Raw genomic sequence first — 57,671 nt, 5'->3', positions numbered from 1 at the left:
CGGGTTGAGAGAAGTCGATGCACTGCAGCGACATGTTCTTCAGCACGTTCGCGCCGAGCAGGCGGTCACCGCCGATGTGCGCGGCGTGCAGCGCGGTCGCCCAGTAGCGCTGCGCGCCCGTCTGGAATCCGGCGTCGAAGGAGACCCAGCCGGCGAGCCGGGCGAGCTCGGCCGCCACGATGTGCAGCTCACGGCCGATCCGCTCGGAGAAGCGGCCGCGGGCGAGCAGCTCCGTCACCACCCCGAGCTCCGCGTCGACGAGCCGGCGCACGCTCCCCCCGCCGAGCCGGTCGTCCATCACCCGCAGGCCGGGGATGTTGTGCGCCATCCGGTGCACGATCTGATCATCGACAAGACCGCCGTCCAACGCGCCGGCCAGGCAGGCGGGCCCCAGCCCCAGCCACTGGTCGGCGAGCGCGGCGACGCTGGCGCCGTTGATGGCGAGGAAGCCGCGACGGTCGTTTACCGCGTCCTGGACGACATTGATCATCGAGGTCAGACTGCCGGCCTGGGTCCACGGGTAGTCGATGCGGACGTCTTCACCGGTGGGCAGCCAGGACGGCCACGGATGGGACTCTAACCGCTCGATCGGCACGCCCAACTCGGTCGCCAACGCCAACTGCGAGACCCGGTCCGGCACGACGCCGCGGTGCTCCCAGCGCCACACCTTCTGCCGCTCCGCGGCCATGTTCCCCTCGCCGAGGTCGCGAGCCCTCTTGGCGACGACCCGGGCGAGCTTCTGATAGGACCACCCCCGCTGGACGCGGACGAACGTCAGTGGATGCGCGCAGGCCTGGATGTGCTGCGTCATCATCGGTGATCCTCCATCCCAGCCGCCGCCACAGGCAGAACACGGTAGGGAACGACGGCCAGGCATAGACAGACTCCGCGGTCTGCMGTAGTCGGAGCGAGGATGACGGCAGCCACCATGCATGTCTCCTTGGACGCGCCGGAACAGGCACTCAGACAGGGAAGGCGGGGGACCGTGCCCCCGCCTTCTCCCGGGCCCGTCGCGCGCGCCGAAAGCTTCGGCGGGTCTGATCACCACCTCGGCGTGGTGATCTGTCGGCGGACACTACGCCAGATGCATACGCCTTTGCATGTGCAGTGCCACAGCCAGCCCACGAATCATCCATAAGGCCACGAGTGAATAACGACAGCGGGTCGACAGCGGTACCAAACCGATACACAACGATGTAGGGGGTGACCCGTCGGCCGACCAATCCGACATCTCAGACAAGGTCGCTATTTCGCAGCCAGAGGTTCGCATCCGGACCTGCGATCCAGAAGAACTCTTCTCCGCCCGTCGAACGGATTGAGCTGATTGAGCTGATTTTTATCAGCACGACAATGCTCTCGGCCGATGCACCGCCACCACGCGATCCCCGCAACCGGCACGCCGCAACCACGCTCCGTAACGCCGGCCGTAAAARCACCCGGCACACCCTTACAGCAGGGGGGAGCCGGCCGGATGGGCCCGGATCCGGGGTTCCGGCCCCCGGATCCGGGGGCCGTTCATGATCTGGTGGGATCTTCGGAGTGATAGCTCCCAAAATTCCACCAGATCATGAAAGCGACACCGACCATGATCTTGAGTGACGCCCATGAGGTAGGCGAGGCCGCGTAGGTCACATAGGTCGCAGCCTCCGCGGTATTTCGGGCGCGTTGGAGCATGGGCCGTGACGGTTTCGCGGACGAGTGAGTGGGTCCGGATGAGTGGGTGAGTCCGGATGAGTTCGGGTGCGAGTCGCTCTGCCTCGCGAAGCATCGTGAGCGCGTGTGCGTCCTTCTTCCGGCATGGCAAGCTGTTCGTCGAGCCGTCCGGCCCGGGACTCGCCCACGACGTAACCGGACCCTTAACGGGCACAGCAAAATGCCGCTCGGGCTTCACCCGAACGGCATGCTGTCTTCCGAGATCCTGAGCCGCCAACGTCATGCTACAAACGTGGCAACTCTGGTGGAGCTGAGGGGATTCGAACCCCTGACCCTCACACTGCCAGTGTGATGCGCTACCAGACTGCGCCACAGCCCCGTATTTGATTTTCCTTCACCGCGCTTCGAACCCTACTACATGGTTCGCGGTTCCGGTTTGGTGCCTGTCGGTACCTCTTGCCCGCCGGTCAGGCCGGTGGTCGAGAGTGTACCGGATCCGTGTCCGGGGCCACCGAGGCGTCCTCGCCGGAGATCCTTGCCTGGCTAGGAAGGACGGTCCCGACGGTCACGTTCAGTGGGCCGGTGCCAACCTTATCAGGCCGGGCGACGCCGACATTGTGCTCCACCAGCCGGAACCGTCCGTGTTCGCGCCGCAGCAGCGACCAGCAGCAGTTGCGCAGCGGGCCGAAGTGCCACCAGGTCGCCGGCGGCAGGCCGAGCAGGTGCCCGATGAGCGACCGCGCCGTCCCGCCGTGCAGGACGAACACGACGAGGCTGTCCGGCCCGGCCGGCGGCCCCGCCGCGACGATCTCGTCGAACAGCGCGCCGGCTCGGGCCGCGACCTCGAGGTAGGTCTCGCCGCCGCCCCGGCGGATGTCCTCACCACGCCGCCAGGCGGCATCCTCCTCCGGGAACAGCCGGCCTGCCTCGGACGACGTCAGGCCCGACCAGGCACCGAGGTCGATCTCGCGCAGGCGCGCGTCCGGCCGGTACGGCAGGCCGACCGCGGCCGCGGTCGCGCGACACCGCAGCAGATCGGACGACACGACCAGGTCGGGGCCCATCGCCCGGATCACCGGGCCCACGGCGGCCACCTGGGCGCGCCCGACCGCGTCGAGTGGTGGGTCGGCCTGGCCCTGGAAGCGCCCGCGGTCGTTCCATTCCGTCCGGCCGTGCCGCAGGAGCAGCAGCCTCACCAGGAGGAGCCGGCCGGGCGGTCCGCGTCGGACGCCGCCGGAATGCCCGACGCACCGGCACCGACCGTCGCCCTGGCCTTGTCCCTGTCCTCGAAGTCGACGCGTGGGCAGTCCTTCCACAGCCGCTCGAGGTCGTAGAACTCGCGCTCCTCGGCACGCTGGACATGCACGACGATCTCGGAGAAGTCCAGCAGCACCCAGCGGCCCTCCCGCTCGCCCTCGCGGCGCAGCGGCTTGACCCCGACGAGCCGCAGCTTCTCCTCCACCTCGTCGACGATGGCGTTGACCTGCCGCTCGTTGTCGGCGGACGCGAGGACGAAGCAGTCCGTGAGGGCCAGCCGCTCGCTGACGTCGAGGACGACAAGGTCCTTCGCGAGCTTGTCGGCGGCGGCCTGGGCGGCGGTCAGAGCGAGCTCGACGGCCCGGGTGGAAGCGGTCACGCTACGGGTTCTCCAAGGTGGTGAGGTGGTCGGGCCAGGTCAGCCGGGGTTGCGGCGGCTGTCCGGCCCGGGGGCGCCGGACGTTGCCGGCCAAGTTACGGTAACCGGCACGGCACACGAGGTCACGGCAGTTTCGCGCCGTTCGTCCGGCCAGTGACCAGTCCCATGATGGCCAACAGACCCTCACAGACTGACATTCCAGTCCCGGTCCGCGCCAGTGGGCCCGTCTAAGCACCGGCATCGACCCGTCACCGACCCCCGGCACATCAGCCCGAGGCCGGCGGCATGGGAAGAGGCCGGTCGTGGTGGGCACGATAGAGGCCGCGCTTGGCGATGTAGCGCACGACGGCGTCCGGCGTCAGGTACCAGATCGGCGCGCCGCGAGCGACCCGGTCGCGGATGTCGGACGACGAGATCGCCAGCGCGGGCACCTCCAGCAGGCTGACGGAGTCCGCCGGCAGGCTCGCGTCGAACGCCAGCTGGTAACCGGGCCTGGTCACACCCACGAAGTGCGCGAGCCGGAACAGTTCGTGTACGTCGCGCCAGGTGAGGATCTGGGCGAGAGCGTCCGCGCCGGTGATGAAGAAAAGCTCGGCGTCCGGGTAGAGCGCGCGCAGGTCGCGCAGGGTGTCGATCGTGTACGTCAGGCCGCCGCGGTCGACGTCGATCCGGCTGACCGTGAACTGCGGGTTCCCTGCGGTCGCGAGGAACGTCATCAGGTAGCGGTCCTCGGCCGCGGACACCTCCCGGTCGGCCTTCTGCCAGGGCTGACCGCTGGGAACAAAGATCACCTCGTCGAGAGCGAACAGCGCGGCGACCTCGCTCGCGGCGACCAGGTGCCCGTTGTGCACCGGGTCGAACGTCCCACCCATCACCCCCAGCCGCCTGGCCGAGGACTTAGTCAGCACTGCCGGACAGTAACGCCACGCCCGACGGACGTGCCCTCCCCGGAGCACGTCCGCCAGCCGGAGTGACCGGCGCCATACCCGTCGACAGGCGCCCGAATCGGGAGCGGATGCCTGCCGGGCCGCGAACCGGAAGGGGCGGGGTCACCGGTTGGTAACCACGTCGACTCCCAAGAGACCCACCAGGACGGGTCCTGGCAGCTAGGCTCGGGGACGCCCACGGAGGTACTTGTCACAAAGGCTGGCACCGACGGGGCACCTGACCTGGCGGTACAGGACGGGCTCGCGTGGTCCGCTCCGCGCTGGTGACGAGGAGGCCGACGATGTCGGTGCCCGGTTCGCGCTTTACCGGAGGCCACACGACCAGGCCCGGTCCGGCGCGCCCCGGCGGGTCCAACCGCCCGGTGTCGGCCGCACGGCCCGACCCGGCTCCGCCGCGCCCGGCGCCCGGCTCCGGGCCGGGCCGTCCGCTCGCGCACCGGCGAAGCCGGCCGTGGCGGTGAGCCCCGGCGTCAGCCCGTTCGCGGGCAAGCCGGCGGACCCGGCGGAGCTCGTCGACCTCGACGCGCTGCTGGCCGCCTACCAGGACGTCCACCCGGACGCGGCCGACCCCGCCCAGCGGGTGTCCTTCGGCACGTCGGGGCACCGCGGCACGTCGACGAACGGCTCGTTCAACGCCGACCACATCCTGGCGACCACCCAGGCGATCTGTGAGTACCGGGCGGCGGCCCGCATCGACGGGCCGCTGTTCATCGGGGTGGACACGCACGCCCTGTCCGCCCCGGCGCTGGCGAGCGCGCTGGAGGTGCTCGCGGCCCACGACGTCGACATCCGGATCGCCCCGGACGGCGAGGCCACGCCGACGCCGGTGATCTCGCACGCGATCCTCACCCACAACCGTTCCGCCCGGCCGGGCGCGGCCGACGGCATCGTCGTCACCCCGTCGCACAACCCGCCGACGGACGGCGGCTTCAAGTACAACCCACCGCACGGCGGGCCGGCGGACACCGAGGTCACCACCGCGATCCAGAACCGGGCGAACGAGCTGCTGGCCGCGGGCCTGGCCGGGGTGAGCCGGCTGCCGTACGAGAAGGCGCGGGCCGCGGCGACCGTGCACGACTACGTCACCGCCTACGTCGACGACCTGGTCGGCGTCGTCGACCTGGACGCGATCCGGGGTGCCGGGGTGCGCGTCGGCGTCGACCCGCTGGGCGGGGCGAGCCTGGTCTACTGGCAGGCGATCGCGGAGCGTTACCAGCTGGACCTGACCGTCGTGAACGACACGATCGACCCGACGTTCGGCTTCATGACCCGTGACTGGGACGGCAAGATCCGGATGGATCCGTCGTCCCCGTACGCGATGGCCTCGCTGCTGCGCCTGACGGGGGCGACCCCGGCGGACGACCGGTTGGGGTTCGACATCGCCGTCGCCAACGACGCGGACGCCGACAGGCACGGCATCGTCACGCCCGGCGCGGGCCTGCTCAACCCGAACCACTACCTCGCGGTCGCGATCTCCTACCTGTTCGCGCACCGCACCGACTGGGCTCCGGCGGCGGCGGTCGGCAAGACGCTGGTCAGCTCGAGCCTGATCGACCGGGTGGCGGCGGGGCTTGGCCGCGACCTCGTCGAGGTGCCGGTCGGGTTCAAGTGGTTCGTGCCGGGGCTGACGGACGGAAGCCTGGGCTTCGGCGGTGAGGAGAGCGCCGGGGCGTCGTTCCTGCGGTCCGACGGCTCCGTCTGGACGACCGACAAGGACGGCCTCATCCTCTGTTTGCTGGCCGCCGAGATCACCGCGGTCACCGGCCGTGACCCGGGCGCGCTCTACGAGGAGCTGACCGCGAGGTACGGCGCCCCCGCCTACCGCCGGGTCGACGCGCCCGCCACGGTGGCACAGAAGGACGTCCTGAAGAAGCTCACCCCCCGGGCGCTCGGCGCGGCGACGCTCGGCGGCCAGCCGGTCGTCGCGACGCTCACGCACGCGCCGGGCAACGAGGCCTCGATCGGCGGCATCAAGGTCGTCGCCGACGACGCCTGGTTCGCCGCCCGTCCGTCCGGCACGGAGGACGTTTACAAGATCTACGCCGAGAGCTTCCGCGGCCCCGCCCACCTGGACTCGGTGCTCGCCGAGGCCCAGGCCATGGTCGACGCCGCCCTCGCCCGCGGCTGACGCCACCCCCGCCGACGGGCGGCCGTCGCGCGCCACCGGTTGGTCACCACCCACGTGTCATCCGCTCCAACCACCCGGTCGAGATCTGATCCGGTGCCGCCCACGGCCATGCGGCCGCGCCCATCGCCGAGGCGGGAAGGCCACCCGCACAGCCCCGAAGCCCGGGCCTCGGTCCGGGACACCCGCGGACCGAGGCCGGGCAGGCCGCGTCGTCTCAGGCGGCGGCTCTCTCAGCCGCTGGAGCCGGCCGCCGTGTCGGCGGGGGCGGCGGGGGCGGCGGCAGTCGGGGAGCCACCGCCCGATCCAGCAGTTCCGCCGGTTCCGCTCGATCCGTCCGTTCCGTCGGCGCTCCCCGGACCGCTGGTACCTCCGCCCGTGGAGCGGGCACGGGGGGCGTCGCCGCGGCGGCGCAGGGCGCGGGGCAGGCGGTAGAGGAGGTAGAGGACGGCCACGACGAGAACGATCAACGCGATCACGCCGAAGGCCGAGATGATCTTCTCCAGACCGGAGACGAAGTCGTGCCAGGCCGTGCGCAGCGCATGGACGAAGCCGTTCTCGTCCTTCGGCTCGTCCCTCGGGGCGCCCGTCTCCGCGAGGTCGATCGTCAGAGTGGCCAGGTCGCTCTGGTCCGCCAGCACCTTGCGCTGGCCCTCGAGCTGCTCGATCTGGATCTGCACCCCGTCGATCTGCTGCTGCACCTGGAGGATCTCGCCGACGGTCGTCGCCTTGCCGAGCAGCGTCAGGTAGGTGGCCCGCGACGTCCCGAGCGCGCCCAGACGGGCCTCGAGGTCGACATAGTCGGCGGTGACGTCCTTGGAGCTCATGGTCGAGGTGAGGACGGTGCCCGCGTCACCGACGGCGTTCTGCAGCTTGGTGAACGAGGCGGCCGGCACCCTGATGGTGATGGTCGCGCCCTGCCGGTCGTCGTCGCCCGTCGCGGCGGTGCCGCTGACCTGGCTGTCCGCGAGGTAGCCGCCGAACCCTTCGGCCGCGGCGCTGATCTTGCGGATCGTCGGCTCGACGGCGCCGGCGGGGACCTCGACGCTCATCGACCCGGTCCACACGATCCGTGGCTGAGCCCCTGCCGGGCGGGCGGCGCCGGAGCCGCCCGCGGGTACGGGGCCCGGCTCCACAGGCCCCGTGAGGGATGGTGCTGAGGCGGCGGGCGCGGCACGCTCCGCGCTACCCGCGCCGGCGGCGCTGCCGACGCCGGCGGCGCTGTCACTGCCGGCGAACCCGCTTCCGGCGGCGGTGTCGGGCTTGACGGCGGCCGGAGCCGGCAGGCTGTAGCTCGACGTGCGGCCGCCGTCGCCCGCGGTGCCCAACGCGACAACGATCAGGACGACGATGACCAGAACCACCGCGCCGACGAGGGCGCCGCGCCGGCTCACCCGCAGCTGGCGCCCTCCGCCGAGCGGTATCCGCGTTCCCCCGGCGTCGTCCTGACGCCTGGCGGCGTGCGTGGCGCGCGCCGCGAGCCAGCCCGCCCGCAGCGCCCCGTCACCGGCCCGTGGGGCCTGTGGAGCCGACACACCGCCCGGCGTGGCTGCCCGGGCCGCACGGGGAGCCGAGGTCTCGGCGGGGCCCTGCGCGGGTGCCTCCCTCGTCAGCGTCGCCGTGGCTCCCCCCGCGCCGCCCGCCCCCACATCGGACCCCGGCTCCACCCGGGTGCCCAGCCCCTCGTCCGCCGCCATCGCTGCCCTCCGATCCGTGCCTCGCGGCACCTCGCAGGCGTTGGACGCGCCCCGCCCCCGATCGGTTTCACCTATCCAGCGCATTCCGGCGCTGTCGGGTGGCGGACAGCGTCCGGACCGGACCAACGGGTCAGGTGGACGTCAGCAGGGCGCGAAGGTGCCGGGGCGGGGGCGAGCCGTGGGCGAGGAGCTCGTCATGGAAGGCGCRCAGGGCCGAGGGGGCGGGGCGAAGGGCCTGGCGGAGCTCGGTGATCTCCTTCCAGCCAACGAAGTAGGTGGACAGCTGCCCCGAGGTCAGCAGGGCGCGGCGCCACTTGCCGTATGCCTCGCCCTCCTCCTGCAGGCCGCGGTTCATCATCAGCGCCATCGCCTCGGCCCTGGTCAGGYCCGCGCAGTGCACACCGTGGTCGAGCAGGGCGTTGATGGTCATCCGCAGCTGCATCTTGAGCTGCATCAGCCGCACCGCCGGACCACCGAAGCCCGCCTCGGCCATGACCTGTTCCGCGTATACCGCCCAGCCTTCGATGAAGGATCCTGACTGCGCGGCGGCGCGCACCCTGGTCGGTCCCTGGAAACGGCGGTCGACGGCGATCTGCAGGTGATGGCCTGGGATGGCCTCGTGGACGGTGAGGTTACGCAGGGCGGCGCGGTTGTACTCCCGGTAGAACGAACGCTTCCGCTCGTCCGACCAGCGCTCGGGCGTCGGCGCGATCGCATAGAACGCCGGCAGCGGCGCCGTTTCCAGCGGACCGGGCGTGTCGAGGTAGGCCACCGAGACGCCGCGGGCGAACTCCGGCATGACGACGATGTCGAGCGGGTCGTCGACAGGGCTGACCAGGTCGACGTCGGCGAGAAAGGTGGTGATGTCGGCGAGCGCGGCGCGGATGTCCGCGACGACCGTCGCGTCGTCGGGCGCGTCGGCGGCGACCAGGTCCAACGCCCGCCGGACCACGTCCGCGCCCGGCCGCTCCCCGAGGTATCTGGCGGCGGCCTCGGTAATCTCCTCGGTCACCCGGTCGAGATGCTCGCGCGCCGCGGCGACCACCTGCGCGGACGTCAGATCACTCGACAGGCTGTGCGCCAGCGTCCGCTCCCACAGCGCCTGGCCGAGCCGAGGACCGCGCTCCCCCAGGCTGGTCACCTCGTCGAGGGCGGCGTCGTCCTCGGCGGGCGCCCCGGCCTGGTCGGCGGCCCCGGCCTGGTCGGGCAGCTTCGCGCGCAGCAAGTCACCGAACTCGCCGACGGCCCGCAGCGCCGCTGCCCGCGGCGGCTCGACCACCTGCCGCAGCGAAGGCTCCTCGGCGAGCGCGGCCGCGACGTCGTCGCGGATGAGGCCCGCGAGCCCCGCGGCCCGGTCCACGGCCGTCTCGAGGTGGACCCGCGGCATCGGGCCGAGGACGCGGCGGGCGGTGGCCAGCGCGTCGGGCAGCGCGGCAAGGCGGCCGGCGAGCAGGCGCAGCCGGTCTCCGGCCGGCGCGAACGGCCGCGCCAGCAGGCCGTGCAGCGCATGGCCCGGCAGGTGGACGAGCGGGTTCCATTCGTGGGCGCGCAGCTCGGCGGCGTCGAACTCCGCCGCGGTGAGCAACTCCCCCAGCATGGCGGCGTCCACCGCTGCCTCGGGCTCGAGCGCGGCGATGTCGACCCGCCCCAGCGCCGCCCGGTGCTCCCGCACCGCGGCGAGGTACCCGCGCTGCGCCTCGGGTCCGAGGTCGTCGAGCCGGTCGTCGAACCGGTGGTCGCCCAGCGCGCTCGCCCACGTCGGCCGCCGCGTCAGCAGATCTTCCAGCACTCCGTCGGCGACCACCGTGAACTCCGCCGCCGCCCCCGGACGCGTCATGCCCCGAACCTAGCCGGTCGGTCGCACCAGGCCCCATCGGTTTGTATGGCTTGCGCGGGCGGTGCCTCGTCACCGCACAGCAGGCGCCGCCCGCGGGCGATCGGACCCCAGGTCAGGCGCCGGGCTCTTCGGCGTCCGCTTTCACGGTTCCGGGCTTCGCGGTGTCGGGCTTGTCGGTCTCGGGCTTGTCGGCCAGGCCAGCGGCAGGCTCGCTCGCCCCGACCGGTGCGCTCGCCCCGGTGGGGGTGCTCCCGCCGGCCGCCGTTGTCCCGGCCGCCGTTGTCCGGGCCGGGGCTGTCCCGGCCGGAGTGCCGACGCGCGTCGGGACGGGGCCCGGGTACCGGGGTAGCGGGGCCCAGGTGCCGGCGCCCGCATCGGGCCAGCCGGGACGGCGAGCGGCGGCGCGGCGGCGGATCGCCTGGTAGCCACGAACGAGCGGGTAGCTGGCGCCGGCGATCAGGAGCAACACGACGATCACGCCGAGCGCGGAGACGATCCCCTGGAGGCAGTAGACAAAGCTGCGCCAGGCGGTGCCGAAGGCGCGCACGAAGCCGTTCTTGGATGTCGAGTTCGCGCCCTGCTCGACGACCTCGATKGTCAGCGTCGCCAGATCACTCTGGTCGGTGAGCACCGTCAGCTGTCCCTGGATCTGCTCGATCTGGGTCTGCACGGTGGTGATCTGCTGCTGCACCGTGAGAATGTCGCCGATCGTCGTCGCCTTATCGAACAGGCTCACGAAAGTGGCCCTGGTCGCGGTCAGCGCGGCAAGACGTGCCTGAAGGTCGACGTAGTCGCCGGTGACGTCCTTTGACGACGTGGTGGCCGAGCTGACGGTGCCCACGCCGCGGACGGCGGCGCGCAACCTGTCGAACGAGCCGCCCGGAACCCGGACGGTGAGTGTCGCGCGCTGGTGGGCATCGTCGGTCGTCGACGAGATGCCACTGACCCGGCTCTCGCCGACATAGCCGCCGAGTTCCTGAGCGGCGGCGGAGATCTTGCTGATCGTGCTCTCGACGGAGCCGGCCGGGACCTCGACACTCATTGCCCCGTTCCAGACGATCCTCGGCTGGACCCCGGCGGGTGACGCGCCGCCCGGACCGCCCCCGCCGCCCCCGCCGCCCCCGCCGTGAGATGGCCACGTCCACGCTCTCGGATCCGCTACCTGGCGGTTCTTCCCGGATCTCCTCCGCCTCGCCAATGGCCATGCCCCGCTCCCCTCGATCCACCGCCCCGCGGCGTCGCGTCGTCAGCCGTTTCGACGCCGCCTGGCGGCAGTTGGTTCACGGGGAGTCGCCGGAATCCACGAGCGGGGCGGATCAGGTAGGTAGCAGGCGTCCGATGAAGGCTTCGAGTTGTTCGACGTTTCGGCACTCGACCATCTCGTCGACGATGTCGGCGTAGGCCGTCGTGGCGGAGTCGCCGGAACCCCAGTAGGAGCGGGGCTCGGGGTTGAGCCAGTAGGCGTGCCGGGCCTGCTGGCAGAGGCGCCTGAACGGGACGGCCGCGGTCGCGCGGTAGTTGTTGCGGGCGTCGCCGAGGATCAGGAGCGAGGATTTCGGGCCGACGGCGTCGGGATACTTCTCGGCGAAGACCTCGAAGGCGTGTCCGTAGTCGCTGTGGCCGTCGAACCAGACCAGGTCCGCCTCCTTGGCGATCTTGGCCATCATGTCGCCGAGGTCGACGCCGCGCAGGAAACGGGTGATCTCGTCGGTGGTGTCGATGAAGCCGAACGCGCGCACCTTGGAGAACTGCTCGCGCAGCGCGTGGGTGAGCATCAGGGTGAAGTGCGCGAACGACGCGACCGAGCCGGAGACGTCGCAGAGCACGACCAACTCGGGCTTGTGCGGCTTGTGCGGGCGGTGCTTCGTCTCCAGCGGGACGCCGCCGGTTGCCAGCGAGGCGCGCACGGTGCGGCGGAAGTCGAGCCGGCCACTGCGGCCGAGGCGGCGCTTGGCGGTCAGTCGGGTCGCGAGCCGGCGCGCCAGTGGGTAGACCTGCCGGCGCAGCTCGACGAGGTCCTGGTGAGAGGCCCGCAGGAACTCGACCTGGTCGGTGAGCGGCTTGACGGCGGTCCGCTCGGTTGCCTCCAGGCCGCGTTCCTCGGCCATCCGGCGGCGGATCTCGCTCTGGACCATCTCCTCGAAGGAGCGGATCCGGTCGGTGATGGTCTGCCGGGCGATCCGCTCGGCGAGGCCGCCCTTGTCCTGGGGGCCGAGCATCGCGGCGAGCAACGCCGCGATCAGCGTGTCCGGCGACATCGCGCGCAGCACCCGGAAGACGAACCACGACTTGCCGTTCTGCCCGCCGGCAGGCGCCGAGCCGAAATTGGAGACCGCCTGGCGGGCGAGCTCACGCAGCGCGTCGTCGTCGCCGTCCAGCAGCGCCTGCTGGAGCCGGTCGCGCATCGCCTTGCGCAGCGCGTCCAGCTCCTCGGGGGTGAGGTCGCGTGACTCGTCGCTCGGCTCGCCCTCGCCCTCGCCAGGCATGCCGTCTGCCCCGCCGGCCACCCCGTCGCCGATCCGCGGCGGGAAGTACAGGTCGAACAGGGTGTCGAAGGCGTTGCGGTAGAGCGGGCGCTTGCACATCGTGGTGGCGAATGCCGCGCGGACGGCCTCCCGGTCCAGCCAGCCCACCGCGCCGACGGCGCGCGACGCGTCGACGGTCTCCGCGGTGCTCACCGGCACACCGGCGCGCCGCAGCGCCGCGGTGAAGTCGACGATGCGGTCTACCAGGTTCATCGCGTGCCCCTCACTGCTCGCGGGAACGCGGGCCGGTCAGTTGGCGCCGAGCTTGAGCTGGCTGATGGCGCGAGCTTGGTCGCTCGCGTGCTTGAGGACGACGCCGAGGGTGCTCTTGACCTCTTCCTCGTTGAGGGAGTCGAAGCCGAGGGCGAGCACCGTCTGGCCCCAGTCAATCGTCTCTGCGATCGACGGCGCCTTCTTCAGCTCCATCGCCCGCAGGGAGCGGACCGTCCGAACGAGCGCCTCGGCCATCTGCTCCGGCAGCTCCGGCACCCGGGCCAGCAGGATTTCCTTCTCCCGGGCCGCCGACGGGTAGTCGAGGTTGAGGTAGAGACAGCGGCGCTTGAGCGCCTCGGAGAGCTCGCGGGTCGCGTTCGAGGTCAGGATGACGAACGGCCGGCGCGTCGCCTGGATCGTGCCAAGCTCGGGGATCGTCACCTGGAAGTCGGAGAGCACCTCCAGCAGCAGGCCCTCGACCTCGACGTCGGCCTTGTCGGTCTCGTCGATCAGCAGCACGGTCGGCTCCTCGCGGCGAATCGCGGACAGCAGCGGCCGCGCCAGCAGGAACTCCTCGCTGAAGATGTCGTCGTGGGTCGAACGCCAGTCGGCGGCCGCGGAGCTGTCGCCGGAGGCGGCCTGGATGCGCAGCAGCTGCTTCTTGTAGTTCCACTCGTACAGCGCGCGCGCCTCGTCGAGCCCCTCGTAACACTGCAGGCGGATCAGCTCCGCGCCGACCGACGCCGCAAGCGCCTTGGCGAGCTCGGTCTTGCCGGTGCCCGCCGGTCCCTCGACCAGCAGTGGCTTGCGCAGCCGGTCGGCGAGGAAGACCGTGGTGGCGATCGCCTCGTCGGYGAGGTAGCCTGTCTCCCTCAGACGGCCGCGCACATCCGCGACGTCGGCGAAGGCGTGTTCCTGCAACGACATGGGACTTTTCCCCGCTCTACGTCCGCTTGATCCCCTCGGATCCGTTATCCGTCCGTCCTATATTGCCAGTGCGTACCGCCAGATACCTGGACTGCTACGAGTCCGGATGGTTGGGGTGCGGACGGTTATGTTTCGGACGGGTAACGATCGGCCAGCCAGAGTTCGTCAGGATGGCTCGTCCGTCGCGTGCAGCCGGCGGGCCAGCGCGATCGTGATCTCCTGCTCCGGCTCGAGGGCGACCACGGCGGCAAGGCCGTCGCACAGGGCCGTGACGCCGTCGGGGCCGAGGGTGGCCCGTAGCCGGTCGAGGTCGGCGGCCCGGGCCCGAAGGACCTGTGCGATGGCGTTCTCGGCGCGCGGTGTCAACGCGAGCAGGACCCGTCGCCGGTCGGCCACGTCGATCGACCGGTCGAGGTAGCCGGCCGCGGCGAGGGTGTCGACGGCACGGCTGACCGCCTGCTTGGTGACCGAGAAGAGGGTGGCCAACTCGCCGACAGACGCCACGCCCCCTTCGACGAGTCGCAGAAGCTGCAGATCCGCCAGCCGCAGGTCGTCATGGCCGGCCGCGGCGAGTGCCACCTCGGTGCGGGCCCGCCAGACCTGGTGGGCGGACGAGAGCCGCAGCCCGAGATCCGGCTCGCTGGATGGTTCTCCGTTGGATCCCACCGCCCCAGCCTAATAGACACCCGCCGTTGACTATCAATCTTGGTTGACTATTCTGTCGAAATGACACGCATGACGGTCACCTCGATCGACCAGGCGGGGGTGGCGGCCCGAGGCAGCGGTCCTCGGCGGCGGGTATGCGCCGCCTTCGCGGCGGCGGCGCTCGCGACGATGATCACCGCCGGCTGCGCTGGCACCCCCGAGCGGGCGGCGCCGGTGACTCGCTCCGCGACGGCGGTGGCCGGCGCCGCGACGCCAGTGGCCGGCGCCGCGACGGCGAGCTGTGCACCCGCCCGCCCGGCGCCGTCCGCCGCCGGTACCCAGGCGTTCCGTTACGGCGGGGTCGATCGTTCCTACCTGTTGGCGCTGCCGGACGGCTATCGGGGCACGACGGCCAGTCCGCTGGTGTTCGACTTCCATGGGTTCGGCGGCAGCGTGCGCGACCAGGAAGCGAGCACGCTGCTGGCGGCCACCGGCACCGCGCGTGGATACATCGTGGTCACCCCCGCCGCTCTCGGCGATCCGACCAAGTGGAACATCCTCGGGACTGACGGCGCCGCCGACGACTACGGCTTCGCGCACGCGCTGCTGACTGATCTGACCTCGCGGCTGTGTGTCGACCCGGACCGGATCTACGCCGCCGGCCACTCCAACGGCGGCGCTTTCGCCGGGCTGCTCGCCTGCCGCCCGCCCTTCCCGTTCGCGGCGGTCGCGCTGGTGTCGGGCACTCCGCCGTCGACCTGCCCGGCCGCCGCCGTCGCGGCCGGCTCCGGGCCGTCGGTACTCGCCATCAACGGGACGGCGGACACGACGGCGCCCTACGCCGACAACGTCAACCGGCTGGACACCTTCGTCCAGAGCTACGGCTGTCGCCCGGCCTCCGGACCGACGACTCTGATGGTCGGTGTCAGCCAGCGACGCGATCTTGGCTGCGCAGGGGCGGGCGCCGCGGGCCGCGACATCGAGGTGGACCTGGTGACGGTGGACGGCGGCACTCATGTCTGGCCGGGCGGACCGGCTGCGTCCAGCGACCGCCCATCGGCGGTGGGGAACTCGGCGGCCGGCCGGACCTTCCCGGCGACCCAGGCCGTGCTCGACTTCTTCGACCACCACCGCCGGTGACCGGCCCTCCCCCGAGGGTCAGATCCGGTCGTAGGCGGGCAGCGTCAGGAACTCGGCGTAGGGCTCGCCGAGCGCGGTCTGCTCGAACAGCTCGACGGCGTCCTTCCACCGTCCGGCCGCGAACGCCTCGGCGCCGCCGGCGGCCTGCAGCCGCTCGACCTCCTGGGCGAGCACGGCGCGGACCAGCTCCGCGGTGACGACCCGGCCGTCCGCGAGCTTCGCGCCCGCGGCGACCCACTGGTGGAGCTGGCTGCGGGAGATCTCGGCGGTGGCCGCGTCCTCCATGAGGTTGTCGATGCCGACGGCGCCGGTGCCGCGCAGCCAGGCCTCCAGATACCGCAGGCCGACGCTGATGTTGATCCGCACGCCGGCCTCGGTGATCTCGCCCGGGGTGGCGGCGATGTCCAGCAACTGGGCGGCGGTGACGTGGACGTCGTCGCGCTGGCGGGCGAGCTGGTTGGGCGCGTCGCCGAGCACCCCGTCGAAGACCTCGGTGCAGACGGGCACCAGATCGGGGTGCGCGACCCAGCTGCCGTCGAACCCGTCTCCCGACTCGCGCTCCTTGTCGGCCCGCACCTTCGCCAGCGCCGCCGCGTTGACCTCCGGATCCCGCCGGGACGGGATGAACGCGGCCATGCCGCCGATCGCGTGCGCGCCGCGACGGTGGCAGGTGGCGACGAGCAGCTCGGTGTACGCCCGCAGGAACGGCACCGTCATCGTCACCGAGCCGCGGTCCGGCAGCAGGAACTCCGCCGGCCGCGACGCGAACGTCTTGATGGTGGAGAACATGTAGTCCCAGCGGCCGGCGTTGAGCCCGGCCGAGTGCTCCCGCAGCTCGTAGAGGATCTCCTCCATCTCGAACGCGGCGGGCAGCGTCTCGATGAGCACCGTCGCCCGGATGGTGCCGCGCGGCAGGTCGAGCGCGTCCTCGGCGGCGGTGAACACGTCGTTCCACAGCCGGGCCTCGAGGTGGCTCTCCAGCTTGGGCAGGTAGAACGCGGGCGTGCGGCCGGCGTCGACGAGCGTGCGCGCGTTGCGGAACAGGTAGAGCCCGGCGTCGAAGAGCGACCCGGACATCGGCGCGCCGTCGACGAGCACGTGCCGCTCGGGCAGGTGCCAGCCTCGTGGGCGGACGACGAGGGTGGCCGTCTGCTCGCCGAGCCGGTAGGAGCGGCCGTCGGGATTGGTGAAGGTCAGCGTGCCGGCGATCGCCGCGGTCAGGTTGCGCTGGCCGTCCAGCAGGTTGAACCAGGTGGGGACGTTGGCGTCCTCGAAGTCGGCCATGAACAGCCGTGCGCCGCTGTTGAGCGCGTTGATCACCATCTTCGCGTCGGTCGGGCCGGTGATCTCGCAGCGGCGGTCGGTGAGATCCGGCGCCGGCGGTGCGACCCGCCAGTCGCCGGCCCGGACGTCGGCGGTCTCGGGCAGGAAGTCGAGCGTGCCGCCGGCGGCGATCAGGGCGCGCCGCTGGGCCCGCCGGTGGAGCAGTTCCCGGCGACGGGGGCCGAACGTGCGCTGCAGGCCGGCGACGAACGCGACCGCCCCGTCGCCGAGCACCTCGCCGGCCAGCTCCGCCGCGTCGTCCGCCGCGAGCCCTCGCACGGCACGCTCGACGCTCACCCCGTCGCTCGTCGCCCCTCGCAACCCGCCCGTCACACCCATCACGCCCTCCGTCCCTGGCTACCCGCTCCAGTCTGGCCGCCCAGGACCCAAACCGATGCCCGGCGCGGAGATATATCCGCCACGCCTGGACTCGGACACGATGAAGCTGTTCGCAGGTCAGGGAAGAAGATCCACCTGCTCGTCGGGCGCAGCCCGACATCGGGAGTTCCAGGGGGTCGCGCCCCCTGGGCAGACATCGTCGTGTGGCCGCTGGGAGCCGCCCGGAGGGCGGCGAACAGGGTTCGCCGCTACACGAGGTGACCGTCGCCGATGGCGACCCAGGTGGTGGAGGTCAGCTCGGGCAGGCCCATGGGCCCCCGGGCGTGCAGCTTCTGGGTGGAGATGCCGATCTCGGCGCCCATGCCGAACCGCTCTCCGTCGGTGAACCGGGTGGAGGCGTTCACCATGATGGCGGCGCTGTCGCAGGTCGCGATGAAGCGGCGGGACGCGGCGAGCGAGCGGGTGACGATCGCCTCGGTGTGGCCGGTGCCGTAAGCGCGGATGTGCTCCACGGCGGCGTCCAGCGACGGGACGACCTTCACCGCGAGATCGAGCGAGAGGTACTCGGCGCCCCAGTCGTCCTCGGTCGCGGCCAGGGCCTCCGGGGCGACGGCCCGGACCGCGTCGTCGCCGTGGACCGTCACGCCGGCCTCGGTGAGCGCGCCGAGTACCCGGGGCAGGAACTCGYCGGCGACGTCGGCGTGCACGAGCAGGGTCTCGGCGGAGTTGCAGACCGACACCCGCTGGGTCTTCGAGTTGAGCGCGATCGCGACCGCCATGTCGAGGTCGGCGGCCGCGTCGACGTAGACGTGGCAGTTGCCGACGCCGGTCTCGATCACCGGCACCGTCGACTCCTCGACGACGGCGCGGATCAGCCCCGCGCCACCGCGCGGGATGAGCACGTCGACCAGCCCGCGCAGCTGCATGAGGTGCTTGACCGACTCGTGGTCGACGCCGGGGACCAGCTGGACGGCGTCGGCGGGCAGCCCCGCGGCCTCGGCCGCGTCGCGCAGCACGCCGACGAGCGCGATGTTGGAGTGCACCGCGGAGGCGCTGCCGCGCAACAGGGCGGCGTTGCCGCTCTTCAGGCACAGCCCGGCGGCGTCGACGGTGACGTTCGGCCGGGCCTCGTAGATGATCCCGACGACGCCGAGCGGGACGCGCACCTGGCGCAGCTCCATCCCGTTCGGCAGCACCCGGCCGCGGATCACCTCGCCGACCGGGTCGTCGAGGCCGGCGACCTGGCGCAACCCGTCGGCCATCCCGGCGAGCCTGGCCTCGGTGAGGGTGAGCCGGTCGACCATCGCGGCCGCCGTGCCGGCGGCCTGGGCGGCGGCGACGTCCTCGGCGTTGGCGGCGAGCAGCTCCTCGGCGCGCACCAGCAGCGCGTCCGCCATCCCCAGCAGCGCGGCGTCCTTCGCGGCCCGCGACAGTGGGGCCAGCGCCGCCGCGGCCCGCTTCGCGCGCACGGCGCTTGCTCGGACGTCCTCCGCGGAGACCTGCATGACCGTTCCCTTCTCACCGGGCCCCAGGGGTCACCCCTGAGCCGGCATCGCGGTCCACCGAACGGCCGACCGAAGATCAGCGAACATGCCGAACCGGCGCGGCGCTGGCGCGGCGCACCAGTCTCCGAGGCTACCTTCCCCCGCGCGGCCGACGCGCGTGAGACGGGCGCCCGTGAGACGGGCGCCAGCCAGCGTGGATGGTGCTGGACAGCCTGAGGCCGCGCGGCTGACCGCGCGGCCTCAGGTCTCCGGTTCCTGGAGCTGTGCCTGATCAGAAGCTGCGCCTGGATCAGGTCACCGCCTGTACGGTCAGTCGGCCGCGCGGGCGAGCTTGGACGGCCACCAGATCTTCTTGCCGATCTCGTGACTGAGCGACGGGACCAGGATCGACCGCACGATGATCGTGTCCAGCAGGACGCCGAACGCGACCGTGAAGCCGACCTCGGCGAGGAAGACCAGCGGCAGCACCGCCAGCACCGCGAACGTGGCCGCGAGCACGAGCCCGGCGGAGGTGATGACGCCGCCGGTGACGGACAGCCCGCGCGTGATGCCACTGCGCGTGCCGAACATCAACGCCTCTTCTCGCACCCGGGTCATCAGGAAGATGTTGTAGTCGATGCCGAGTGCTACCAGGAAGACGAAGGCGAACAGCGGGAACGCCGGATCGGCGTTGGCGAAGTCGAACACGTGGTTGAACATCACCGCCGACACGCCCAGGGACGCGGCGAACGAGAGCACCACGGTCGCGATCAGTAGCAGCGGGGCCACGAGCGCGCGCAGCAGCAGTCCGAGCACCAGGAGGATCACCAGCAGCACGATCGGGATCACCAGGTTGCGGTCGTGCCGAGAGGCCGCGTTGACGTCGTGGTTGACCGCCGTCGAGCCGCCGACGAGCGCCTCGGCGCCGGGCACCGCGCGCACGGCGTCCCGGATGCGCAGGACCGTGGCGTCCGCCTCCGACGTGTCGTACCGGTAGGCGAGCGTCGCGTCGATCGCGAGCCGGCCGTCGACCGGCTTCACCTGGATGGCCGCCGGCGGGCAGGCTCCGCCGGCCAGGTCGGCCGGCGTGACCGCCCCGGACTTCAGCGCGTCGGGGATCTTGCCGTAGTCGACCTCGACGCAGACCGAGCCCGGCTTGGTGTCCACGCCCTGGACCTTGGACACGGCGGCGATCACGGCGTTCGCCTGGTCGGCCTTCGCCGTGATGACCGCCGGGGCGCCGGCACCGGCGTCGAAGTTGGCGTCGAAGATCTTCTGTCCGACGATCGCGTCCGGCTCGGAGGTGAAGCTGTCCATCGTCGACAGGCCGCCGGTGCGCAACCCGGGCAGGAACGCGACGCAGATCAGCAGCAACACGGCGGTCGAGATCCAGCCGAGCCGGGCGCGCCGGCCGACCAGCTCGGCGATCCGCGCCCACCGGCCGTGGGTGGCGATGTCGGCCTGGTGGTCGACCTTCGGCCGGCGCGGCCAGAACACCCACCGGCCGAACAGCACCAGGAACGCCGGCAGGAAGGTCAACATGAACAGCATCGTGCAGGCGACGCCGATCGCGCAGACCGGCCCGAGGCTCTTGTTCGAGTTCAGCTCGCCGAGCGCCAGACAGAGCAGACCCAGAACGACGGTGATACCGGACGCGGCGATCGCCGGCGCGGCACCCCGCCAGGCCGCGAGCATGGCGTTCATCCGGCTGGCGTGGTCGTGCAGCTCCTCCCGGTACCGGCTGACCAGCAGCAGCGCGTAGTCGGTGCCTGCGCCGATCACGATGACCGACAGGATGCCCTGGCTCTGGCCGGTGAGCGTCAGCACGTCGTGCTTGGCCAACGGATAGATCACCAGCGAGGACAGGCCGAGCGCGAAGACCGAGCTGAGCAACGGGAAGAACCACAGAATCGGGCTGCGGTAGACGACGAGCAGGATGATGATGACGACGAGACCTGCCGCTAGCAGCAGCTGCCCGTCGAGCCCGGCGAACGCGTCGATGAAGGCCACGAGCAGGCCGCCCGCGCCGGCACTGTGAATCTTCAGGCCGTCGGGAGCCTCGTCGCGGGCCGTATCAATGATCGACTTCTCGGTGTCGCTGAGCTTCTCCCCGTCGACCTCGACGTCGCCGTTCTTGCCGATCAGCGGAACCGAGACCGAGGCGACCGAGCCGTCCTTGTTGAACTGGGTCGGCCCGATCTGGTCGGCGGCCACCCCGTCGATCTTGCCGAAGGCCGCGCGGTCACCGTCGATCTTCGTCTTGTCGCCGTCAGTCAGGCCGCCGTCGCGCTGGTAGACGATGAAGCCCGGGATCGTCGCCACGGAGCGGTACTTCTCCGACTCGGTGTCGACCTTGGTCGACTCGGCGGACCCCGGCAGGTACGAGGCGTTGTCGTTCTTCTGGACCTCACCCAGCTTGCCCTGGAAGGGCAGGCCGACGACGCCGACGATGAAGAAGACGAAGACGACGCCGACCGCTCCCACCCACCTGCGCCACGACGGGCGGCGCTGGTCCGGCGGCGCGGGCGGCGGTGAAGGCGGAGGCAGCTGGGTCTCCGAGCTGTCCTGCTCGGGGGCCACGTCCCTCATGGTGTTCTCTCCCGGTCGGTTCTCGGGCTCGCTCGTCGTCGACGGCGCAGGCGGCGGTCACTCGTGAACAGGCGTGCGGGTGTGGCGGGCGGCGCCGGCAGGCGCCCGGTGACGGCGCCCGCGAGCCACGTGGGGCTGTCGCCACCGGACGGCACCGAAGGTACTGAGCAGGTACGACAGCTCCCGTTCGAGGCGAGTGACCTCGATGATGTCGCGGCCGCCCGACGGCGCCCATCCGTTATTCGGTTGATAGGCCACTCAACCGCCCGGCCCACCCGGCGGACCGGGCCGCCCCGCACGGCGTCCCGAACCCGCCCGCGCAGGCCAAGGAACTCGGCGCGGTCATCGAGAAGACGGCCCAGATCTGAAAAACGCATCGGCCGATCGGCAAGAAGTGAGGTAGGACACAGCGGGTGCCACACCGCCTGGACACCGGCGCGCCGCCCACGCCCCAAACAGTCGTGGATGGCGGCGCGATGGTCACTGGAGCTGTCCACCGGCTTTGGGTCCAGAAAACCGGCGGCTCCTGGCGGCCCCAGACCCCCGGGGCCGGGTGGGGCTGGCCCTACCTCGGCGGCGGTCAGCCATCGCGCGGGCGAGCCGCGCGATGCCGGTCGCCATCCGCCGCCGGGCCGGTTCGTGGTGAGGTCATGGTGACCAGCCTGCTGCCTGGCGTGGCTGGCGTCGTCAGCCCGACGGCGGCATCGACGTACGTCCGCGCGCGTACGAACCGCTACGCCAGCACTCCGGCCGCGCCGAGCGGGCACGGGGTGCGAACCGGACACGAACGGATCGCCTACGCTACCGATGCTCTCGGCATCTCCACCGATCCGCCGCCCGGTGCTCGACGCCCGGCGCCCGGCGCCGCTGGACGCGGCTTTCACCGATCCGCCGCCGTGCCGCGGCGACGCGCGGGCGGGCCCGGCCCGATCGGCGGGGAGGGCTCGGACCGGCGGGAAGGGGGGACATGCTCGTCCTGCATACGTCCGACTGGCATCTCGGGCGCGGCCTGCACGGGTATGACCTCGGCGCCGCGCAGGCCGCGTTCGTCGACCACCTCGTGGACGTGGCCCGCGCCGAGCGCGTCGGCCTCGTCGTGGTCGCGGGCGACGTGCACGACCGGGCGATCCCACCGTTGAGCGCGCTGCGCCTGTTCGACGAGGCGCTGTCCCGGCTGCGCGACACCGGCGCCCGCGTGGTGGTCATCAGCGGCAACCACGACGCGCCCGCGCGCCTGGGTGACAAGGCCGGGCTGCTCGACCCTCGCGTCCGCATCCGCACCGACCCCGCCGAGCTCGCGACGCCCGTCGTGGTCGAGGACCGGTTCGGCCCAGTGCGGGTGTACCCGATCCCCTACCTGGAGCCCGCCGCCGTCGCCGACCTCCTTCCCGAGGTCGCCCTTCCCGAGGTCGACGCCCCAGGCGACGGACCAGCCGGCCAGGGCGCCGATGCTGACACCGCCGGCCACGGCACCGGCCCGGACGCCGGCCTCAGTGCTCTGGCGAACGAGCGGGGTGGCTACCGGGCCTCGACCGGTGACGCCGCGGGGGTCCCGGCCGGACTGGCGCCCCTGGCGGTCGCCGAGGGGCCGGCCGAACCGCCCTTCCCGGGCATGGTCTCGCTCTTCGACGACGACGAGCTGGCGCCTAGCCTCATACCCGCTCCGGCGCGCCGCCCGGCCGCCGCCGGCCGGGGCCGCCGGGCGGCGCCGCTGTCCCACGCGGCGACGATGCGCCGGGCGATGGCCGCCGTCCGGGCCGACCTGGCCGGCCATCCCGGCGCCAGATCGGTCGTCGTCGCGCACGCCTGGGTCACCGGCGCCGCCGGCAGCGACAGCGAGCGCGACATCAGTGTCGGCGGCATCGCGCACGTCCCGGCGTCGCTGTTCGACGGCATCACCTACACCGCGCTCGGCCACCTGCACCGGCCGCAGCGAGTCCAGGACAGGGAGCAGGTGCGCTACAGCGGCTCACCGCTGGCGTACTCGTTCTCCGAGGCCGGTGACGCGAAGGCCACGCTGCTCGCCGAGCTCGGCCCGGCCGGCCTGACCAGGGTGGAGGCGATCCCCGTCCCGACGCGACGGCGGATGACGATCCTTCGCGGCCGGCTCGCGGACCTGCTCACCCGGCTGGAGTACGGCGAGCACGCCGACGACTTCATCGCCGCGGTGCTCACCGACCAGGCCCGCCCGATGGACGCGATGACGGCGCTGCGCGAGCGTTTCCCGCGCACCCTGGTCCTGCGCCACGAACCGGAGGACGCCGACGCCGCCGACACCGGCTCGTTCGCGCGGCGCACCCGTGGCCGCGACGACCTCGACGTCGCCGCCGACTTCGTCGGCTTCGCCCGCGGCACCTCAGCGACCGAGGCCGAACGCGAGCTGCTCGCCACCGCGCTCACCGAGGCCCGGCTCGCGGCCATGGCGGCGGAGGCCGGCTGATGCGCCCGCATCGCCTCGAGCTGACCGCGTTCGGCGCCTTTCCCGGCGTCGTGGAGCTCGACCTCGACCAGCTGGGCGCGGGCGGCCTGGTGCTGCTGTGTGGCGAGACGGGCGGCGGGAAGACGACGCTGCTCGACGCGCTCGGCTTCGCGCTCTACGGCGCCGTCCCCGGCCTGCGCGGCGTGCGCGACCTGCGCTCCCACCACGCTGCCGCGGACGCGGCCCCGCGGGTGCGGCTGGAGTACTCGGTGCCGGCCGGGCGTTTCCGCGTCACCCGCTCCCCCGGGTGGGACCGGCCGAAGCGCCGCGGCACCGGCACGCAGCGGGAGCACCCGAAGGCGACGTTGGAGAAGTGGACCGGATCAGGCTGGCGGACCGAGGCCACGCGTAACGACGACGTCGGCCTGGAGATCAGCCTGCACCTCGGGATGAAGCCCGAACAGTTCTTCCAGGTGGTCATGCTCCCCCAGGGCCGGTTCGCCGACTTCCTGCACGCCGACAACGACGCCCGCGAGGCGCTGCTCAAGCAGCTGTTCAGCGTCGGCCTGTTCGAGCGGGTCGAACAGTGGCTCGCTGACCGCGCCAAGCGCGCAACCGACGACTACAACGTCGCCCGCCAGTCCCTCGACCGCGTCCACGCGAAGATCATCGAAGCCGCCGGCCTGGAGGGCCACCCGGACGACGATCGGCCGAAGGACAGCCTGCCGGCCGACGAGTGGCGGGACGACGCGACGCCGGGCGGCACCGATGAACGGTCAGGGCCCGGCTGGGTGGCGTCCCTCGCCGAGGCCGCCCGTGCCGGGCAGATATCCGCCGCCGCGCGCCGCGACGCCGCCGCGCGGGCCCGCGAGCTCGCCGACCACCAGCTGGCCACGACCCGTGAGGCGGCGCGGCGAGCCGAGGATCGGACCCTCCTGCGCACCCGGCTCCTCCAGCTCGACGAGCTCGCACCTGAGATCAGCTCCCTCGCCGCGGAACTGGACGCGGCGGGCCGGGCCGGTGCGGTCAGCCGGGCCGTCGCCGACGCGGCCGGGCGGGCCGACGAGGCCGGCCGAGCCACCCGAGACGAGGCCGCGGCCCGCGCCGCGCTCGACGCCGCCGCCGTGCCGTCCCTTGACGTGACCCCCGAGCCGGCCGGGCAGCTGCGCGCCAGCCCCGACGCGGACGCGGACGGGCTGGGCTGGCTCGCCGCGCATGCGCATACCGAGTCAGGCAGGCTTGAGGTGCTGGCGCTCGCGCTCACCACCGCCGACGAGGCCGAGCGGGAGGTGGCGGCGGCCGACCGGGACGCCCTCATCCACGCCCAGGCCGCCGAGGTCCGCGTCACCGAGATCGAGACGACGTTCCCCGCCGTCCGCCAGACCGCGCAGGCCCGCGTCGAACGGGCCAGGCAGGCGGCGCGGATCGCCCCGGCGCTCGCGGAGCGCGCTGACCAGCTGGCCGACCTCGCCGACGCCGTCCGCGCCCGGCAGGCGGCGCTTCTCGCCGCGGGCGACACCCAGGCCGTCGCGGTCCGCGCCCGCGCCCGCGCGGCCGAGCTGCGCCAGCAGCGGTTCGACGCGATCACCGCCGAGCTGGCCGCCGCCCTCGCCGACGACGCCCCCTGCCCGGTGTGCGGCTCGCTCGCCCACCCCGACCCGGCCGAGGTCCGCGCCGACCACGTCAACAAGGACGACGAACGGGCCGCCGACGAGGACGCCTCGCGGCGCGAGGCCGCGGCGCGGGATGCGCAGGGACGCGTCGCCGGGCTGACGGGGCAGGTGCGCACTCTGCGCGCGACGCTGCTGCGCGCCCCGGAGGCGCTGCGCGCCGACGAGCCGGCCGCCGCGGGCGCGGACGCGGGCGCGGGCGCGGTCCAGGAACTGCTGGGCGAGCTGCGCGGCACCCTGCTCGACGAGGCGGTGCTGCTCGCGGGACCGGCCGACGGCGCCGACACCGCGGCCTACCCGGCCGGCCTTTCCGCCGGGGACGGCCCGGGGCCGGCCGAGGGCAGTGCCGCCGAGCTGGCGGCGGTCGCGCGCGCGTTCGCGGCGTCCGCGGCCGATGCGGCCACGACGGCGGGCGACCTTGCCGGCGCGGAGGCGGAGCTCGCCGAACTCGCGCGCGCCGAGACCGCCGCGCACGCGGACCTCGCGACCCATCGCTCCGAGGAACGCCAGGCCGGGCTGCGCGCCGCGGCGGCCCGCGACCGGGCCGCCAGGGCGCTGGCGAAGGTTCCGGACCCGCTGCGCGACCGCGCCCGGCTCGCGCAGCGAGTCGACGCCGTGGCGGCGTTCGCCGGCAGGTGCGAGGCGGCGCGGGAGGCCGTGCTCACGGCCGCCCGGGCGGCGGGTGAAGCCCGGCGGGCCGAGGCCGCGGCGACCGCCGCCGCGACGGAGGCCGGCTTCGCCGGCCCGGCGGATGCCCTGGCCGCCGTCCGTGACACCACCTGGCTGGCCGATGCCCAGGCGCGCATCCAGGCTCACCGGGAGGAACGAGTCAAGGTCCAGTCCCGCCTGGAGGCGCCGGAGCTGGCCGGGATCACCGACGACGCGCCGATCCCGCTGGAACAGCACGAGCGCGCCGCCCAGGAGGCGAGGACGGCGCACGAGGACGCGCTGGCGGCCGTGGCGACCGCGACCGAGCGGTCCCGCCGGCTCGCGGCGCTGGTCGAGGAGTACGCCGGCGCGTACGCGGAGTTGGCGCCGCGCAGGACCACGGCGGACCAGCTGCGCGCGCTCGCCGAGCTTGCCACCGGGCGCGGGGGCAACCTGCACGGCATGCCGCTGTCGAGCTACGTGCTGGCCGCTCGGCTGGAGGAGGTCGCGCAGGCGGCGAGCCGGCGGCTGTCGGTGATGAGCGGCGGGCGCTACACCCTCGTCCACGACGCCGGCGAGCGCCGCGACCGGCGGCGACGGGCCGGCCTCGGCCTGCTCGTCGAGGACGCCTGGACCGGCCGCTCCCGCCCGACGGCGACCCTGTCCGGCGGCGAGACCTTCCAGGCCGCGCTGTCGCTGGCGCTGGGGCTCGCCGACGTAGTCAGCGCCGAGTCCGGCGGCCACGCCATCGACGCGCTGTTCATCGACGAGGGCTTCGGCACCCTCGACCCCGACAGCCTCGACGAGGTCATGAACGTCCTCGACGAGCTCCGCTCCGGCGGCCGCCTGGTAGGTGTCGTCAGCCACGTGGCCGACCTCCGCCTCCGCATCCCCACCCAGATCCAGGTCCACAAGGGCCCAAACGGCAGCACCGTCGACACGACCACCTGACCGGCGGTCGGCAGCTGCTGTCGCGGTCGCCAACGTCTGCCCCGGCCTTGATCGTCGCCGACGTGTTGTCAGGGTCGTGATCTGGCCGCATCCGCGACGACGACAACACGTACGCGGTGATCACGTGGGGCGAAGGATGTCCGCAACGGCATCTACCAGTCGTCAGGCTTTCGGATCGCGCGGCCATCAGCGTCGCGGAGGATCGCTGGAAACTGGCATCGGGCCAACGTCGAGGGTCTCAGTTGCCGAAATAGGTTCCACGAAGCGCTCTACTCCGCCGCGCCGCTGGACGAGGATTCACTTCTGCTAGGCTAGCTACACCCCCCAGGGATCTAGGTCGCTGGGTCGAGGCCCGCTTCGGCGGGCCTCTGTTTTTTTGTCCTGATCCGAGGTTGGCAAGGCCCGCTTCGGCGGCCCTCGTTTTGTGCGGCCAGTCAGCGGGTGCGCAGGAGGAGGACCAGGTCGTCGCGGTGGACGACCTCGCGTTCGTAGCTGGGCCCGAGGTCCGCGGCCAGCTCGGCGGTGCCGCGGCCGAGCATGCTGGGCAGCTCCGCGGCGTCGAAGGCGACGAGGCCGCGCGCCACCGGGTGGCCGGACGGGTCGACGAGGTCGACCGGGTCGCCGGCGGAGAAGTCGCCGTCGACGGCGGTCAGGCCGGCGGGCAACAGCGACGCCCGGCGGTCGACGACCGCGGCGACCGCGCCGACGTCGAGGTGCAGCCGGCCCTGGGGAGCGGTCGCGTGCTGTAGCCAGAGCAGCCGGGACGCTCGGCGCGGGCCGGTCGGGTGGAAGACCGTGCCGACCTCCTCACCGGTCAGCGCGGCCGCGGCGAGCGCCGCCGACGTGACGATCGTGGTCACCCCGCCGGACGCGGCCATCCGGGCCGCGCCGATCTTCGTCGCCATCCCGCCGGTGCCGACACCGGCCGCGCCGGCGCCCTTGACGGACAGGCCCGCCAGATCGGTGTCCGACCGCACGTCACGCACCAGGTTCGCCGGCCCCAGCCGCGGGTTCGCGTCGTAGACCCCGTCCACGTCGGACAACAGCACCAGCAGGTCGGCGGAGACGAGATGGGAGACGATCGCGGCGAGGCGGTCGTTGTCGCCGAAGCGGATCTCCTGGGTGGCCACGGCGTCGTTCTCGTTGATGATCGGGACGATGCCGAGTTCGAGCAGCCGGTCGAGCGCGGTGCGGGCGTTGCGGTAATGAGTACGCCGGATGACGTCGGTCGCGGTGAGCAGCACCTGGCCGACCTGGTGACCCGAACGCCGGAACGCCTCCGCGTACTGGTGCACCAGCGCGCTCTGCCCGACGCTCGCCGCGGCCTGCAGGGTGGCGAGGTCGCGCGGCCGGCGCGCGAGCCCCAGCGGGGCGAGCCCGGCGGCGATCGCGCCGGAGCTCACCAGCACCAGCCGGCGCCCGGCGAGCGGGCGTACCGCCGCGACGAGCGCCTCGAGCCGGTCCGCGTCCAGCCCGCCGGCGGCGGTCGTCAGCGACGACGACCCGACCTTGACGACGACCCGTTGCGCGTGCTCAACGAACGAACGCACGCCTACCCCTCGTCCCCCGCCCCGCCAGACCGGCCGCCGGCCGCGTCCTCGTGGTTCCTGCCTTCGTCGTCCCTGTCTTCGCCGTCCGCATCCTCGTCGTCGCGCTCCTGGTCGTCGCCGCTCCAGGCGGCGTCGTCCCAGCCCGCGTCCCGCTCGCCTGCGCGGGTGACCACACCGTCCTCGTCGACGACGACGCCGCCCAGGGCGTCCTCGAACACGGACTCCACCTCGTCCACGTCGGTCAGCCGCCGGGCCGCGCGGGCGAGCCGCTCGCCGCGGGTCAGCCGGACCGAGGTGCGCAGCCGGTCGTCGCTGCCGCGCGGGCCGAGCAGCTGCTCGGCCGAGCGCCCGCGGCCGGCGGTGCCACCGATGGTCGCCACCGCGCCGGTCTCCTCGTCGGCGCGAGCCGCCGCGTAGCCGGCGAGGGCGCCGCGACCGGACAGCGTCGGTTCCCAGTCGAACGTGACATCGCCGATCGTGACCTCGGCCCCCGGCTCCGCGCCGAGCCGGGCGAGCTCGGCCTCGACGCCGAGCCGGCTGAGCCGGTCGGCGAGGAAGCCGATCGCCTCGTCGTTGGTGAAGTCGGTCTGGCGGATCCAGCGCAGCGGCTTCGCGCCGGTGACGACGAATCCGTCACCGACGGCGCGCACGGCGAAGTCGGGCTCGTCGACCGCGCGGGGGCGCAGCACGATCCGCGTCGCCGACGCCACCGGCGACGCGCGGCGATGCTCGGCGACCATCCCGGCGAGGTACAGCGACAGCTGCCGCACGCCCTCCCGGGTCGCGCTGCTGATCGAGAAGACCTCGAGGCCGCGGGCCCGCAGGTCGGCGGTGACCATCTCGGCGAGGTCCCGGGCGTCCGGGACATCGATCTTGTTGAGGACGACGATCCGCGGTCTGCCAGCGAGATCGGCCGAGTAGGAGGCCAGTTCCGCCTCGATCACGTCGAGGTCGGAGAGTGGGTCGCGGTCGGACTCCAGCGTCGCGCAGTCCAGGACGTGCACGATCACCGAGCAGCGCTCGATGTGGCGGAGGAACTCCAGCCCCAGCCCGCGACCCTGGCTAGCGCCTGGGATCAGGCCGGGTACGTCCGCGACGGTGTAGGGCGGCAGGTCGCCCGCCTGGGCGACGCCGAGGTTCGGCACCAGCGTCGTGAACGGATAGTCGGCGATCTTCGGCTTGGCGGCGCTCAGCACCGAGACCAGCGACGACTTGCCGGCGCTCGGGTAACCGACGAGCGCGACGTCGGCTACCGACTTCAGCTCCAGGACGGCGTCGAGGCTCTCACCCGGCTCGCCCAGCTCCGCGAACCCCGGGGCCTTGCGCCGGGCGGACGCGAGCGCCGCGTTGCCTCGCCCGCCGCGCCCGCCGTGGGCCAGCACGTACACACTGCCGGCGCCGACCAGGTCGACGATCTCCTCGCCGTCCGGGGTGAGCACGACGGTGCCGTCGGGGACGGGGAGCACGAGGTCCTCGCCGTCGGCGCCGCTCTTGTTCGAACCCTGCCCCGGCCGGCCGCTGGTGGCGCGGCGGTGCGGGTGGAAGTGGAAGTCGAGCAGAGTCGTCACGCTGGCGTCGACGACCAGCCTGACGTCGCCGCCCCGGCCGCCGTTGCCGCCGTCGGGACCGCCGAGCGGCTTGTACTTCTCTCGGTGGATCGACGCGCAGCCATGCCCGCCGTCCCCGGCACCGGCGTGCAGAATCACCCGGTCGACGAACGTGGGCACTGTCCCGAGCCTTTCGATCGCTTCGCGCTACCTACGGAATACGCGCTACCTACAGATGTTGCCTGAGTGTCATCGCGCCCGCGGTGTTCTCGTGAACCGCGAACATGCCGAAGGCCGCGCCGGGCATCTGGCCAGCCCGGCGCGGCTTCTGCGTAAACCCGCGCCACGACCCTGGTAAGTCGGGCGAAGCCCGACATCGGGGGTCCGGGGGTCGCCCCCCGGAGCAGACATCCTGATCTGGTCACCCGGGAAGCCGACCGAAGGTCGGCGACAAGGGTGACCCGACCAGGTCAGCCCGCGTCAGGCCGCGGCGGCTGTCTCCAGGGCGACGATGTTGATGACGCGGCGACCGCGGCGAGTGCCGAACTGGACGTGGCCCTCGGCCAGGGCGAACAGCGTGTCGTCCTTGCCCCGACCGACGAGCGCGCCCGGGTGGAAGTGGGTGCCGCGCTGGCGGACGAGGATCTCGCCGGCCTTCACGTACTGGCCACCGAACCGCTTCACGCCCAGCCGCTGGGCGTTGGAGTCACGACCGTTGCGCGAGGAGCTCGCGCCCTTCTTGTGCGCCATCTCGATCAGGCCTCTTTGGTCTCGATGCCGGTGACCTTCAGCCGGGTGAACTTCTGGCGATGACCCTGCCGCTTGTGGTAACCGGTCTTGTTCTTGAACTTGTGGATCCGGATCTTCGGACCCTTGACGACGCCGACGACCTCGGCGGTCACCGCGACGGACGCGAGCGCGTCCTTGTCGGTGGTGACCGACTCACCGTCGATGAGCAGCAGCGCCGGAAGGTTCACGGCCACGCCCGGCTCACCGGGGAGAAGCTCGACGTCAACCACATCGCCGACGGCGACCCTGTGCTGCTTGCCGCCGCTGGCAACGACCGCGTACACCAGTTCTCCCTGCTCCTGGGGCCCACGCGCACCTCGAAAGCCGCCGCGCGAGCTCATCTCCTCAGGTGCCCAGTGCCCGTGCGCTCCGGCCACACCGGTCGCGCAACCACCCCGGATCTCCCAAACGGAGTCACCCTGGGGGCCCGCGCGACGCTCAGTCGATCTTGTTGAGCTGGCCAAAGCCCGTCCGGAGTGGGCACCAAACCTACCCCGTGTCGCTCCACCCTACAGGCCCAATGGCGAAAGGTGCTGACCGGCACCGCCTCATCCACGCCGGTTGCCCGCGCGGCGTCCCGGCCGGCGCGCGGCGTCCGCCCAACATCAGGCTCGGTACCGCCTCAATACCGGCCGCTCTCCGCTGGTAGCCAGTCCGGATGGGTACACGAGGCCGGCGCGGGCGGGTGGCCCCGTGCCTAGGGCGGGATCACGGGCGGGTGATCCGGACGTGTCATGGTCACCACCCCGGCCGCCGAGGAACGATGGTTTCGGCGACGGAGACGTCCGGCGGGGGCGGGAAGGGCGGCCGGGGGATGACCGAGATGGAGTGGGAGACGGCGACCTGGGTGGCCGGCGCAGTCGCGCTGGTCGCTCTCCTGGCGGTGCCGGTGGCCTGCTGGGCGACGCTGCACGGACGGGCGCTGACGGTGCGCCTGGCGGCGGCGACCGCCGCCGCGCGTCGCAACGAGGCGGCCGCGCGCCTGGGTGACCAGGACGATCTGGTGCAGACGCTCGTCGTCGCGACCTACGCGCTGCAGCTCGGCGACCACGACAAGGCCAGGGACGCGGTGGACGGCGCGCTGCGCCGTTCACGGGTGGCCCTGGACCAGTTGCTCGTCGAAGCCGGCCGCTGCGCGCTCGCCGGCCACGACCGTGACCGGACGCCTCCGGACGGGACGGCCGGCGATGCTCGGGACACCCGCGCTGCCGCCGGCCACGACGAGCCGCTCATCCGCCAGCGGCCGGCGCGGCCGGACGCACCGATCCCCACCGGCCACCCCCGCCACGCCGCCTAGTCCCGTTCAGCGCCAGTCGGTTGACTGGCGCTGAACGCTGGCCCTACTCGGCGGAGGCGCTGGCCTCCACGGACTCCGTCGGCTTCGCCACCGGGCGGGATGCCCGCCGCGGCCGACGGCCACGGCCGCCCGCCGAGCCCGCGTCGACGGAGGCGCTGTCCGGATCGGCCGAGTTGGCGAACACGGTCGGCCCCCCCGGCGCGGCGTGCTCCGCATCCTCGGTGGCGCCGGTGGGCGCGCCGCCGTTCTGGTGGCCCTGGGGGTAGGCCGCCGCGCCGTTCACCGGCCAGCCGGTGCCAGCCGGTTCACCGACGGATGCCTGGCGGGCCTGGTCGTCGCCGGTCGCGATGGCGACCGGCCAGCCGGTGCCGGCCGCGGCCGGCACCGGCTGGGCCGACGTGCTCTGGGCCGGCTTCGGCTCCGCCTGCTGGGCGGCCGTCGGCGCCGGTGGGACCACGTCCGCGGAGATGACCTGGCTCGTCGCCCGGCGGGCCCGCCGGGACCGGCGGCCGCCTTCCCGCGAGGCGCCGGCCTCGGCGCCTCCCGTGGTCTCGACCGCGGCCTCGCCTGGCCCGGCGACCCCGCTGTGGCCGTCGGGGAGACCAGCGGCCTCGGGGATCTCCAGGTCGCTCTCAGCCACGCCTGGCTGCTCGCCGTCCCCGAGGGTCGCGGCCGCGAGCGCGGGGATGGCGCCGCGCCGGCCGGCGCGCCGGAGCGGGGGMACCGGGATGGGCGTGGGCGGCGGCGTCTGGTGGCCGTCCAGGTGGATGAGCACACCACGCCCGTTGCAGTGCGCGCAGGGTTCGCTGTACGCCTCCAGCAGGCCCTGGCCGACCCGCTTGCGGGTCATCTGGACCAGGCCGAGGCTGGTCACCTCGGCGACCTGGTGGCGAGTGCGGTCCCGGCCGAGGCACTCGGTGAGCCGGCGCAGCACCAGCTCGCGGTTGCTCTCCAGGACCATGTCGATGAAGTCGATGACGATGATCCCGCCGATGTCGCGCAGCCGCAACTGACGGACGATCTCCTCCGCGGCCTCGAGGTTGTTCTTGGTGACGGTCTCCTCGAGGTTGCCGCCCTTGCCGGTGAACTTGCCGGTGTTGACGTCGACGACCGTCATGGCCTCGGTCCGGTCGATCACCAGCGAGCCACCGGAGGGCAGCCACACCTTGCGGTCCAGTGCCTTGGCCAGCTGCTCGTCGACGCGGTACTCGGTGAACAGGTCGATCGTCCCGACGTGCCGGCGGACCCGGGGACGCAGGTCCGGCGCGACCATGTCGACGTAGTTCTCGATGGTCTCGGCCTCGCCCGAGCCCTGCACCAGCAGCTCGGTGAAGTCCTCGTTGAAGATGTCGCGGATCACCCGGACGACCAGGTCCGGCTCGCCGTACAGCAGCGCCGGGGCACTGGCCTTCTGCGCCTTGCGGGCGATGTCCTCCCACTGGGCCGCGAGGCGTTCGATGTCCCGCTCGAGCTCCTGCTCGCTCGCGCCCTCGGCGGCCGTCCGCACGATCACGCCGCCGTCCTCGGGGGTGATCTTCTTGAGGATGCTCTTGAGACGGGACCGCTCGGTGTCCGGCAGTTTGCGGCTGATACCGGCGCTCTGCCCGTCCGGCACGTAGACCAGGTAGCGGCCCGGCAGGCTGATCTGGCTGGTCAGCCGAGCGCCCTTGTGCCCGATCGGGTCCTTGGAGACCTGGACGAGCACGGACTGGCCCGGCTTGAGCGCCTGCTCGATCTTGCGCGGCCGGCCCTCCAGCCCCGAGGCGTCGTAGTTCACCTCGCCGGCGTAGAGGACGGCGTTGCGGCCCTTGCCGATGTCGACGAACGCCGCCTCCATGCTGGCCAGCACGTTCTGCACCCGGCCGAGGTAGACGTTGCCCGCGTACGAGGCGGAGCTGGCCCTGGTGACGAAGTGCTCGACGAGGACGCCGTCCTCGAGCACGGCGATCTGGGTGCGGTCGCCGGCGTTGCGCACGAGCATCCGGCGCTCGACCGACTCACGACGGGCGAGGAACTCCGACTCGGTGACGATCGGCGGTCGGCGCCGGCCGATGTCACGGCCCTCCCGGCGCCGCTGCCGCTTCGCCTCGAGCCTGGTCGACCCGCTGACCCCGCGGACGAGGTCGTCGTCGCGGCGCGTCTCACGGACGTGGACGACCGTGTTCGGCGGGTCGTCCGGAGACGACGAGGTCTCCTCCCCGCCGGGTGAGGCCCGGCGCCGCCGGCGCCGACGGCGGCGTGAGCCGGGCCGCCCGTCGTCGTCCTCGTCCTCGTCGCCCGTGTCGGCGGCGAGCTGCTCGTCGGCCTCGTCGTCCTCGGCCTCGTCGTCGTCCTCGGCGGCGGGCTGCCCCGCGTCGCCCTCACCGGCCTCGGCGGTGGCCGCCTCGGTGGTGTCGAAGCCGTCCTCGTCGCCACGCGCCCGGCCCCGGCCACGCCGGCCGCGCCGGCGGCGGCGGGTGCCGGCCAGGTCGGCGTCCTCCAGGCCCGCCTCAGCGTCGGCGGCCTCGGGCTCCTGGGTCTCCCCGGTCTCGAGCACGGCAAGCTCGACGAGCTCGTCGCCGGCCTCCGTGGCCTCCTCGGTCTCCCGGACGGCCACCTCCGGCGCCGCCCGGTCAGGGCGCTGCTCCCCGTCGCGGGGACGGTCACGATCCCGGTCGCGATCACGGTCGCGTTCGCGGCCACGGGGGGCCGGCGGCTCGTGGGCGGCCAGGTCGGGTGCCTGGAAGGTCACCGCGGTCACCGGGCGGCGGGCCACGCGCGGCGTGGACTCCTGGGTGTCGAATCCCGCCGAGAAGGTCGACCCGGCACTCCACCGCGGAGCGGCCGACCGGCCGCCTCCGCCCGTCCGTGCCGGTGCCTCGGCGGTCGGTGTCTCGACGGCGGGTGCCTCCGCCGCGGGTGCCTCCGCGGCAGGTGCCTGCGTGGCGGGTACATCGGTCTGGGCCGACGGCTCAGCCTCGGCCACCTCGCCGGCCGCGGGCTCCTCGGTGGCGCGGGTGCGCCGGCTGGCGGCGCGACGACGCGTCCTGGCCGCCGGGGCGGCCGGCTCGGCCTCGGCGGGCACCTCGGCCGCCGGCTCGGAGATCTCCGGCGTCTCGACGGGCTGGGCCACGGCCGCGGTCGGCTCGCCCACGGCGGGAGGAACGGCCCCGGTGGGCGTCCCGGCCGTTGGCGCCTGTGCCGTCTCGGCGGACGGTTCGGCCGGCGTGGACGCGCCGCGACGGGCGGCCCGGCTTCGGCGCCGTACCGGCGCCTCGACCGGGGTGGGCTCGACCTCGCCGGTCGCCTCGCCGGCAGCCGGCGCGCCGGCCTCGGCCGTCGACGGCTCAGCCGGCGCCGCGGCGACGGGAGCGGTGATCTCCGACTCGGGAAGCGGCGCGACGGGCGTGAGCACGGCCCGGACCGCGCGGCGTGCGCGCGACCGGCCGGGTGCCTTGGCTGGTGCCTCCTGGACCGCCGGGTCGGAGTCGACCGGCGGCGTATCGACCGGGGCGACGGCGACCGGCGCGACATCGACCTGCGTCGTGCTGGTTTCCGCCACGGCCTCGGTGGGCTCGCTCGCGGGCGCCGGCGGCTCGGCCTCACCGGCCGGGGCGGGTACGACCGCCCCGGCCGCCGGGTCGAGTTCGTCCTCGTCCGCGGATTCCATGTCGGTCACGGGTTCCGGGTCGGTCGTGGCCAGTACGGCCGGCGTGTCGGTCGAGTCCAGGTCGACCGGGGCCCCACTGGCGGTGGGTGGCTCCAGGCCGTCGGCAGGCTGCTCGAAGGGCAGCTCGACGGATGGCTCGCTGGGAGGACCGGCTGGTCGGCCGGCCGCGCGACGGCGTCGAGGCGAGAGGGCGGGCTGTTCCGCCGTCGTCGCTGTCTGGTTGTCGTCGCTGGGAATCTGAGTGTCGTCGGGCACGGGATATGAAGCCTCCGGGCTCCCGGGCGCGCTGCCTCAGGGCAGTCGCGGCCGCGCAGAAGCCACTGTCTCGTCCGGCGGACAAACCGCCGTAATCCTGCGACGCCCTGGCGTCAAGCTGTGAGTCGACCCGCCAACCGGCCCGTCTCGCTATGGTTCGGCACCCCGGTAGGGGCGACCAACGGGTCCGTCAGCGTCCCGCCCACACAGACCAGTCCCTGCTCGAGCCTGGTTGGCTCCGGCGGAACCGGGAACGTCAGCGGCGGAACGGCGACCACTCCGAGGGCAGTCAGCACGTCGTCTGGTCGCACAGCGGGCGTCGTATGCCGCACGACCACATCCAGTATCGCACAGTCGCGCGTCTCCGCACGGCAAACGCCGCAGATCACCGCTCGCCGCACGTCGACGAGGCCGCGGCCAGACTTGGTTTTGCGCTCGACCTCGAGACTTTCCCGAGCCAGCAGCGCGTCCAGCGCCCGGGCGACGTCGTCCGCCGGCACGCCCGGCAGGCGCACGCTCCAGCGGGACGCCTCGATCCGGTCTGCCAGTGGACCACCCTCCGCCGGCACGCAGGCGAGCAGGTCGAGCCCAGGCGGCAGGGCCGCGTCCAAGGCGACCCGCAGCGCCTCCGGGTCGACGTCCTCGACGAGCGCGAGCTCGACGTACTCGGCCTCGCTGGCCGCCCCGGTGGGCACCCCGTTGATCCACGAGACCCTCGGATGCGGGCTGAAGCCGGCCGAGAAGGCCATGGGCACGCGCGCGCGGCGCAGCCCACGCTCGAAGCTGCGCGCGATGTCGAGCTGGGAGAGGAACCGCAGCCGGCCCCGCTTGGCGAACCGCAGCCGCACCCGCGCGACCGGCGGTGGCGGCGGCGGGCCGTCAGGGCGCCGCGGCGGCACGGGCCTTCTCCTGCCCCGTCGCCGGCACCATCGCGGCCGGGGCCCCGGCCGGCGCGCGCGCGGGCAGCGGCGGCACCGGGGTCAGCGGCAGCAGCGTGCGGCGCGTCGGTCCGATCTCGATCTGTGAGCCCGTCGTCGGGCAGACGCCGCAGTCGTAGCAAGGTGTCCAGCGGCAGTCGTCGATCTCGACCGCGCCGCGCAGCGCGTCCTGCCAGTCCGACCACAGCCAGTCGCGGTCGAGGCCCGCGTCGAGGTGGTCCCAGGGCAGCACCTCGCGTTCGGGGCGCTCCCGGGTGGTGAACCAGTCCAGCGAGACGCCCAGCGGCTCGAGCTCGGCGGCCGCTGCGCGCTGCCAGCGCTCGAAGGAGAAGTGCTCGCTCCAGCCGTCGAAGCGCCCGCCCTCGCGCCACACCCGTTCGATCACCCGGCCCACCCGGCGGTCGCCACGCGAGAGCAGGCCCTCGACGATCCCCGGCCGGCCGTCGTGATAGCGGAACCCGACGGCACGGGAGATCTCCCGGTCGGCCCGGACGGTGTCCCGCAGCAGCTTGAGCCGTTGGTCGGTGACCTCCCAGGGCGCCTGCCCGACCCACTGGAACGGGGTGTGTGGCTTGGGCACGAACCCGCCGATGGAGACCGTGCAGCGGATGTCACGGTGCCCACTGGCCTTGCGACCAGCCTTGATCACCTCGCGGGCGAGCTTCGCGATGCCGAGCACGTCCTCGTCGGTCTCCGTCGGCAGGCCGCACATGAAGTAGAGCTTCACCTGTCGCCAGCCCTGCGCGTACGCGGTGCTGACGGTGCGGATCAGGTCCTCCTCGCTGACCATCTTGTTGATGACCTTGCGAAGACGCTCCGAACCGCCCTCGGGAGCGAAGGTGAGGCCGCTGCGACGGCCGTTGCGGGAGAACTCGTTGGCCAGAGTGACGTTGAACGCGTCGACCCGGGTCGACGGCAGCGACAACGACGTGTTCGTGCCCTCGTAGCGGTCGGCGAGTTGGGTCGCGAGCTCGCCGATCTCGCTGTGGTCGGCGCTCGACAGCGACAGCAGCCCCACCTCGGAGAATCCGGATGCCGACAGGCCGGCGTCGATCATCGCGCCGATCGTGTCGATCGAGCGCTCGCGAACCGGCCTGGTGATCATTCCGGCCTGGCAGAACCGGCAGCCACGGGTGCAGCCGCGGAAGATCTCCACGCTCATCCGCTCGTGCACGGTCTCCGCGAGCGGCACCAGCGGCGTCTTCGGGTACGGCCAGGAGTCCAGGTCGGACAGCGTGTGCTTGGCCGGGCGAGCGGGCACGTCGTCGCGGTTGGGGGTGACGGCGGCGATCGCGCCGTCGCTGCCGTAGGTGACGTCGAAGAACGCCGGCACGTACACGAGGCGACGCCGCGCAAGGCGGGCGAGCAGCTCCGTGCGGCCGCCGGGCGAGCCCGCGGCCTTGAACGCGCGGACCACGTCGGTGATGTCGAGGACGGCCTGTTCGCCGTCGCCGAGGACGACGGCGTCGACGAAGTCGGCGACGGGCTCCGGGTTGAACGCCGAGTGCCCGCCCGCGATCACCAGCGGGTGCCCGTCGCCGCGGTCGGCGGCGTGCAGCGGGATGCCGGCGAGGTCGAGCGCGGTCAGCAGGTTGGTGTAGCCGTGCTCGCTGGCGAAGCTGACGCCGAGGACGTCGAAGTCGCCGACCGGGCGGTGGGCGTCGACGGTGAACTGGGGCACGTCGTGCTCGCGAAGCAGCGCCTCCAGGTCCGGCAGCACCGCGTAGGCGCGCTCGGCGAGCACGTCCGGCTGCTCGTTGAGGACCTCGTAGAGGATCTGCAGGCCCTGGTTGGGCAGGCCGACCTCGTAGGCGTCCGGGTACATCAGGCACCAGCGGACGGCGGCGGACTCCCAGGGCTTGACGGTGGAGTTCCCCTCACCGCCGACGTACTGCACGGGCTTGCGGACCCTGGGCAGCAGCGGCTCCAGGCGGGGGAACAGCGACTGTCCGGCCATGGGTGCCAGCCTACCCAGTCCTCAGAGGGCATACGGGTCCGTGCGCGACCGGAGTCGGACGTTCTGCAACAGGCCCACTGCCAGCATGTTCGCGAACATGGCCGAGCCACCGTACGAGACGAACGGCAGGGGCAGGCCCGTGACCGGCATGATGCCCAGGGTCATCCCGACGTTGACGAACGCCTGGAACGCGAACCAGCACACCACCCCGGTGCCGACCAGCGCGCCGAAGGAGTCGTCGGAGGCGCTGGCGATCGACAGCGCCCGCCACAGCACCACGCCGAGCGCGACCAGGATCCCGCCCGCGCCGAGGAAGCCAAGCTCCTCGCCGGCGACGGTGAACACGAAGTCGGTCTGCTGCTCGGGGACGAACTGCCCCTGGGTCTGCTGGCCGTGCAGCAGGCCACGGCCATAAATCCCGCCGTTGGCGATCGCCGTCTTGGCCTGGTCGACGTTGTAGCCGGTGGTCGAGTTGGTGGCGGCGTCGGCCGAGACGAACGAGGTGAGCCGGGCCTCCTGGTAGGGCTTGAGCAGGTGGAACTGCAGGATCGCCGCGCCGAACAGCACGCCGCCGAGCAGCAGCCCGAGCACCCAGCGCCGCGGCGCGCCGCTGACGGCCAGCATGCCGAGGATCACGAAGACCAGCACCATGACGGTGCCGAAGTCCGGCTGCAGCATGATCAGGCCGATGGGCACCAGCGCGAGCGCGAGGACGACGAGGACGTCGACGTCACCGGGGTGGGTCGAGCGCACCCCCTCGCGGCTGTCGCGCTTCTCGCCGAGGATCATCGCCACGCCGACGATCAGCGCGACCTTGGCGAACTCAGACGGCTGCAGCTGGAAGCCGGCCGGCAGCACGATCCACGAGTGCGCGCCGTTGATCGTGCTGCCGACGAGGAGCACCGCGACCAGGCCCAGCAGCGAGCCCAGGTAGACGAACGGCGCGTAGGCCCGCAACAGCCGGTAGTCGAGCAACATCGCCCCGGTCGCGAGCACGAGGCCGATCGCCAGGTTCAGCAGGTGGCGCTTGAGGAAGACGTTCGGGTCGGCGCCCGCGTCCGCGAGCCGCTGCTTGGTCGCGGACCAGACGAGCAGCGCGCCGAGCACGGACAGCGCCAGGACGGCGCCCATCAGCACCCAGTCGAGCCGGCGCAGCGGCGAGTGCCGACCGGAGGCGCGGTCGCGCAGCTGCCCGATCCGGCCGCGCAGCGCGACCGGTGACGACCGCAGCGCGGTCGATCCCAGCTCGTCCACTGTGCCTCCTGTTCGCTCCGTCCGGGCGGCGCGCTCCGGCCCCTTCCCTTGCTTCGCGGCGGGAAGGGACCTCCGCGCGCCGTCCTCCTCCGCTCACGGGCGCTCCGGCGACCTCGCTGCGGCCCGGCCCACCTCGCTTCGCTCGTGGGCCGGGCCTCCGCGGAGGCGCGCCTCCGCGCCGCACGGTCACCCACCGCTGAACGTCACCAACCCACGAACAGCCTCTGTTTGTGGGGCACTTCGCTTCGCTCGTGGGCCGGGCCTCCGCGGAGGCGCGCCTCCGGGCCAGCGCGGTCGCGTGGCGCATGAACGGTACGAACTCAGCTAGGCGCCGAGGGAGGGCCGCTTTGCGTCGCTCGTGGGCTCGGTTTCCGCGCCGTCGCCCAGTGCCTACCTGTCCTCCTCGCGCCGTCGTGGACGGTCGCCGGCTAGCCGGCGGTGCCCGCGGGTGGCGCTCGCGGCCCGGCGGAGGGGCTGGCGGACCTTCCGGACGGGCCCGGGCTCACCGACGGCACGGGGGCGAGGACCGTCGGCGCCACGAGCGCCCCGCCCCCGCCGGACGGAAGACCGGTGCCGTCGGACGGCGGGGCCAGCGCGGCTGGTCCCGGAGTCACCGCTGCCCCACCCGTCGCGTCCGCAGGGGCGGGCGCGAGCGTCGCGTCCCGTCCCACGGCCGGCAGGTCCGCGGGCGGCAGGCCGCCGGGCAGCTCCGCCGGGCGGCCGACACCGAAGATCGCCTGGTAGATCGCCTTCGCCGCCGGCGCCGCGTAGGTGGCGCCGGTGCCGGAGTCGGGAATGTCGACGACGATGGCGTAGCGCGGGTCGTTCACCGGCGCGAACGAGGCGAACCAGGACGTGTCGCCGTGGCCCTCGACCTCGGCGGTGCCGGTCTTGCCGCCGACCGGGATGACGTTGTTCGGCCAGTCGGCGAAGACGCCGGTGGCCGTGCCGCCGCCCTCGGTGGTCACGCCGTGCAGCGAGTCGCGGATGTAGGCCAGCACCTCCGGCGGGACCGGCAGCTTGCCCTTGACCACCGGCTCGAACCGCTTGACGACCTTCCCGTCCGGCGAGACGACGGCCTTGGCGACCTGGGGCTCGTAGAGCGTCCCGCCGTTGGCGATCGCCGCGTAGGCCGCGGCCAGCTGCAGCGGGCTGATCGACAGGTACTGGCCCTGGCCGATGGAGAACTGCGCGGCCGCGCCGGCGTTGTACAGATAGCCGTCGGCGCAGGCCTCGGCGGCGTACTGCTGGTAGCGCTTGGCCGTCGCCGGGTCCTTGACATCCGGGTAGCCGTTCTTCGCCCGCTCGCAGTAGGAGCCCTTCAGCTCCTCCCAGATGGCCTTCGCCTGGTCCCGGTCGACGATGCTGCCCGTAGTCTCGCCCGGCAGGTCGATGCCAGAGCGCGAGCCGAAGCCCATCGCCTCGGCCATCTTCACGAAGTTCTCCGCCGGCGGCGGGTACGGCCCCTTGCCGTTGCGCAGCCCGCCGTCGCGCAGCCACTCGTCGTAGGCGAACTTGTCGAAGATCACGTCGCAGGAGATCACCAGCGCCCGGTGCAGGGTGATCGGGCCCGCGGACGACCCCTCGAAGTTGTGGAAGGTCTGGCCACCGATCTGCAGCGTCGGCGCGCAGTCGAAGTTCTGGTTCGGCTTGGCGCCGAGCTTGGCCATCGCGACCGAGGTCGACACCGGTTTGAAGGTCGACCCGACGGCGCCGGAGCCCTGGTAGGCCCGGGACAGCAGCGGGATGCCGTTGGCCGGGTCGGACAGGGCCGCGTAGTCCTGCTGGGAGACCCCGCCGACGAACACCGACGGGTCGAACGTCGGCAGGCTGACCAGGGCCACGACACCGCCGGTCTTGACGTCCAGCACCACCGCGGAGGCCGTCCGGGCCTGCTGCCCGCCCGGCAGCTTGTCCAGGGTCGAGCGCAGCGCCTCCTCGGCGGCGGCCTGCACGCCGCGGTCCAGGTTGAGCACGACGTGGTCGCCGGGGRCGGGCGCGGTGTTCGACGCGGTGCCCGAGACCCGGCCGAACCGGTCGACCTCCAGCCCCTCCACACCGTCGACGCCGCGCAGCTCGGAGTCGTAGACGGACTCCAGCCCCGCCACGCCGACCAGGCTGTTGAGGTGGTACGCGCCTGGCGTCGCCTCGGCGTCCTTGCCCTGCTTCTTCAGGTCGGCGTCCTGCCGGTCGAGCTGGTCCTGGCTGACGGGCGCGAGGTAGCCGAGCTCGTGAGCGGCGAGTGAGCCGAACGGGTACTCGCGGACCGCCTGCAGGTCGGCGGTGATGCCGGGGAACCGCTCGGGATGCTCGATGATCGCGAGTGCCTGGGCGGGGCTCACGTCCTTGGCGATCGGTACCGGCTGGTAGGGCGAGCCGTTCCAGCACGGCTGGGGGATCTTCGGCCCGCAGAACCGGATCTTCTTCCCGATGTCGTCGACGGACATGCCGATCACCGACGACAGCGCGGCGAAGACCGCCTTGCCGCCGTCGACCTGCCGGTCGGTGGTCGAGCGGTTCACCGAGATGACCAGCGAGCTGCGGTTGCGCACCAGCTGCTCGCCCTGGTCGTCGAGGATCATGCCCCGGGGCGCCGGGGTGACGACCTCCCGGACCCGGTTGGTCTCGGCGACCTTGCGGTAGTGGTCGCCGTCGAGGATCTGCAGCGTCCACAGCCGCGCGCCGAGCGTCACCAGCAGYGACACCGCGAGCACCCGCAGGATGATGATGCGGACGCGCATCCCGTCGTTCACGGCCGCCCCCCGCCCCGCACGGCCGCCCCGCCCCTCACGGCCGCCTCACCCACCGCGTCCGCCTGGTCCGGCGCACACCCGCCGCCATGGCCGGGAACAGGAACGGGGTCAGGAGCGCCGCGTACAGCGCCCCCACCACCGCGCGCAGGAACGCCTGACCGGGAGTGCCGGCGGCGTTGTCGCTGAGCAGCCCGGCGACGGCCACGTTCGCGAGCGTCCCGCCGGCGACCGCGCCGGACACGACCAGCAGCGCGATCGCGACCGACCGCTCGGTCGCCTCGGCGAGCAGGCCCACGAGGTAGCCGAGCAGGCAGCACACCAGCGCCGACCGGCCGAGAACATGGGTGGACATCAGATCGCCGAACAGGCCGACGACGAAGCCGAGCACCGCCCCGGTGACCGGCCCCTCCAGGAGCGCCGCGGTGCCGAGCAGCATCAGCACCAGGTCCGGATGACCGCCCGGCAGCGGCAGCCGCGTCACCACGCTCACCTGCGCGATCGCGGCAGCCAGGAGTATCACCGCGAGCGCGGCGAGCGTCAGCGCGTGGACCTCGCCCTCGCGGTCCGGCTCGAACAGCTGGACGCTCATCCGGTCGAGTCACCTCCCCCTGCCGGCGCGGTGCGTGGCGGCAGCACCCGGTCGCCCGGGTCGGTGGGCGGCTTGCCGACGACGATGCCGACCAGGTCGAGTGTGCCGACGGAGACGTACGGCTTCACTTCGGCCGTCCTAGACAGCCCGTCCGCGTCGGTGACCTTGGTGACCTCGCCAATCGGCACGCCGGCGACGTAGTCGAGGCTCCCGAAGGTGACGAGGCGCTCGCCGGGCCGCACCCGGTACGAGGCGTCGTACAGCGTGAAGACGAGCTTGTTCGGACCGGACCCGCCGGCGACGGAGCCGAGCAGCTGGGTGCCCTCCAGCCTCGCGCCGATCCGGCTGCGCGGGTCGCAGAAGAGCCGGACGACGGCGGTGTGGTCGGTCAGCGAGACGACCGTGCCGACCAGGCCCTTGGAGTTGACCACGATCTTGTCCACGGCCAGGCCGTCCGCCTTGCCCGCGTTGACGGTGACCGTCCAGTCGGTGCCGCTGACGTCTCCGACGGCGATCACCCGGGCCGGGACGATCGTGTACTGGCCCTTGTCCGCGAGCAGCCGCAGCGCGGACAGCTCGGACGCCTGCCGGGCGACCTCGTCCCCGTCGGCGAGCTGGCGGCGCAGGTCGGCGTTCTCCTTGGCCAGCTCGTCGGCACGGTCGTGGTAGCGGTTCGGGTGGAACAGCGAGGAGGCCGTCCGCCCGATCGGCCGCACGACCGTGGTCACGCCGCTCTCGACGCCGCCGACGACCGTGTGCACGACGCCGCGCGCCCCGCCGGAGCTCTCGCCCGTCCGATAGTCGATCGTGATCAGCGCGAAGGTGATGACGAGCAGGACCGCGACGACGAGCCGGGAACGCTTCAGGTCACGTCCCACGACATCTCCTCACCGTCCCAGCCCGACGCCGCCATTCCGGACATCGCCCGACCCGACATTCCCGTGCCCCGCAGGGCGGCTCGGCGCCAGCTCGCGACCCGCCCGGCGGTGCTTAACGCCTGCCGGCACGGACGAACCAGTCCACCCCCGGGTTCCCACGCCCGGCGATTTTCCGAAACGTTGTTCGACCAGCGCCCAATTGTTCCGTCAACCGGGCGCGGTCACACAAAACGACGTCACCCCGCCCACGGCTCGGCCCTGGTCGCTGCGACCCTGAAGGGACGACCCCCCAAGGTCACGCGAAGCCCGACATCGAGGGCCCGGAGGTCGCCTCGGAGTAATACGATCCAGCCCTCCTGACCGCGACCCCCTGACCGCAACGACCCCTAAGGTCGAGCRAAGCCCGACATCGGGGGTCCGGGGGTCGCCCCCCGGAGCAATATTGGTGAGCAGGCCTCGGCGAAGCCGCCCCGAGGGCGGCGAGCAGAGTCCACCCCAACCCGCCTGCTCACCGCCGACGCGGTTCGGAGATGAGGACCTGCTGCAGGGCTTCGAACTCCTCGACGCATTTGCCGGAGCCCATGGCGACGGAGTGCAGTGGATTGTCGGCGATGTGGATCGGCATGCCGGTCTCGTTGCGCAGCCGCTCGTCGAGGCCGCGCAGCAGGGCGCCGCCGCCGGTCAGCACGATGCCGCGGTCCATGACGTCGCCAGCGAGCTCGGGCGGGCAGCGGTCCAGCGTGACCTTCACGGCGTCGATGACCGCGTTCACCGGCTCCTCGATGGCCTTGCGGATCTCCTCGGCGGTGACCACGATCGTCTTCGGCAGGCCGGTTACGAGGTCGCGACCACGGATCTCGGCGCTTGGCTCGTCCGGCACCTTGTACGCGGAGCCGATCGCCATCTTGATCTCCTCGGCGGTCCGCTCGCCGAGCATCAGCGAGTACTCCTTCTTCACGTAGGAGATGATCGCCGTGTCCAGCTCGTCGCCCGCGATCCGGATGGACTGGCTGGTCACGATGCCGCCGAGCGAGATCACCGCGACCTCGGTGGTGCCGCCGCCGATGTCGACGACCATGTTGCCGGTCGGCTCGTGCACGGGCAGGCCCGCGCCGATGGCGGCGGCCATCGGCTCCTCGATGATGTAGACCCGGCGGGCACCCGCCTCGTAGCCGGCGTCCTTGACGGCCCGCTGCTCGACGCCGGTGATCCCACTCGGCACGCAGACGACAAGCCGGGGCTTGGCGAAGTGCCGGCGGCGGTGAACCTTCTGGATGAAGTAGCGCAGCATCCGCTCGGTGGTCTCGAAGTCCGCGATCACGCCGTCCTTGAGCGGGCGGACCGCGACGACGTTGCCCGGCGTCCGACCGATCATGCGCTTGGCGTCGGTGCCGACCGCGAGGATGCCCGTGGTGGTGGTGTTGATCGCGACGACGCTCGGCTCGTTGAGCACGATCCCACGCCCGCGTACGTAGACGAGCGTGTTGGCGGTGCCAAGGTCGACCGCCATGTCACGACCGAGGAATGACAAAGAACTGGACATCGTCGGGCCGACCCTCCCGGAGATGCGGTCCTGGGCGCCACCGTGCTCAGCCCGGGCTCGCCGGGCCCGCCGGCCCGCCCTCGAACAGATCAAGGTTCTTAGGCTCTTGGACTTCGGGATGCTGCTCTAGCTTGGTATCACTCACTTCGGTAATACAGGCTTCTACTTGACCGTGCTGGCCGCGGCTTGCCCGGGGGACGCCGGTACCACGGGATTGGAGCTGCATTTACTTTTCTACGGTAGACGGGTGGGCCTCGCGTGGGACGATTCAGGGCGTCCGGCGTGCCCCATGGCGACACCTGAAAGGTTAGACCGCGCCACCGACAGCCCGCCCCCCAGCGAGGACGTGTCACCCATGGTGCCGACAGGTCATCGCCGCCCAGCCCGGCCCTCGCCGCCCATCGCGACCACCTCCGGACTCACCGCCACCGGCCGGCGGGTCCGCCCGCCGACACCCGGTCCTACCCTCGCAAACCGCCCGGCCGCCCGGCGGGACGCCACGCCGGACCACGGCGCCGACTCACCCGGGAAGAGCGACCCGGAAGACGGGGGTCAGCGTCCAGACAACCCGGTATAGCCCCGTGGATCGATCGGGAAGGCGCGGGTCAGCGCCTAGAGGGCTCGGCATAGCCCCGTGGATCCGATCCGCCGGGGCGGATCGGATCCACGGGGACCCCGACGTCCAGGCACCACGGGGAACCCGACATCCAGGCGTCGGGGGGTTCACGACGTCCTGGCGCGATTCGCCGGGAGAGGAGCTCCCGGCGGGGCCGTCAGGTCAGGCCCGGGCTGTCAGGTCAGGCCCGGGAAGAACAGGTCGATCTCCCGCTTGGCGGACTCGGGCGAGTCCGAACCGTGGACGAGGTTCTGGCCGATCTCCAGGGCGTAGTCGCCGCGGATGGAACCGGGAACGGCCTTCACCGGGTCGGTGACGCCCATCAGGCCGCGCGTGCCCTCGATCGCGCGCGGGCCCTCCACGACCAGCGCGACCAGCGGGCCGGAGGTGATGAACTCGACCAGCTCGCCGAAGAACGGCTTGGTCGCGTGCTCGCCGTAGTGCGTCTCGGCGACGGACTTCTCCAGCGTGCGCAGCTCCAGGGCAACCAGGCTGAGGCCCTTACCCTCGAGACGGCTGATGATCTCCCCGACGAGGCCGCGGCTGACGCCGTCGGGCTTGACCAGGACGAGGGTGCGCTCGGCGGACACTGGACTCCTCATTTCGCGTCATCGTTGACAGAGCGGATGTAACGCACCGTGCCGGTCGCGTTGTGGCCGATCGCGTTGCGGCAGGTCGCGTTGTGATCCACGCCGGGGCCGGGGCCCTAGCGCTCTCGGCCCAACCTACAGGGCCCTACGACCGTCCATTTGGGCGGCGCCGGCGACATGACCTCCATCCCGCCGGCAGGCCGACCGCGGACCTGGTCCGCCTAACGGATCGGGTCCGACCACAGTGGTCGAAAAGCGACGATCATCGGACGGCGAGGGACGCGCGGCGGGCGACCACAGGACTCACCGAGCCAGCAGGTGACGGGCCTCGCCCACGGTGGTCAGCGAGCCGGTCACGACGACGCCGCCACCACCGAGGTCGGCGTCCTCCTCCACCAGCCGTACCGCCGCCTCGATCGCGTCGTCGAGCCGTGGCGCGACCTCCACCCGGTCCGTCCCGAAGATCTCGACGGCGACCGCGGCGAGCTCGTCGACCGGCCGCGCCCGCGGCGACGCGCTCTGCGTGACCACGATGGAGCTGAACACCGGCTCCAGCACCGACAGCATGCCGAGCGCGTCCTTGTCGGAGAGCAGGCCGACCACGCCGACGACGAGGTCGAACGCGAACGCGTCGGTGAGYGCCTCGGCCAGCGACTGCGCGCCGGCCACGTTGTGGGCCCCGTCGAGCACGATGGTCGGCGAGCGGCGGACGACCTCGAGCCGCCCCGGGGACGTGACACTCGCGAACCCGCCCCGGACGGCCTCGACGTCCAGCGGCTCGGCCCCGCCACCGAGGAACGCCTCGACGGCGACGAGCGCGCACGCGGCGTTGTGCGCCTGGTGCTCACCGTGCAGCGGCAGGAAGATCTCGTCGTAGACGCCGCCGAGGCCGCGCAACGCCAGCATCTGACCGCCGACGGCCACCTGCCGCCGGGCCACCCCGAACTCCAGCCCCTCCCGGGCGAGCGGGGTACCCAGCTCGGCGGCGCGCTCGGCGAGCACCCGGGCCGCGCCCAGCGGCTGCGTGCCGAGCACGGCGAGGCCGCCGGGCCGCAGGATGCCGGCCTTCTCCGCGGCGACCTCCTCGACGGTGGAGCCGAGCTCGGGATGGTCGAGGCCGATCGGCGTCACCACCTGCACGACGCTGTCGACGACGTTGGTCGCGTCCCAGGTGCCGCCCATCCCGACCTCGACGATGCCCACGTCCACCGGGGCGTCGGCGAAGGCCGAGAAGGCCATGGCGGTCAGCAGCTCGAAGAAGGTGACCCGCTCGGCGTGCCGGCCGTCGACGAGCTCGACGTAGGGCAGCACGTCGTCGAACGCCCGCGCGAACACCTCGGCGCTGGCCGGGTGCCCGTCGATGCTGATCCGCTCGGTGACGCTCTCCAGGTGCGGCGAGGTGTACCTGCCGGGCCGCAGCCCGAACCCGCGCAGCAGCGCGTCGATCATCCGAGCCGTCGACGTCTTGCCGTTCGTGCCGGTCAGGTGAACGACCGGGAACGAACGCTCGGGATGGCCGAGCAGGTCGACGAGGTCGCGCATCCGCTCCAGGTCGGGGATCATCCGATGCGGGAACCGCCCGGCGAGCGCCTTCTCCACCCGCGACAGGTCGTCCCTCGCGGTGTCCCCGCCGCCGCCCGCGGCCCCGTCGGAACCGCCCCTCGTGCTCGCCGGCCGGCCGTCTCGCCCGTTGTCCACCACGCACGAAGGTTATCTCCGGATACCCCGCCGCCCCGCCGGGCGCCGGCCCGCCGAGCGCCGACGCGGCCACCGTCGACCGCCACATCTCGCGCGCGGGTGACCGACGCCACGGATCGCCCGTTTCCTGTAGGTACGCGGCTAGCGTGACCGGGCGTGGGCGAGTTCGAGAAGGCGATCGCCGCCGAGGTCGATGACGCCGGCGTCTGGACGGCCGGCGTCGCCGAGGGCTGGGACATCGGCGGCCACCCGCACGGCGGCTATCTCATGGCGCTGGCTGCCCGGATCGCGCTCGAGGCGACCGATCGGGAGCATCCCCTGTCGATCACCGCGCACTTCCTGCGCTCCCCCGCGATCGCGCCCGTCTCCGCCAAGCCCGCGCTGCTGCGCGCCGGGCGCTCCACCGCGGTCGTCGCCGTCGACCTGCACCAGGACGGCGAGCCCATCCTGGCCACCCTGACCACCACCGGCCGGATACCAGGCACCTCCGCGCCCGTCTTCCAGCGCGGCACCGCGCCCACCCTGCCGGCACCGGAAGCCTGCGTCGACGTCGACAMCCCCGGCAACCCGTTCCGCCAGAACCTGCACGACAGGCTCGACATCCGGCTGGACCCGGGCACCGTCGGCTGGGCAACTGGCAGGCCACGGGGGGTGGGCGAGATCCGCGGCTGGGTGCGGCCGCGCGACGGCTCCGAGCCCGACCCGCTGTTCCTCCTGGTCGCGCTGGACGCGCTGCCCCCAACGACGTTCGACTTCGGCATCTTCGGCTGGGTGCCCACGGTGGAGCTCACGGCCCTGCTACGCGCCGCGCCGGCCCCCGGCTGGCTGCGGGTGGTGGTACGCAGCCACCTGATCGACGACGGCTGGCTCGACGAGGACGTAGAGGTCTGGGACTCCTCCGACCGCCTGGTCGCCCAAGGCCGCCAACTGGCCGGCTACCGCGCCTGACCAGGCGGCACCCCGTGGCGGGCGCGGAGCGTCCGCCACGGGACAGCCCTACGCCGACTTCTCCTGGCGGGTGTTGCGCTTGGCGGCGCTGATGTCGCGCGGCACCAGCGTGGGGTTCACGTGCTCCAGCACGACCTCGCGGGTGACGACGACGCGGGCGACGTCCTTGCGGCTCGGGATGTCGTACATCACCGACATCAGCACCTCCTCCATGATGGCGCGCAGGCCACGCGCGCCGGTACCGCGCAGGATCGCCTGGTCGGCGATCGCCTCGAGCGCGTCGGAGGTGAAGTCGAGGTCGACGTTGTCCAGCTCGAAGAGCCGCTTGTACTGGCGGACGAGAGCGTTCTTCGGCTCGGTCAGGATGCGGATCAGCGCTTCGCGGTCCAGGTTCTGCACGCTGGTGAGAACCGGCAGCCGGCCGATGAACTCGGGGATCATCCCGTACTTGAGCAGGTCCTCCGGCATGACGTCGCCGAAGACGTCGGAGGCGTCCGGGTCGTCCTTGCCGTGCAGGACGGCGCGGAAGCCGAGCGACTTCTTGCCGATCCGCGACTCGATGATCCGGTCGAGCCCCGCGAACGCGCCGCCGACGATGAACAACACGTTCGTCGTGTCGATCTGGATGAACTCCTGGTGCGGGTGCTTGCGTCCACCCTGCGGCGGCACGCTCGCCGTGGTGCCTTCGAGGATCTTCAGCAGCGCCTGCTGCACGCCCTCGCCGGAGACATCCCTGGTGATGCTCGGGTTCTCCGACTTTCGGGCGATCTTGTCGACCTCGTCGATGTAGATAATCCCGGTTTCGGCCTTCTTGACGTCGTAGTCGGCCGCCTGGATCAGCTTGAGCAGGATGTTCTCGACGTCCTCACCGACGTAGCCGGCCTCGGTGAGGGCGGTGGCGTCGGCGATCGCGAACGGCACGTTGAGCATCCGGGCGAGCGTCTGCGCGAGCAGCGTCTTGCCGCAGCCCGTCGGCCCGAGCAGCAGGATGTTGCTCTTGGCCAGCTCGACGTCGCCTTTGCCCCCCTCGCCCTGGGCAGCGCCTCCGGCCTGGATCCGCTTGTAGTGGTTGTAGACCGCAACCGACAGCGTCTTCTTCGCGGTCTCCTGGCCCACCACGTAGCCGTCGAGGAACTCGTAGATCTCCCGCGGCTTGGGAAGTTCATCCCATTTGAGCTCGGAGGACTCGGAGAGCTCCTCCTCGATGATCTCGTTGCAGAGATCAATGCACTCGTCGCAGATGTAGACGCCGGGGCCGGCGATGAGCTTTTTCACCTGCTTCTGCGACTTCCCGCAGAACGAACACTTCAGCAGGTCGCCGCCATCACCGATGCGTGCCACCGAGGACTCAGTCCCTTCGTCCAGACGATGGGGTCGCCTGCAGCTCGGGGGCGGCTGCCGCCGCCCGGTCGTCGCGTGTCGAGTGAGCCATCGATGTCTCCTGCGCTATCCCCGGCTCGGGGTTTCTCCCGGACCGAGGAAGCCGATCCGGAAGGTCCACCGCCGGCCAGCCCACCAGCCGCTTCGGGCCGTTGCGCCCAGCGCCCCCGTGACTGGCCAGTCGACCAGCCCGCCAGCCGGGTCAGGCACGGACACACTCCGCCCGCCGTGCCCGCGCCCAGCCGGTGCTGCCACACCGTCTCCCGCTCCCGCGGCGGCCAACCTGCCGGCCGATCCCCGCCGGCCGCCGCGAGAGATGTCACGTGGGGGACGGTACCCCGCCACACCGCCCGACGAGAGCCCTATCGCACGGCTCATTCCGGTCAGCGTGCCTGGGGCGATGACCGCCGGGCATACGAAGGAAGAACGTTTTCGCACACCCTTTGGCCCTCTAGCGTACGGCTGTTTGACACCGTCAGCGGGCAGCGGCCAGACGAGACGACTTACGGGTCTTGATCACTTCGTCGATCAGGCCGTACTCCTTGGCCTCGTCGGCGGAGAGGATCTTGTCGCGCTCGATGTCGCGGCGGATCTGCTCCTCCGGCTTGCCGGTGTGGTCGGCCAGCATTCTCTCCAGGAGCGAGCGCATGCGAAGGATCTCCTTCGCCTGGATCTCGATGTCGCTCGACTGGCCCTCGCCCGAGCCGGACGGCTGGTGGATGAGGATCCGGCTGTTCTGCAGCGCGAACCGCTTGCCCGGCGTGCCGGCGGCCAGCAGCACGGCCGCGGCCGAGGCGGCCTGGCCCATGCAGATGGTCTGGATGTCCGGGCGGACGAACTGCATCGTGTCGTAGATGGCCGTCAGTGAGGTGAACGACCCACCGGGCGAGTTGATGTAGATCGAGATGTCGCGGTCCGGGTCCTCGGACTCGAGGAAGAGCAGCTGCGCCATGACGTCATTGGCCGACACGTCGTCGATCTGGACGCCGAGGAAGACGATCCGCTCCTTGAGCAGCTTCGAGTACGGGTCCATGCCGTACTCGCCGCGAGACGTCTTCTCGATGATGTTCGGCAGCACGTAGCGGCCGGTCTGCTGGTAACGAGACATGATCGTGCCCTCCGAAGAAGCTCTAGCGCCAGGCCGTCAGGAATGCCGCGACTAGCTGGGCACGTCGCTGGGCACCTGACCGGCGCGCTGGACGACGTGGTCGACGAAGCCGTAGTCCTTCGCCTCCTCGGCCGTGAACCAGCGGTCACGGTCGGAGTCCCGCTCGATCTGGTCGATCGGCTGGCCGGTGTGGAAGGCGATCCGCTCCTGCATCGTGCGCTTGGTGTAGAGCATCTGCTCGGCCTGGATGGCGATGTCGGACGCGGTGCCTCCGATGCCGCCCGACGGCTGGTGCATCATGATCCGCGCGTGCGGCAGCGAGTAGCGCTTGCCCGGCGCGCCGGCGCACAGCAGGAACTGGCCCATCGACGCGGCCAGGCCCATCGAGAAGGTGGCCACGTCGTTCGAGACGAACTGCATCGTGTCGTAGATCGCCATACCCGYGCTGACCGAGCCACCCGGCGAGTTGATGTACAGCGAGATGTCCTTGGCCGGGTCCTCGGCGCTGAGCAGCAGCAGCTGCGCGCAGATCTGGTTCGCGATGTTGTCCTCGACCACCGAGCCAAGGACGATGATCCGCTCCCGAAGGAGGCGGTTGTAGACGTCGTCGCCGAATCCCGGGCCACCCTGGCCCGGCGACCGGAGGCTCGGGCCACCCGGCACGGCCAGACTCGGCACTACGAACTCACTCACGGTCGGCTCCTCGGCTTTCCTGCCCAGAGACACCCCAGGCCGGGCCTCCGGCTGCGCGACGCTTCGCTCTCATCGCGCGGCCTTCCGCCTCACCTGCAATACCCACGGGCGACAGCTTGACCGGCTCGACACTATCTGTGACCCGCGTCAGTTCCGGCCCATCCGGCTCGATGTTCGCGCTGGGCAGAGGCCGAGCCCGGACACGACTCGGCCCCCGCGGCGATCGCCACGGGGGCCGGGCTCGGTCACAACGGACCGCGAGCGACCTGACGGACCTAGTGGTCGTGGCCCTCATGGTCGTGATCATGGTCGTGGCCCTCGTGATCGTGGCCGAGCTCGAGGTCGAGGTCGTCGACGTCCAGCGGCTCCGGCCGCTCCGGGAGATCCAGCGTGATCGGGCTGTCCTCGCCGTCGACGACGGTCGCGGTGCGCAGCAGGTGCAGCAGCGCCTTGTTGCGCATGATGTCCGACATGAGGGCGGTCAGGCCCGCGCCGTTGCCGGACGCCAGCTGCTGCGCGTACTGCTCGGGCGCGATCCCCATCCGCTGCGAGAGCAGCACGATCTGCTCCATCAGCTCGCCCTGGTCGATCCCGATCGACTCGGTGCGCACGACCGTGTCCAGGATGAACTGGGACTTGATGGCCTTCGTCGCCGAGTCGCGGACCTGGTTGTCGAACTCCTCGGGCTCCTGGTCCAGCGTCTTGAGGTAGGTCTCCCGGTCGACGCCGAAGCGCTCCAGGTCATGGCCGAGCCGGTGCTCCCGCGCCTCGATCTCGGTGGCCAGCACCGAGTCGGGCACGGGCACGTCGACGGTCTCGACCAGCTGCTCGAGCAACCGCTCGCGCGCCTGGTTGACCTGCTCGAACTTGCGGGTGCCCTCGAGCCGCTCGCGCACGTCGGCCTTCAGCTCCTCGAGCGTGTCGAACTCGCTCGCGGTGGTCGCGAAGTCGTCGTCGAGCGCCGGAAGCTCCTTCTCCTTGACGCCCCGCACGACCGCGGTGACCTGGGCGGTCTGGCCCTTGCGGTCGCCGGCGAGCAGCTCGGTGTCGAACGTGCGGCTGTCGCCCTCGCTCGCGCCGACGATCGCGTCGTCGATGCCGTCGATGAGGTTGCCGCTGCCCACCTCGTAGGACATGCCGGTCGCCGTCGCGTCCTCGACGGGCTCGCCGTCGACCGTCGCCGACAGGTCCAGCGACACGTAGTCGCCGGAGGCCACCGGCCGCTCGACCGGCGTCAGCACGGCGAACCGCTCCCGCATCGAGCTCAGCTGCGTGTCGACCTGCTCGTCGGTGACCTCGACCGAGTCAACCGTGACCTTGAGGCCGTCGGCAGCCGGAAGGACGACATCCGGCCGGACGTCCACCTCCGCGGTGAAGACGATCGGGCTGCCCTCGGTGAACTCGGTGACGTCCACCTCCGGCCGCGACAGCACGTCGACGTCCTCGGCCTCGACCGCCTGCGAATAGAAGCTCGGCAGGGCCTCCTGCAGCGCCTCGTCGAGGATCACCTCACGCCCGAGCCGCTGGTCCAGGATCCGCGGCGGCACCTTGCCCGGCCGGAACCCGGAGACCCGAACCTGCCGGGACAGCTTCTTGTAGGTGGCGTCCAGGGAGGGCTTCAGGTCGTCGAAGGGCACCTCGACGGTGAGTTTGACCCTGGTCGGGCTGAGTGTCTCCTTGGTGGCCTTCACGGCGCGGCTGTCTCCTGGTACGACGGCGGACGGGGAACGGGGACGGGTAACGCGCCGAGATTACGCCTCACGGCGACCCGAGAACCCCAGCCTGTCTCCTGGAGCCCACTAGTTACGCCACGCGAGGCCCGACGGTTGGGGGCTTCCCCAAAACCTGCCCCTCGGTAAAACCTGCCCCTCGGTCGAGCGAAGCTCGACATCGGGGGGTCTGAGGGGTCGACCCCCCAGACGAGATCGCGGCCTCCGGGAAGCTGCCCCAAGGGGCAGCGAACAGGATGAACCAGCCCGTCGGGGCGGGGAGACTCGAACTCCCGATCTCCTGCACCCAAAGCAGGCGCGCTAGCCACTACGCTACGCCCCGAAGCGTTGCCCACCCATCCTACGGTGTGGACCGGCCACGATCACGGGGCGGGTCGAAGATCCCAGCCCGGCCCGCCCACGACCCGCCAGGCCGGCCCCGGTGACCGCGCCTTCCCTGGTGGACCTCGTCGCGGCCCGCCGCACCGTCGGCGCCATTTCCGGGTAAGCTCATCGCGACGATCACCACGCGGGTGTAGCTCAATGGCAGAGCCCCAGCCTTCCAAGCTGGCCATGCCGGTTCGATCCCGGTCACCCGCTCGGGCCGGCGACTGCTGCTTGTTGACCTTCGGTCACCTTCGCCAACGGCCGCTATTTTGCCCCGGGGCCGAGCCCCGGACCCCACGTGCCCCGGCGACGCTTCCCACCAGCAACCACCGGCACTCACCAACCGCTGCCGCTCGTTGACCTTCGGTCAACTTCGGTGGACCGCGCCGCTTGTTGACCTTCGGTCACCTTCGCCAACGGCCGCTATTTTGCCCCGGGGCCGAGCCCCGGACCCCACGTGCCCCGGCGACGCTTCCCACCAGCAACCACCGGCACTCACCAACCGCTGCCGCTCGTTGACCTTCGGTCAACTTCGGTGGACCGCGCCGCTTGTTGACCTTCGGTCACCTTCGCCAACGGCCGCTATTTTGCCCCGGGGCCGAGCCCCGGACCCCACGTGCCCCGGCGACGCTTCCCACCAGCAACCACCGGCACTCACCAACCGCTGCCGCTCGTTGACCTTCGGTCAACTTCGGTGGACCGCGCTACTCGTTGACCTTCGGTCAACTTTGCCGTTGGCCGTCGTTTTCTTGGCTCACTGCCGGCGGTGGCATTGTCGCCAAGGGGATCCCACGGGTCACAACAGGGCCACATGGGCGCGGGCCGTGCCTAGGGGCCGTTGCAGGGCGGATGGCAAGCTTCACGCTATGTCTGAGGTGGGAGCGGGGGTGGCGGCGGGGCTACTGGGCGCGGTGGTACCGGACGTCGCGGTCGCGGTGGAGACGTTCACCGACGAGACCGACGCCGTGCTGTTCCCCGCCGAGGAGACCGTGATCGAGCGCGCCGTCGACAAACGGCGGCGCGAGTTCACCACCGGGCGGGTCTGCGCGCGCCGCGCGCTCGCACGGTTGGGGGTCGAGCCTGGACCGCTGCTGCCGGGGCCCAAGCGGGAGCCGCTATGGCCGGCCGGCATCGTCGGCAGCATCACTCACTGCGACGGGTACCGCGCCGCCGTCGTCGCCTGGTCGCGGCACCTCACCTCCGTGGGGATCGACGCCGAGCCGAATGGCCCCACCCCGGAGGGCGTCCTGGAGCGGATATCACTGCCGTCCGAACGGGTGTGGATCCAGGCGGTCGCCGCCCGCACCCCCGAGGTCAGCTGGGACCGGCTGTTGTTCTGTGCCAAGGAGTCCGTCTACAAGGCCTGGTTCCCGCTCGCCCAGGAGTGGCTCGGGTTCGAGGACGCCGAGGTCACCGAGGTCGGGTTCACCGACGACGGCTCCGGCCAGGGCGGCGATGCCGGCGCGGGCCGGCGGACCGGGACGTTCGCGGCGCGGCTGCTGGTCACGGGGCCGACGCTGCCGGACGGGCAGCGGCTGACGGCGCTACGGGGGCGGTTCGTCGTCGGGCAGGGACTGATCGTCACCGCGGTCGCGGTCCAGCCTGGCGGGAGCGCGTCGTGAGCCGGCGGCGCTGGCTACCGGTCGCCGTGTGCGCCGGGGTGCTGCTGAACACGGCGCGGTTGCGCCGGCGGTTGTCCGCTTTGCCGGTCATCGAGCCCTCCGACGACCAGATCCACCACGACCACGTCTTCCTGCTCGCCGACGGCGTCCACCTCGACGACGCCCAACAACGCGCCGCCAGCGCCCACGCCCGCCACCACGGTCTCGACGTCCTCGACCTCGTACCCGAAGACCTCACCGCCGACCGGCTCCTCGACCTCGCCCGCATGCTCGACACCACCACCTACCAGGCCAACCGGCTCGCCTGGGGCCGGGGCGCCCATCAGGCCCTGATGATCAACCGGGAGGTCCTCGTCCGTGCGGGGCTGCACCCGAAGGACGTCACCGAAACCGACCTCGTCACCGTCACCGAGACGCTCAAGCGGCACGCGCCRGTCAGCACCGGGGTCGCCGTGCTCCCGGGGCTGCGCGCCGCGACCCGCACGGGGGCCCGCAGGCTCGACGTCCAGCGGGTGGCCTACCGCTGGAACCCGGTGGGCACGCTAGGTCCGACGGCGCGGGACCTGGCGCTCGTCGCCGGGGCGACCGCCGCGCCCGGCTGGGCGCTCGCCGCCGCCACCGCGAGCTGGCTGCAACCCGCCCTCATCGCCACCGGCGGCCCGCTCCACCTGACCGACACGCTTGCCTCCCCTCTCACCCGCCGCCGCGGCGCCGCCGAACTGCTCGCCGACCTCACCGGGCGTTCCGAACCGTCACCGACGGGCGCGTCGCAGCACCCCGGCACGGCTGTGGTCGCCCGTGACGGCGCGCCCTCCGTGCACGGCGTCGCCGGGCGGTTGGCACGGTGGTGGGTCGCGCCGCCGAAGGCGTTCGTGCCCGAGGGCAAGGCGCAGACCGACGAGCTGCGCGCGGCCTACCGGGCCGAGCTCACCGGCGGGGTGCAGCGCTTCCTCGAGCCGGCGCGCTCTACCTGCCCGTGGTGTGGCGGCGCGCAGTTGAACAAGGTCATCATTGGTTTCGACGCCACTCAGGCCAAGCCGGGCCGGTTCCGCTATGACCGTTGCTCCGAGTGCCGGCACGTCTTCCAGAACCCGCGGCTCACCCCGGAGGGGCTGGACTTCTACTACCGCGACTTCTACGACGGCCTCGGCGG

Annotated in this window: 38 protein-coding genes, 3 tRNA genes and 1 pseudogene (1 of these 42 running past the window's edge); 9 read left to right on the top strand and 33 right to left on the bottom strand. The window is 72.3% G+C overall.

Annotated elements, in window-relative coordinates:
* The 5 genes from BCD49_RS22075 to nadD all read right to left on the bottom strand — a co-directional run.
* Window positions 1-814 carry the 5' portion of a hypothetical protein gene (locus BCD49_RS22075; RefSeq protein WP_007514022.1) on the bottom strand. The gene continues 545 nt to the left of window position 1, outside the view, so 814 of the gene's 1,359 nt are visible here — the first part of the coding sequence; it begins with the start codon at window positions 812-814; its stop codon lies beyond the left edge, outside the window.
* Between the two features lie 1,141 nt (window positions 815-1,955).
* Window positions 1,956-2,032, bottom strand: a tRNA-Ala gene (locus BCD49_RS22070).
* 88 nt (window positions 2,033-2,120) lie between these two features.
* The gene (locus BCD49_RS22065; protein WP_007514023.1) at window positions 2,121-2,849 is read right to left on the bottom strand and encodes a histidine phosphatase family protein; all 729 of its coding nucleotides are present in this window, start codon (window positions 2,847-2,849) and stop codon (window positions 2,121-2,123) included.
* A complete protein-coding gene (gene rsfS / locus BCD49_RS22060; protein WP_007514025.1) occupies window positions 2,846-3,289 on the bottom strand; it encodes a ribosome silencing factor in 444 nt (147 codons plus the stop codon). Before rsfS ends, BCD49_RS22065 begins: the two co-directional genes overlap by 4 nt.
* Window positions 3,290-3,555: 266 nt before the next feature.
* Window positions 3,556-4,161, bottom strand: coding sequence for a nicotinate-nucleotide adenylyltransferase (nadD, locus tag BCD49_RS22055; protein ID WP_007514027.1), 606 nt, complete (start codon window positions 4,159-4,161; stop codon window positions 3,556-3,558).
* A 526-nt stretch (window positions 4,162-4,687) separates the two neighbouring features.
* Here nadD and pgm point away from each other — a divergent pair.
* Window positions 4,688-6,364: a phosphoglucomutase (alpha-D-glucose-1,6-bisphosphate-dependent) gene (pgm, locus tag BCD49_RS22050; RefSeq protein WP_007514029.1), complete on the top strand. Its 1,677-nt coding sequence runs from the start codon at window positions 4,688-4,690 to the stop codon at window positions 6,362-6,364.
* A gap of 230 nt (window positions 6,365-6,594) precedes the next feature.
* Here pgm and BCD49_RS22045 read toward each other — a convergent pair whose 3' ends face one another.
* The 6 genes from BCD49_RS22045 to BCD49_RS22020 form a co-directional block, all read right to left on the bottom strand.
* On the bottom strand, window positions 6,595-8,058 hold the full coding sequence (locus BCD49_RS22045; RefSeq protein ID WP_007514031.1) for a DUF4349 domain-containing protein: 1,464 nt from the start codon (window positions 8,056-8,058) through the stop codon (window positions 6,595-6,597).
* A gap of 130 nt (window positions 8,059-8,188) precedes the next feature.
* Window positions 8,189-9,895, bottom strand: coding sequence for a DUF885 domain-containing protein (locus tag BCD49_RS22040; protein ID WP_071041848.1), 1,707 nt, complete (start codon window positions 9,893-9,895; stop codon window positions 8,189-8,191).
* A gap of 112 nt (window positions 9,896-10,007) precedes the next feature.
* Window positions 10,008-11,093, bottom strand: coding sequence for a DUF4349 domain-containing protein (locus BCD49_RS22035; RefSeq protein ID WP_083401613.1), 1,086 nt, complete (start codon window positions 11,091-11,093; stop codon window positions 10,008-10,010).
* Window positions 11,094-11,211: 118 nt separating this feature from the next.
* Window positions 11,212-12,633 carry a vWA domain-containing protein gene (locus BCD49_RS22030; protein WP_007514036.1) on the bottom strand — a complete coding sequence of 474 codons (1,422 nt, stop codon included), beginning with the start codon at window positions 12,631-12,633 and terminating at the stop codon, window positions 11,212-11,214.
* Window positions 12,634-12,669: 36 nt separating this feature from the next.
* Window positions 12,670-13,560 carry an AAA family ATPase gene (locus tag BCD49_RS22025; protein WP_071041847.1) on the bottom strand — a complete coding sequence of 297 codons (891 nt, stop codon included), beginning with the start codon at window positions 13,558-13,560 and terminating at the stop codon, window positions 12,670-12,672.
* A 165-nt stretch (window positions 13,561-13,725) separates the two neighbouring features.
* Window positions 13,726-14,226, bottom strand: a complete 501-nt coding sequence (locus BCD49_RS22020) for a MarR family winged helix-turn-helix transcriptional regulator (RefSeq protein WP_007514038.1) — start codon at window positions 14,224-14,226, stop codon at window positions 13,726-13,728.
* A 69-nt stretch (window positions 14,227-14,295) separates the two neighbouring features.
* On the opposite strand from BCD49_RS22020, the gene BCD49_RS22015 reads away from it, so the two are divergent.
* Window positions 14,296-15,345 (top strand): alpha/beta hydrolase family esterase, encoded by a 1,050-nt coding sequence (locus BCD49_RS22015; RefSeq protein WP_071041846.1) that lies wholly within the window; start codon window positions 14,296-14,298, stop codon window positions 15,343-15,345.
* Between the two features lie 18 nt (window positions 15,346-15,363).
* Here the strand turns inward: BCD49_RS22015 and aceB are convergent, their stop codons facing one another.
* The 3 genes from aceB to BCD49_RS22000 all read right to left on the bottom strand — a co-directional run bounded on the left by aceB (window position 15,364) and on the right by BCD49_RS22000 (window position 21,080).
* Window positions 15,364-17,007, bottom strand: coding sequence for a malate synthase A (gene aceB / locus BCD49_RS22010; protein ID WP_083401612.1), 1,644 nt, complete (start codon window positions 17,005-17,007; stop codon window positions 15,364-15,366).
* 248 nt (window positions 17,008-17,255) lie between these two features.
* Window positions 17,256-18,512: a glutamate-5-semialdehyde dehydrogenase gene (locus tag BCD49_RS22005; protein ID WP_071041845.1), complete on the bottom strand. Its 1,257-nt coding sequence runs from the start codon at window positions 18,510-18,512 to the stop codon at window positions 17,256-17,258.
* 309 nt (window positions 18,513-18,821) lie between these two features.
* Complete coding sequence (locus BCD49_RS22000; protein WP_007514043.1) at window positions 18,822-21,080, bottom strand: MMPL family transporter; 2,259 nt, start codon at window positions 21,078-21,080, stop codon at window positions 18,822-18,824.
* Between the two features lie 967 nt (window positions 21,081-22,047).
* Here BCD49_RS22000 and BCD49_RS21995 point away from each other — a divergent pair.
* Window positions 22,048-23,520, top strand: a complete 1,473-nt coding sequence (locus BCD49_RS21995; RefSeq protein ID WP_071041844.1) for an exonuclease SbcCD subunit D — start codon at window positions 22,048-22,050, stop codon at window positions 23,518-23,520.
* Window positions 23,520-26,768 (top strand): AAA family ATPase, encoded by a 3,249-nt coding sequence (locus tag BCD49_RS21990; RefSeq protein WP_027141038.1) that lies wholly within the window; start codon window positions 23,520-23,522, stop codon window positions 26,766-26,768. Before BCD49_RS21995 ends, BCD49_RS21990 begins: the two co-directional genes overlap by 1 nt.
* Window positions 26,769-27,202: 434 nt before the next feature.
* Here the strand turns inward: BCD49_RS21990 and proB are convergent, their stop codons facing one another.
* From proB to rplU, 4 genes are all read right to left on the bottom strand, one after another.
* Entirely contained in the window at window positions 27,203-28,318 is a 1,116-nt protein-coding gene (proB, locus tag BCD49_RS21985) for a glutamate 5-kinase (protein WP_007517664.1), read from the bottom strand.
* Between the two features lie 2 nt (window positions 28,319-28,320).
* Entirely contained in the window at window positions 28,321-30,045 is a 1,725-nt protein-coding gene (gene obgE, locus BCD49_RS21980; protein ID WP_007517666.1) for a GTPase ObgE, read from the bottom strand.
* Between the two features lie 300 nt (window positions 30,046-30,345).
* The gene (gene rpmA, locus BCD49_RS21975) at window positions 30,346-30,615 is read right to left on the bottom strand and encodes a 50S ribosomal protein L27 (RefSeq protein ID WP_007517668.1); all 270 of its coding nucleotides are present in this window, start codon (window positions 30,613-30,615) and stop codon (window positions 30,346-30,348) included.
* Window positions 30,616-30,620: 5 nt separating this feature from the next.
* Window positions 30,621-30,938: a 50S ribosomal protein L21 gene (gene rplU / locus BCD49_RS21970; RefSeq protein WP_007517669.1), complete on the bottom strand. Its 318-nt coding sequence runs from the start codon at window positions 30,936-30,938 to the stop codon at window positions 30,621-30,623.
* 479 nt (window positions 30,939-31,417) lie between these two features.
* On the opposite strand from rplU, the gene BCD49_RS21965 reads away from it, so the two are divergent.
* Window positions 31,418-31,951 (top strand): hypothetical protein, encoded by a 534-nt coding sequence (locus tag BCD49_RS21965; protein WP_007517671.1) that lies wholly within the window; start codon window positions 31,418-31,420, stop codon window positions 31,949-31,951.
* 43 nt (window positions 31,952-31,994) lie between these two features.
* On the opposite strand, the gene BCD49_RS21960 is transcribed toward BCD49_RS21965, so the two are convergent.
* The 10 genes from BCD49_RS21960 to BCD49_RS21915 form a co-directional block, all read right to left on the bottom strand.
* Entirely contained in the window at window positions 31,995-35,855 is a 3,861-nt protein-coding gene (locus tag BCD49_RS21960) for a ribonuclease E/G (RefSeq protein WP_007517673.1), read from the bottom strand.
* 113 nt (window positions 35,856-35,968) lie between these two features.
* On the bottom strand, window positions 35,969-36,754 hold the full coding sequence (locus BCD49_RS21955; protein WP_007517675.1) for a TIGR03936 family radical SAM-associated protein: 786 nt from the start codon (window positions 36,752-36,754) through the stop codon (window positions 35,969-35,971).
* On the bottom strand, window positions 36,735-38,750 hold the full coding sequence (locus BCD49_RS21950) for a TIGR03960 family B12-binding radical SAM protein (protein WP_007517676.1): 2,016 nt from the start codon (window positions 38,748-38,750) through the stop codon (window positions 36,735-36,737). Before BCD49_RS21950 ends, BCD49_RS21955 begins: the two co-directional genes overlap by 20 nt.
* Window positions 38,751-38,771: 21 nt before the next feature.
* Window positions 38,772-40,004 (bottom strand): rod shape-determining protein RodA, encoded by a 1,233-nt coding sequence (rodA, locus tag BCD49_RS21945; RefSeq protein ID WP_007517678.1) that lies wholly within the window; start codon window positions 40,002-40,004, stop codon window positions 38,772-38,774.
* A gap of 428 nt (window positions 40,005-40,432) precedes the next feature.
* Window positions 40,433-42,757, bottom strand: a complete 2,325-nt coding sequence (mrdA, locus tag BCD49_RS21940; protein ID WP_071041843.1) for a penicillin-binding protein 2 — start codon at window positions 42,755-42,757, stop codon at window positions 40,433-40,435.
* 34 nt (window positions 42,758-42,791) lie between these two features.
* Window positions 42,792-43,346 carry a rod shape-determining protein MreD gene (gene mreD, locus BCD49_RS21935; protein WP_007517682.1) on the bottom strand — a complete coding sequence of 185 codons (555 nt, stop codon included), beginning with the start codon at window positions 43,344-43,346 and terminating at the stop codon, window positions 42,792-42,794.
* Window positions 43,343-44,224: a rod shape-determining protein MreC gene (gene mreC / locus BCD49_RS21930; protein ID WP_007517684.1), complete on the bottom strand. Its 882-nt coding sequence runs from the start codon at window positions 44,222-44,224 to the stop codon at window positions 43,343-43,345. Before mreC ends, mreD begins: the two co-directional genes overlap by 4 nt.
* A 508-nt stretch (window positions 44,225-44,732) precedes the next feature.
* Window positions 44,733-45,767: a rod shape-determining protein gene (locus BCD49_RS21925; RefSeq protein WP_007517686.1), complete on the bottom strand. Its 1,035-nt coding sequence runs from the start codon at window positions 45,765-45,767 to the stop codon at window positions 44,733-44,735.
* 792 nt (window positions 45,768-46,559) lie between these two features.
* Window positions 46,560-46,973: a nucleoside-diphosphate kinase gene (ndk, locus tag BCD49_RS21920; protein ID WP_007517687.1), complete on the bottom strand. Its 414-nt coding sequence runs from the start codon at window positions 46,971-46,973 to the stop codon at window positions 46,560-46,562.
* 303 nt (window positions 46,974-47,276) lie between these two features.
* Window positions 47,277-48,674, bottom strand: a complete 1,398-nt coding sequence (locus BCD49_RS21915; RefSeq protein WP_007517689.1) for a bifunctional folylpolyglutamate synthase/dihydrofolate synthase — start codon at window positions 48,672-48,674, stop codon at window positions 47,277-47,279.
* Between the two features lie 153 nt (window positions 48,675-48,827).
* Between BCD49_RS21915 and BCD49_RS21910 the strand changes: the two genes are divergently transcribed.
* Complete coding sequence (locus tag BCD49_RS21910) at window positions 48,828-49,619, top strand: thioesterase family protein (RefSeq protein WP_071041842.1); 792 nt, start codon at window positions 48,828-48,830, stop codon at window positions 49,617-49,619.
* Between the two features lie 48 nt (window positions 49,620-49,667).
* Here BCD49_RS21910 and clpX read toward each other — a convergent pair whose 3' ends face one another.
* From clpX to BCD49_RS21885, 5 genes are all read right to left on the bottom strand, one after another.
* Window positions 49,668-50,960 carry an ATP-dependent Clp protease ATP-binding subunit ClpX gene (gene clpX / locus BCD49_RS21905; RefSeq protein WP_007517693.1) on the bottom strand — a complete coding sequence of 431 codons (1,293 nt, stop codon included), beginning with the start codon at window positions 50,958-50,960 and terminating at the stop codon, window positions 49,668-49,670.
* A 514-nt stretch (window positions 50,961-51,474) separates the two neighbouring features.
* The gene (locus tag BCD49_RS21900; RefSeq protein WP_007517695.1) at window positions 51,475-52,107 is read right to left on the bottom strand and encodes an ATP-dependent Clp protease proteolytic subunit; all 633 of its coding nucleotides are present in this window, start codon (window positions 52,105-52,107) and stop codon (window positions 51,475-51,477) included.
* A gap of 51 nt (window positions 52,108-52,158) precedes the next feature.
* Window positions 52,159-52,800, bottom strand: coding sequence for an ATP-dependent Clp protease proteolytic subunit (locus BCD49_RS21895; RefSeq protein WP_071041877.1), 642 nt, complete (start codon window positions 52,798-52,800; stop codon window positions 52,159-52,161).
* Between the two features lie 275 nt (window positions 52,801-53,075).
* A complete protein-coding gene (gene tig, locus BCD49_RS21890; RefSeq protein WP_007517699.1) occupies window positions 53,076-54,491 on the bottom strand; it encodes a trigger factor in 1,416 nt (471 codons plus the stop codon).
* A 288-nt stretch (window positions 54,492-54,779) separates the two neighbouring features.
* Window positions 54,780-54,852: transfer RNA gene (locus BCD49_RS21885), tRNA-Pro, on the bottom strand.
* A 186-nt stretch (window positions 54,853-55,038) separates the two neighbouring features.
* Between BCD49_RS21885 and BCD49_RS21880 the strand changes: the two genes are divergently transcribed.
* The 3 genes and pseudogenes from BCD49_RS21880 to BCD49_RS21870 form a co-directional block, all read left to right on the top strand.
* A tRNA-Gly gene (locus tag BCD49_RS21880) sits at window positions 55,039-55,109 on the top strand.
* Window positions 55,110-55,762: 653 nt separating this feature from the next.
* Window positions 55,763-56,518 (top strand): 4'-phosphopantetheinyl transferase family protein, encoded by a 756-nt coding sequence (locus BCD49_RS21875; protein WP_027141039.1) that lies wholly within the window; start codon window positions 55,763-55,765, stop codon window positions 56,516-56,518.
* A pseudogene (locus tag BCD49_RS21870) lies at window positions 56,515-57,671 on the top strand (class I SAM-dependent methyltransferase); the annotation flags it as partial. The gene BCD49_RS21875 and the pseudogene BCD49_RS21870, both read left to right, overlap by 4 nt.

Source organism: Pseudofrankia sp. EUN1h, from assembly GCF_001854645.1.
In the GTDB taxonomy this organism is placed as follows: Bacteria; Actinomycetota; Actinomycetes; order Frankiales; family Frankiaceae; genus Pseudofrankia; species Pseudofrankia saprophytica.
The sequence above is the reverse complement of the archived record's forward strand: the minus strand, read 5'-3'. Positions and strand labels throughout refer to the sequence as shown.

What these genes read in the sequence shown, in the direction of transcription:
- BCD49_RS21925 (WP_007517686.1), bottom strand. Translation starts at nt 45,767, where the DNA reads ATGTCCAGTTCTTTGTCATTCCTCGGTCGTGACATGGCGGTCGACCTT.
- BCD49_RS21950 (WP_007517676.1), bottom strand. Translation starts at nt 38,750, where the DNA reads ATGGCCGGACAGTCGCTGTTCCCCCGCCTGGAGCCGCTGCTGCCCAGG.
- BCD49_RS21965 (WP_007517671.1), top strand. Translation starts at nt 31,418, where the DNA reads ATGGTTTCGGCGACGGAGACGTCCGGCGGGGGCGGGAAGGGCGGCCGG.
- BCD49_RS21900 (WP_007517695.1), bottom strand. Translation starts at nt 52,107, where the DNA reads ATGTCTCGTTACCAGCAGACCGGCCGCTACGTGCTGCCGAACATCATC.
- BCD49_RS21995 (WP_071041844.1), top strand. Translation starts at nt 22,048, where the DNA reads ATGCTCGTCCTGCATACGTCCGACTGGCATCTCGGGCGCGGCCTGCAC.
- BCD49_RS22045 (WP_007514031.1), bottom strand. Translation starts at nt 8,058, where the DNA reads ATGGCGGCGGACGAGGGGCTGGGCACCCGGGTGGAGCCGGGGTCCGAT.
- BCD49_RS22015 (WP_071041846.1), top strand. Translation starts at nt 14,296, where the DNA reads ATGACGGTCACCTCGATCGACCAGGCGGGGGTGGCGGCCCGAGGCAGC.
- BCD49_RS21875 (WP_027141039.1), top strand. Translation starts at nt 55,763, where the DNA reads ATGTCTGAGGTGGGAGCGGGGGTGGCGGCGGGGCTACTGGGCGCGGTG.
- BCD49_RS22030 (WP_007514036.1), bottom strand. Translation starts at nt 12,633, where the DNA reads ATGAACCTGGTAGACCGCATCGTCGACTTCACCGCGGCGCTGCGGCGC.
- BCD49_RS22000 (WP_007514043.1), bottom strand. Translation starts at nt 21,080, where the DNA reads ATGAGGGACGTGGCCCCCGAGCAGGACAGCTCGGAGACCCAGCTGCCT.
- aceB (WP_083401612.1), bottom strand. Translation starts at nt 17,007, where the DNA reads ATGGGTGTGACGGGCGGGTTGCGAGGGGCGACGAGCGACGGGGTGAGC.
- nadD (WP_007514027.1), bottom strand. Translation starts at nt 4,161, where the DNA reads ATGGGTGGGACGTTCGACCCGGTGCACAACGGGCACCTGGTCGCCGCG.
- rpmA (WP_007517668.1), bottom strand. Translation starts at nt 30,615, where the DNA reads ATGGCGCACAAGAAGGGCGCGAGCTCCTCGCGCAACGGTCGTGACTCC.
- BCD49_RS21990 (WP_027141038.1), top strand. Translation starts at nt 23,520, where the DNA reads ATGCGCCCGCATCGCCTCGAGCTGACCGCGTTCGGCGCCTTTCCCGGC.
- mreD (WP_007517682.1), bottom strand. Translation starts at nt 43,346, where the DNA reads ATGAGCGTCCAGCTGTTCGAGCCGGACCGCGAGGGCGAGGTCCACGCG.